Here is a 57,671-nt window from a genome sequence, read left to right on the forward strand (position 1 = left end):
CGGCCTTTTTCCCGCATGCCGGGCAGGCAGGCTTTGGCCAGAAAAAAAGGGACAGACAGGTTAAGGTTTAATGTGATGTCCCAGCTTTCCAGCGTGATGTCATCAGCAGGCTGGCGCAGATTGACACCAGCCGCATTCACCACAATGTCTGGTGCGCCAAAGTGTGATGATGCTTTTTCAATAAAGCGGGGCAGCGTTTCCCGCTTGCTAAGGTCAACCGTTTCAATGGCGGCGTCCCCGTCTTCACCGGCAATGGCGAGTGCAGTTTGTGCCAGTGTTTCAGCATGGCGCCCCGCAAGCACCACTTTGGCACCGGCTGCAGCGAGGGCATAGGCCATGCGCTGGCCTATACCGGAACCTGCCCCTGTGACCAGTGCCACCTGACTTTCAAGGCTAAAAAGCTGCTGTATTCTGCTGACCGTCATCTCTGTTCCTTCCGGTTTCAATCACTCAGGCTGCAGGTTGAACTGCTCGTCAGGGAAGTATTTTGCAAGACGTGCATCGCCGGTTTTGGCGTGTGCCTCCATGCCTTCAAGGCGCGAAATACGTGCGGTGACCTGTGCAACATCTTTGCTTGCGTCCCGAGTAGAGCGCTGATAGGTGACGACTTTAATGAATTTGCCTGCGCTCAGCCCCCCGGTGTACTTGGCAGCGCCTTTGGTGGGCAGGATGTGGTTGGGTCCTGAGGTTTTGTCACCAAATGCCACATTGGTCTCTTCGCCAAGGAATAAAGAGCCGTAGTTACGCAGGTTTTTCAGCCACCAATCCAGATCGTCAGCGTGCACTTCAAGGTGTTCAGAGGCGTATTGATCGCTCACTGCCACCGCGTCTTCGCGGGAATCGACAACAATCACTTCGCCATAATCACGCCATGCGGCTTCTGCTGACTGGCGGTTGAGCTCCGGCAGTTCAGCAATCAGCTCAGGCAGACGCTTCATCACCGTTCGTGCCAGTGTTTCGGAATCGGTGACCAGCCACGCTGGGCTGTTGGGGCCGTGCTCCGCCTGACCCACCAGATCAACGGCCACCAACTCAGGGTCAGCATGGCTGTCAGCAATCACCATGATTTCAGAAGGGCCGGCAAACATATCAATACCGACACGGCCGTAGAGCTGGCGCTTAGCTTCAGCAACAAACTGGTTACCGGGGCCAACAAGAATGTCCGCGGGGTGCCCGGTAAACTGGCCGAATGCCATGGCAGCAATACCCTGCACGCCACCAAGATTTAAGATAGTGTCAGCACCACACAGGCTGAGGGTATAAAGAATGGCGGGGTGGATACCACCTTCACGGCCCGGGGGGGAACAGGCTATAACGTGGTCAACGCCTGCCACTTTTGCTGTTGTCACCGACATAATGGCCGAAGCAATGTGCGAGTAACGACCTCCGGGCACGTAGCAGCCTGCTGCCTGCATCGGGATCAAACGCTGGCCGGCAAACAGACCCGGCGACAGCTCGGTTTCAAACTCGCTCAGGCTATTACGCTGCGCCTGTGCAAAGTCGCGGACACGCTCATAGGCAAACTGGATATCTTTTTTCAGCTGTTCCGGCACCTTGGCTGCGGCGTTGTCGATCTCTTGCTGGGAAACCACAATATCGCCATGCCAGTTATCAAATTTGCGGGTATAGGCAATGCAGGTTTCTTCGCCGCCTTGTTCAATTTCTTTCAGCATGTCCGCCACGATTGCGCGAACATCGTCTTCACCTGTAGCCGCCGTTTTTTCGGCTTTTTTCAGATAGTTAACAGCCATGTTATTCAATTCCTCATTACGTTTTGGACGCAACGTTCCTATCTGGCCGGTCGTCGAACATGCCAGAGAGCGGTTAGTTACGTGTCGTTAATCCAATGCCCAGAGTGATAATTCGGGGATAAATGCCAGCAGCAATACCACCGTTAACATGGATATCACGTAGGGCCCCGATCGCGCGGCAATCTTAAGTACCGAGGTCCCCGTTAATCCGGATACAACAAAGAGGTTCAGACCAAGTGGCGGTGTGATGAAGCCGACACCCAGTGCAGTCACCATCATGATGCAAAATTGCACATCTTCCATGCCGATCTCGCGTGCCAGCGGCAGCAGGATAGGCGATAAAATCAGAATATTTGGCGTGGTTTCCATAAAGCAGCCTGCGATGATCAGGATGCCAATCATAATCAGGATCAGCACAGTGCGGCTGTCGGTGAACGATGTCATGGTTTCCACAAATGCCTGTGGCACCTGAAGGGCAGCCAGTGTCTGTGCCAATGGTAAACTGAGCGCGATGATAGGCAGGATCACCCCGTTTACTTTGGCGGAGCTTTCCAGCATTTTGGGGAAATCGCTGATGGCCAGCGTGCCCTGGAAAAGCCCGATAATGATAGTGATCACGACAGCAACGGCGGCGGCTTCAGTGGGTGTAAAGACACCAGAATAAATACCGCCCAGAATGATCACCGGTACCAGCAGTGCATAACGTGCATCAATCACCACCGCCAGCCAGCGTTTGAGCGAGAAACCTTGTCCGGCGTTTTCGTAACCGTGGATGCGGTTCATCACCACGTTGGTCAGCATAATGGCCATCATCACCATGATCCCGGGCACAGCCGCGGCCAGAAACAGGGTGGATGCGGAAATGCCCAGCACCAGACCAATAATGATGTAGGCAATGGATGGCGGGATAAGGATCCCGGTACAGGCACCGGCTGCCACCAGTGCACAGGCATAAGGTTTGGGATAGCCCTGCGTCACCAGCCGGTCGATGGTCATCCTGCCAACTGCCGCTGCGCCTGCGGCATCTGAACCGGAGATACAGGCAAAGAAGCCACAGCCCAATACGGTAGCACTGCCAAATCCTGCCTTTGCCCCGCCAACACTCGCTTCTGCCACATCGAGCAACTTGGTTGAAAGCCCGGTTCTCACCAGCACATCACCGGTCAGGATAAAAAGCGGGACGGCAATCAGCGCGAAGGCATCAATACCATCGAACAGAGATTCTCCAAACAGGGAGAGGGGAAGAACATCGGTGATAAACAGCAGGGCAATAGAACCCAGCCCCAGTGATACCCATACCGGCACTGCAAAAGTGATAAGCACCAGCATGGCGATAACAGGACCGTAAAACTCCCAGCCAAGCTCGATGGAGACCTGTTGTGTGTAGTAATTCAGCATGGGATCTCCTAATCAAACAGCTTATTGCCTTCAAACACCGGGGTGTTGCGTGTCAGGCTCTGGATATCCCGGTACATGGACTGGACCAGCCGGAAGATCATCATGGAAAACCCCAGAGGAACTGCGGCAAGAAACCATGCCTGACTGATCCCAAGGCCGTGTGTCACTGACCCGAATTTTATTGACACTTCAATTGGGTGAATTGACCAATAGAGGGCGAACACGGCAACAATGAAGGTGGCAATATCCCCAACCAGATAGATAAATGCCTTCCCCCGGTTGGGCAAATAGTGCAGCAATACATCAATACGAATGTGTGCGCGTTCTTTGACGGCGGCGGATGCGCCAATCCATGCCAGATAGATAAAGGCGTACCTTGCCACTTCTTCACCCCATATGGAGGAATAACTGAACACAAACCGGCGCAGCACTTCCATGGCGATGGTGATCACAATGGTGGTGTAGAAGAACAGCAGTAACCAGCGTTCACCATTTTCATCGATGTGTTTGAGAAGATTCATTACGCGTATCCAACGTCCGTTTCAGAAAGAGTAGGGTGACCGTATGGACGACAGGCCGGCCATACGGTAGCTGCATTAATTACACATCGTGAACATAGGGGCCTTCGTTGTTATTGGCTGCATCCAGCAGTTTGTCGAAGGTCGCTTTCGAACCGGCAAGTTCGGTTTTAAAGGCGTCCCATGCCGGGAGCTGGTGGCCTGCTTTATTTGCCCACAATGCCATTTCGTCGTCGTTGGGAGCATAAAACTGCACGCCGGCACGGCTGAGCTCTGCCATGGCATAGGCTCGTGCGGCTGGCACTTTCGCCAGATTCTGCAACGAGGTCACTTCGCTTGCGAACTCAATGCCTTCCTGAATGTGGCCCGGCAGGCTGTTAAACCACTCAAGGTTACATGAGAAAACCTGAGAGTCCGGCACTGAGCGGTTGAAAGTGACCCAGGATAGGACATCTTTAAAGCCGAATACATTCAGTGCCTCGACGGATGGGTCGAGGGCATCTGCTACACCCTGTTTGATGGCGGAAGGTGTTTCCCCCCATGCAACCGGTGTCGGGTTGGCACCAAGCAGACGGTAAAATTGCTGGAGAATTTTAGAACCCGGTACACGGAATTTAATGCCTTCCATTTGATCCGGGGTTTTGATTGGACCTTCAAGGCCGTTGCGCAACGCGACAACCCTTGGGTCAATCACCACATACCAAAGCGGCTTAAAGCCTCTGGCTTCCACTTTGGGGTGAATTTCTGCTTTCCATGCCTCTGATGTCACCAGATTGATAAATTTTTGGTTTTCACCGCACCAGTAAGGAATGTTGATAAGGTCGATAGCCGGGGCAAACGGCGCAAAGTTAGAAAGAGAATGCTGCGCGGCCTGAATCGTACCTGCCTGAACTTTCTGTGCCAGTGCGCCACCTGCACCCAACTGACCGCCGGGCGCAAGCCTGACGTACACCTCTCCGTTGGTCATGTTCTGGATGTTTTCTTTGAAATCCAGTTGCATGATGGGGTAGCTGCGCGATGCACCAATAATGTATGCCGTTGCAACGGTCATGGTGTATTTTGCCCGCTTCTGGCGTTCTTTTTCTTCATTGACGGCTGCGTTTGCGCTGGTTGATGTCAGCAAGGCACCCGAAGCACCGGCAACGACAGCTGCCGTAAATCCCGCTTTTCTGGCGATGTCGAGGAAACGGCGACGCTCTGCATTTTGTGGGGAGTCATCCTTATGGTGAACAGACATATCTACTTCCTTTCAGCTTTTTATCGTAACCCTGTCGAATGACTCTCAGCTTCCTTTTCTGCTGACAGCATTGCGACGACGAAAGTCAGTGAAGCGAAAAGGAGCAAAAGAAACTCCCCAACATCACCAACACGAACAATGGATGTGGCCCCTGAAATGATCTGAATCTTGGTGGCAATCACATTGAGGAAATAGAGTGAAAAAAGCACTGCAGGTAGGGCGTAGCGTTTCCTTAACCTCATGTTGTATTCCCTCTCAGTGAGCAGTCGGCTGGCTGGCAGTCGCCGGGTTATCGTTATCGCGCTTGCGCTTATTGTGAATTAATTGTTAAATGTAAGCGCTTACATTTTGAAGGTAGAGGAGTGTTTAAATAACTGTCAAGTTTTTGATCATGGATTTTTTGGGAAACGCTATAATGAGGTAACTTACGGTTTATAAATCCCAATTTTGAGTCAAAGGTATAACTTTCTAGGACAAAAGAGATGCCATCTTCACGTAAGCGCTTACATAAAAAAGCCTCAGACACCCCAACGGCGGAAGATGTCGCCATGACGGCGGGCGTTTCTACGGCAACGGTTTCCCGTTATCTGGCGAATCCGTCTGCGGTCAGCGAGAAGCGGGGCAAGCTTATCCGTTGTGCCATTGAATCCCTTGGTTACATTCCCCACGGCGCAGCGCAAGCACTGGCGTCGCAGCGTTCCCGTACCATTGGTGTGATTGTCCCTACCATTGACAACGACATCTTCGCTGAAGGAATACAGGCATTCCAGCGACGGCTGCAGGAGAAGGGATACACCCTGTTTATCGCCAGTTCTGACTATTCGACAGAAGAAGAGCTGGCGCAGGCCGAACGCCTGATCTCCCGCGGCGTGGAAGGGCTGATGTTGGTCGGGGAGGCACACCAACCCCAGCTGTTCGATATTTTGCACAGTAAACAGCTGCCTTACCTGTACACCTGGTCGTTTAAGCCTGACTTGCCGCACCCCTGTATCGGCTTTGACAACTACCGTGCAGCGACCCGTCTCACCCAGTTCCTACTGGATTTAGGGCACACTCAGTTTGCGGCAATATCCGGTATTACCCGGCTGAATGACCGCGCCAAAGATCGTCTGGCAGGCTGTATCGACACTCTCAAGGCGCAGGGTATCGAACTGACAGCGGAGCACATTATTGAATGTCGCTACGATCTGGCAGAAAGCCGACAGGCGTTGCGTAAATTGATGGCATTCACGCCCAGACCGACCGCTATTGTTTGTGGTAACGACATCATTGCCATGGGGGCGCTGTTCGAAGCGCAGTCGCTCGGTATCCGGGTACCAGAAGAGTTATCGATTGTCGGGTTTGATGATGTTGCCATGGCGTCCCATATCCATCCGGCACTGACAACGATGCAGGTGCCGTCAAAGGAAATGGGCGAAAAAGCAGCGGATTACCTGCTGGCAAAACTGGCTGGCGAAAGGGTCAGCGATACGCTGGAGCTGGAAGCAAAGCTGGTGGTGAGGGAAAGCACGGCGGCAAGAAAAACAGGCAGATAACTGTCCACCTGTTTGTGTTTCCTTCTTCCGTGGTGAGGCGGCCCCGCCATTGACGGAGCTCGCTGTTTAAGTGGAAGGGGATTCTCCTCGACTAGACAGGATAAGGCACAGGAACACCGCAGCCAACAGCCAGAGATGGAAGAGGTGCCCCAGCTGGCTTTGAAGTGTGGCACCCATTTGGTTGAGCTGAATCGTGGCTTGGATGGCAGGCGTTGAAGGCGCCATTTGTGCCAGTGTATTTAACCAGGGCGGTAATTCACTGGATGGCCAGACAAAGCCCGATGTGAACAGCAGAGGCATCGAGCTTAACAGCACGACCAGCGTGATGATTTCCGGTCTGGGAATCAGCGTCCCAATCAAGGTGCCTAACCCGATCGTCGCCAGCAAGAAAGGCAACAGGATGATGGCGAGGTTCACCGGATCTGCCAAGCGGTTAACACCATTTAAATCAAAGCTTGCGCCGAGATAGTACATCGCCATGATGCTGTAAATCGCCATCAAAATTGCCGTGCGTGTGATGAGGTTTTTTGCTCCATTGTGCGGGTTCATGCTCGCCAGCATGCCAGAAGCAATCAACAGAGTTTGCTGCAAAATCAGCATAAACACACCGGGTACGACGTAGTTGCTATAACCGATGGTAGGGTTAAATACTGGTACGATATTCAGTGAGAAGGGCGAGACCTGTTTCGCTGCTGGCAGAGGAATATCGTGTATCATTGCCCGGATAGCTTTTACCTTGGCGGCCAGCGTGCTTCCAGTATTCACGACACCTTCCGCGATCGTGCCGTAGGTAAGGAAAAATGAGGCATCGCCGCCAACCGAAATGACAGGGCTTTTACCGAGCAGAAGATCACGGTAGAAGTCGTGTGGAATGACTACGATGCCCTCAATCTTGCCACCGGCGATCTCAGTGCTGGCTTGCTGTTCGGCGCTGAGGTGCATAGTGACGGAAAGCTGTGGGGTCGCGTCGAGCATTCGGGTAAATCTACGGCTTAGTTGGCTGTTGTCATGATCGACCACAGCAATACGAAGTTCTCTTGGAAGTTGGTTTTCGTAGGGCAGGGGATAGAGCAACGAATAGATCACAATGCCGCCGAACACGGTAAAGACCACGGCCGGATTGCTGAACAATGCCTTGAGTTCTTGTTTAAACAGGGCTCCCCAGCTCATGCGCTCACCTCCCTGACCGTGTTTGTTGCACCGCAAATGCGCTTCAATTTGAGCATAACCAACAGCCACACCACACTGAATGCGGCTAATGAAAACAACGCGGGCTGCATTTGTGCCAGTGTCGCGCCATAATTAAACTGGCCGATTTGTACGGTGATGTAGTGGCTGATCGGTAACATTGCCCGCCAGCACTGAGCAAGGAAAGGCATTTCACTGGTAGGGAAACTGACACCCATAAACGCAAATGCGGGCGCAGTAAAACCCGCGACAAGGCTCATCGCCCGGGCCGGGTGCCGGAAGCCCAGATAGAGAAGCATTCCCACTGCTAAACCTGCCAGTACCATCAGGCCTTGCCCTGCGAACAGCAAAGCCCAACTGCCATTCATTGGCCAACCGAGTCCAAAATGCATGGCGGTTGTGAACACCACACCCAGTAACCAGAGTGGAACAACCAGTACCATGATTTTGGCGCCAAGTGGAGCAAAGATGCCTTGCATGAAATGGCCTTCCAGCCCGACACGTTTATCTGTCAATGCCATAGAAAGCGTGCCGCTTGCGACAATCACAATTTGCCAAAGCGCGGGGATAATGGCGGAAACCAGAAACTGTGCGTAGTTGGTGCCGTTGTTAAACAGCGGTACAAGCTGAAAACGGACGGGTACAGACTGGCCTGCAGCTTGTGAAGCAATGGTGGTGCCATGCAGCATCTTGCCTTTGGCTTCTACCATCGCCGCAAAGGTGCTTTGGCTTTGGGTGATGGCAGTACTCACCAGCTTCCCAATCAAAATGTACTGGCTGTTATAGAGTGCCGTGACATCGGGGCTTTCACCGCGCAATATGTCTTTTTCAAAGTCAGCAGGAATGATCACAGTGGCGTAGGTTGCCGCATGGTTCAGTGCGGCTGATGCCTCTTCCACACTATTGAACGCTCGGGTTTCCAACGTTGGACTGGCATTGTAATAACGCACCAGATTTCGAGACAGTGCGCTGTGATCGAGGTCGACGATACCGATGGGGAGGTTCCGTCCGGTACCAGCAGAAAATACTGCCCACACGATTAAGAACAACACCAGTGGCAACCAGCCCAGAAGGGCAGTCAACCATGTATCTGACAGTGTGAGCCGCCATTCCCGGATCAAGGTTGAAGTGAACGAAGGTTTATCCATCGTCATTACTCTTGGTTGTGTTCTGACACCAACACACTCATGCCAGCGCGCAGACCTTCAATAAAAGTAACAGGGCGTGCTTCAACTTCAAAGGTGCGCATGTCATAGCCGCTCTGGTTGTTGGTGGCACGCCAGGTGGCGAAATCCCCCATGGGGGCAATGTGGGTAACTTCGAAACGGTATGTCTGTTCGCCAAGCGAGGGAATCGTGGCGTCAAATTGGCTGCCTTTTTCAAACTGGTGCAGTTTGTCTTCCCGGATATTGAACACCGCCCAGACGTCATTCATGTCGATAACGGTGACTACCGGAAAACCCTGTGGTGCTAATTCACCCGGGTGCAGTAGGATTTGGCTCACTTCCCCCTGATACCAGCTATGAATTCTGGTGTCTTTCGCAAAGGCTTCCACTTCAGCAACAGCCCCGGCTGCCATGCGTAACTTTTCCTGGGCGGCACGTTTGGTTTCTGAACGGGCACCGGCTTTCGCGAGTTCATACATCTGAAGTGCCGCGTTTTCGGTGTATTTTGCAGCTTGCCATTGGGTATAGGCTTCATCACGTTTTTGCTCAGCAGCCACCCCTTCTCTATAAAGGGCATCGATACGTTTGAATGTTTTTTCCGCTAACTGCGCTGCTGCACGGGCTTTTTGCCACTGGTCGTGCGCTGCACTGATTTCCTGTTCACGGGCGCCGCTTTCTGCCTGTTCTGCCATGGCATCAGCCGCTTCCTGTCCGGCTTTTGCCTGTTCCAGCTTTGCCTCCAGTTCAGGGCTGTAGAGAGTGAAAATCAGATCGCCCTTGCCAACTATTTCCCCCTTGCGTACCAGAACATTTTCAATGCGGCCCGCTACTTTGGAGGAAATGCTGTATTGCTGGGCCTCAATCTGACCCTGGAAGCGCTCTGGAACAGATTGATAGGCCTGATAAAAACTGTATCCAATCCAGCCAACAATGGCCGCAGCAGGGAGTGCCAGTGCAACAGATTTGAATTTACTCATTGTGAATTATTCCTGTAGGGATTGGGTGGATGAAAGTGATGCAGCCTGAAATTCAGGGAAGCGGTTCACTTCGCCGCTGATCGCCAGAAGGCGGGCCAGTGATAATACGTACTGGTAAGAAGCTGCAAGTTGCTGGGTTTTAATGCTGGCGAGATACAACTCGGCATCAACCACATCAAGGGATGTCGCAAGCCCTTGCGCAAAGGCTTTCTCGCGCAAACGCAGGTTTTCCTGTGCCAATGAAATGCTTGATGTTAACCCTTGGTATTCTTCCAGTGCCTGTCCTGCTTCCCGCCATGTTTTCTCGACTAACAGGGAAAGATCCTGTTCAGCCTGTGCCCGCAGGTGTTTCACTTGCAGTGATGTGCTGTGTGCCGCTTTTACCTTGTCAGAACGGCCGGCGTTGTCGAGAAGCGGGATACTGACGCCCACTCCAACAGCCCAGTCGGGGGTCAGCTCAGCAGCCAGTGAATCACCTTCATAGAGGTTGTAGTTACCATAGAGGTAAACCTGTGGGTAGTACTTACCTTTCTCCAAATCGAGCAATCCTGCGGCCTGTTTGCGCTTGGCATCCAACACTTTAAGGCCTGGATATCCTGCCAGTGTTTTTTGCATAAAGGGTGCCATGGGCGGTGTTTCATGCTGCGTGAAAAGGGGGCTTGAGGGGGTGACCAAGGTGTCGCTCTTGACCAACGTCTGTAGTGTAGTCTGTGCAATTTCCAGATTGCGCTCAGCTTTACGGCGTTCAGTTTTGGCCTTGTCGTAGGACACTTCAGCCTGCAGGCGTTCTACCCGGGCAATTTGTCCCTGTTGTTCCAGTTTCTTGGCATGATCAAGGTGCTTTGCGAGTCCTTTCTCTACGTCGAGACGTGTTTGCAGCACTTGTTCGGCAAGCACGGTAGCAAAATATACTTTTGCCAGATCTTCAAATTTCGCCTGTTGCGCCATTTGCATCAGATGGCTGGCTTCATCCCGTTGGGCATTGGCGATGTCTTCGGCGGCCAGGATCCGGCCGCCGGTGAAAATAGGCCAGATAGCACGAATAGAACTGGTGTAGATGTCCCGATCTGCCAGTGTCGTGGTCAGCAGGTTGTCAAGGTTGCCCGCCAGTGCCCCGATGCCGGGCAATGAACTGGCAAGTTGTCCCAGCGCGTCGCCGCCATTCATATGGTGGGCAAGCTGAGAAGGTTTGAGTTCGATATCCCGATCCAGGCGGGTGTAGTTTCCGCTGATAGAAACGGCAGGCAGGTGACGGGCAGATGCCGCATCCCGCATGTGTTCGGCACGCTGTACGTTGGCGCGCTCAGCGGCAATGGCATCATTGTGCATTAACACAGACTGCCACGCCTGTTCAAATGTCATGGGCTGTGCATTGGCAATGCCGGAGAGAAATACCAGCACGGCCATTGATCGGCGGAGTAAAAGAATTCTGGTAAACATAATTTTTTCCATATGAGGAAATTCTGAACATTTTAGAGTTAATGCTCTAAGCATGCCAGCTTTTGGGTATTGTCGCTAACAGTATCGCCTTGATGGATGACAGCAACACGTTCGAAAAAAAAGACATTCTGCAAATGATGGGCTGGATCGTAAGAGTGAGGGGGTATTAAAGATAAAAATGGCCACACATCTTGTTAAAATAGTGCGGCCAGGATATTTCGGCGGGCAGTTACGCGATTTTCTCAGCCGCAGCAAGCCGGTATTGCACCATGTCTTCGATGGTTAATACTGGCATGTCATGTTTCTTACCGAATGCAATAATTTCTTCTGTTTTAGCCATTGTCCCATCTTCGTTCTGCACTTCACAAAGGACACCGGCAGGTGATAGCCCCGCCATTTGCATCAGATCGATTGTCCCTTCGGTGTGACCACGACGGGTTAACACGCCACCTTTACGCGCACGAAGTGGAAATACGTGACCGGGACGCGCCAGATCTTCAGGTTTTGCATCCGGGTTAGATGCTGTTTTGATGGTGGTCACACGGTCTGCGGCAGAAACACCGGTAGTCACGCCTACTTTGGCTTCGATGGAAACGGTAAATGCGGTTTGGTTGGCGCTGTTGTTGTTCGCCACCATCGGTGGGAGAGCCAGCTTGTCAGCCTGTTCTTCGGTCAGGCAAAGACAGACAATGCCTGAACATTCACGGATCATCAGTGCCATTTGTTGGGTGGTCAGGTGATCGACAGAGTAAATGATATCGCCTTCGTTTTCACGGTCTTCGTCGTCAAGCAACAGAACGCCTTTACCTGCGCGAAGTGCATCGAGCGCGGTTTCAACACGTTCAAATGGGGTGCCGTCAAGCAGTGAAGTGTGTGTCTGATTCATGGTAATCTCCTGAATTTTAATACCAGAATCAGGGCATAGATGAGCGCAACTGTGAATACAGCCAAGCGCAATCCAGCTCCCTTTGGCTGCATAAGTATCGCCTTAGGAAGGTTGGACGTTGATCATCCTCTTTCATCCGGACTTTAACCGTCGGCCTTGGCCTCTCACCAAGTCTGCTGACCCCAAACCGAAGTGTGGGCGCTAGCGGGCTCGCCAGTCTCGCAACCATTGCTTGCTGACATACCGCCGGTGGGGAATTTCACCCCGCCCTGAGAATAATGCTCACAGTGAGCCTCTGAATATTACTGCGTTTTCAACCAAAAAGGGAAGGGGTAATAGTGTGGCGAGACGATGAAATGACATTTTTGTCATTTAAACATCAACAGCTCCTAGCATGAAGCATGAGAGTTACTCACTTTGATTTAAAATTCAGCACCTTAATCAAAGTAGGTAACTCTCTTCTGTTCAAATCGAAATGAAGATCTGGTAGTCTAACTCATCTGTGTTTGTTAGGCTTTTAATTGATTCGTGACCAGAACGTCATGTTCACAGATTCTTTATCAAAAAGCTATAAATACTCCAATGCAACCATGTTATCTAACCATTGTTGACAATATTCTTCAGCCTTTTCTTGAGAGCTGGCGATAGCTACATCAGCATAGACACCATCTGCACCACGCACTAGAAAATGAAGAATTAACTCTTCCTGATAGCAAAGAAACTCTGCTTCCACTCGACGAGACAGCTCTATTAGCCTGGATTCTGTCACACCTTCCTTTAGCTTGAATGTAGCGAACTCCATGCCACCAATATTATCAATGCTGCACTTATTAATCATGTTAAAACCTCAATGTTTGTTGGATGAATGCCAACTGTAAGGCTTTACTACTGACAACACTGTGTCAGTCAACTTTTGTATTTTTTTATTTCCACATACGCTGGCAGAGATACGTGCTCAGGTAAAATTCCTACATATTCACTGAATTCCAATTTGCTGATTCGATCCATTCTAAAGTCTCTGTAATCACCTCGAAGTTCACACCAACAACTCAACGTCCATTTCCCTCCCCCTCCCCAGTAGAATAATCCCAAAGGAAATACTTTTCTGGCCGTCACATCTTCCGAAAGCGACATATAATCTATGCTAAGCCAGCGCTTCTCTCTTATAGCTGTATGGGCTTTACTCCACAGAGGGTATACCTCAGATTCTCGATGACGTGCTGGTACTCTAACCACTCTATCTTGGCTTGAAATTATCTCTGACCCACTTGGTAATGCAGCTTCGATCTTAGACAATAGAGAATGCGCTGAAGCAGCAAAATCCTTTCCAGTCAATGATGCGGTAAAGTTGACGCCGGTGATCAGTGCTTCTAATTCACCTGCAGATAATTGTAAAGGTGGCAACTCAAATCCTTCTGACAGTCGGTATCCAACACCTGGCTCTCCATAAACGGGTATTCCAGAGATAGACAAATCATCAATATAGCGATAGATGGTTCTTTCAGACACCATCAACTTCTCAGCCAACTGCTTTGCAGTAATCGGCTGGTACCTACGCAAGATATTAGTTAACTGGAAAAGTCTATCTGATTTTCGCACATTCTACCTTTGGAAACTCGACCGGAACGGCTTGCAGTTCTTCTATCATCTTATGCTTACAGCTATAACAAGTGGAACGCGCTTATCAAAAACGTCGCGCGTTTTAGGAGAAAACTTCTTCCACATCAACAACTTTTGAACGATTTACAGTGATTTTCCAACGCTGGATAGTGAAGCTGCCATCCGGGTTTTTTTGCTTAGACACCAGGTTAAACTGATGGCGTTTTTCGATAGATTCTCGGGTAACTTGCCCATCATTGAGAACATAGAAAGGCTGTTTACCACGCGCCATCAAACGTGAAAATGGACGAAAATCGACTTTCCATACTTCCCGTGTCATGTCATAGCCGCTAAGGAATTTGGTGGTCGACATCTGGGTAACCATCTTGATCCTGACGACAGACTCTTCGCGCTGGCGCAGCTTGCCTTTGCGCATTTGGCGGACATCTTCCGGGATGTTGTCAAACGGAATGTAGTCCAGCCACTCCAGTTGGCTGCCAATACGCTGGCCGGATGTCGGGTCGGTAAACATTTTTCGCCATTTAGGGCGTCCTCTACGAATCCAGCGCCAAAGCACATCGCGTAAATCATCTTTGAAGATTTCCCGCATTGCGTATAGGCCAGCCATAGCGAGTGCAAAAGACAGGGTAATCTCTCCCAGGAAACTTCGCATTTTGATGATGGCTACCGTGACAAATATCATCACCAAACCTGCTGCTGCTCCTTTCGCCAGTTTGTTGAGGTTTTGCCCCAATACCACATCCTTTTGACGGATGGTTACCGGATATTCAATGAGCCGGCGAGCAAGGCGCATCTTGTTCACCATCCGTGTTGCATCACTCTGTGCTTTCTGTGAATTATAATTTTGCTCCACCCGGTAAGCGGCTTCAGATTCACAAAAGGCGATCAGTTGCTCTTTGATAGGCTTAAATGCACTACTTCTGGGCATGTGCGCGACCAATGACAGAAAACGCTGCTCTGTCAGCCAGGAAAGGTAGTTGTCAATGTTGTTGTAATACTTGATAAGGCTTTCATCTTTCGGCACATAGCGGCGCAGACGGCGGAGGATTTCCACCGCCATATCCGTCAAGACTTCAAGCTGCTCTACTGCTTCGTCTTCCTCTACATCGGCTACTGTGTCAAAGAAACGGTGGGTGGTTTTTTCCAGCGATAGTGCATACTGGTATGCATATAAACTTAAGCTGACACGGTATTGATCGGAAGGCAGTTTATCCCGGCTTGCCAGGCGTGAGTGAACAAGGGGAAGATGATGCTGGGAAGTGAAATAGGTCCGGGTGTTAGATAGCACCGTGTTGTAAAACTCATCTTCACTCAACACATTTTTGGAGAAGTTCAGCTCCCCGGGAACAAAAAGGTAGAATTCGACGTCCTGTCTTTTTATCTCTTCATTTACTAGCGCAATCCTTGCAGTTAATCCCTCATACTTTTCAACAGAGATCAATGGTGTACTCCAAACATTCTCTTCTAACGGTTTGTCCGCAGCTGGTTTAATTGACTAGTTTATACCGAAACATTCTTTAAGTGCATGTCAGTGACGGGCTTAATTGTTATGACTAGTGCCGGAATGAATACAGTAGTTATGTGTGCAATTATTGAACAGTGCTAATGAATCGTTTCTTTAGTAGCAGTAACTCAGGCTTAGGACTGAGTTTAACCCCGAGAGTTAACCGAGTTATCCACAGAAACAGTGAATAAGTTGTACCTGTTGACGTTTCCTACCGCTGAGTGTAACAGACAGGAAGAGAGGCGTTACTGATTATCTAACAACTCGCGCATACGGGTTTGCACAACATCCACCAGTAGATCAGGCTGGAACTTAGAGACAAAGCGGTTACAGCCAACCTTCTCGACCATGGCTTCATTAAAACTGCCACTGAGCGACGTGTTAAGGGCAATGTAAAGATCATGCATGCGGCTGTCGGCACGAACCTCGGATGTCAGTTTATAACCATCCATTTCTGGCATTTCTGCATCCGTAATCATCAGAAGGATTTCTTTTTTCACATCCTTGCCTTCGTCACACCAAGACTTGAGAAGATTCAGAGCCTGCCTCCCATTTTTCTTCTCAATACATTGAATACCAAGTTGTTCCAGTGTTTCTGTGACCTGTTTTCTGGCAGTCGATGAATCATCCACCAACAATACTGTCTGACCAACAAGATGTTGTTGCAAATCGCTATCCAGAACGTCTTCAGAGATACCAATATCGTAAGAGATAATCTCTGCCAACACCTTCTCAACGTCGATAATTTCAACCAGTTTATTTTCGCCCTCGTGATCAAGCTTGGTGATAGCAGTAAGATAGTTAGAGCGTCCGGTACTTGGTGGCTCCATAATTTCATCCCACCCCATGTTTTTGATATAGACCACCTTGCCGACCAAAAAAGCCTGAACTGACCGGTTGTACTCCGTGACTATCAGGTTGCTTTCCTGATCTTTATCTAGCGGACGCAAGCCAATTGACTGGCGCATATCGATCACAGGAATAGAATGGCCACGAATTGTTGCCACTCCGCATATCTTGGGATGTGAACCAGGCATTTGGTTGAGGTGGGGAACTTTCAACACTTCCCTGACTTTGAACACATTGATAGCAAATAGCTGGCGAGTTCCCAGTTGGAACATCAATAGCTCAAGGCGGTTCTCACCAACCAGGTTGGTGCGAGAATCTACTGAATCTAAAATACTTGTCATGAGGTTACTAACCGTTCTCCGATCACTTGTCCCCAAATTGCCTAGAATTTCACCTTTTCAGTGAGTTAGGCATTATTGTGTGACGTTTCGTTGTTTGTATCTGACAGCCAGTAGAACACAGAATGACATTAGGCTCACTTCGGCGTCAGTTTTTAGCGCGTTACCTATCAATAATAGGAAAGCTCCTGAAATAAAGCGAAAACGCTGAATAATTTTCTGTCTGTTCTGCTTTACTGGCCTTGGTTCAATGTATGGTTCAGCCGGTTGGGTTTGTTTGCAGGCAATCTTGTAACCACGGGGCGTTCATTTAATGCTCTGATTTTTTATAGAAGAAATTGCTGATCCTTTACTATAAACGGTACAAGGTAGGTGTTATTAACGAGACGAAACGCTACACTTAAGACGATAAACCCACAGGCTAACAACAGGCGTTCTATGAAAAGCAAAGCCAATGAATCTCAAGGAATGTTGCTATTCAAGTTGTCCGCAACGCAAACATTTGCTATCGGTACGTTGAAAGTTCGGGAAATTGTTCCTTATCGCCCGCTCACCTCGTTGCCTGGTTCTCATCACACTGTTATTGGTACTGCCAATATCCGGGGCATCCCTACACCTATCATCGATATGGCGAAAGCTGTGGGCTATACCGCTGTAGGGAAAGAAGAGTACGAGAATTGCTTTATTATCATCACTGATTGCCAACGTCGAGTGGTCGGCTTTCTTGTTCGTGGTATTGAAAAAATCAGCGAGTGCGACTGGCGCAATATCTCATCGCCACCAGAAACATTGGGGAGCCATGCTTTTCTCACCGGAGTGATGAAGGTAGAGGGCAAATTGGTTCAATTGCTTGACGTTGAGCTGGTGATGTCCAAAATATTCCCCATGCCGGAAGATAAGTTGCATCCAATCTTAGCGGATATCGATAGGGAAAAGCTCAAACCTATGCACATTATGCTTGTCGATGACAGCAGTCTGGCAAGACGCCAACTCTCTGAAGCACTCGACAGTATCAATATTCCCTATGAAGTCAGTGCTAACGGTTTGGATGCGCTTGAGAAGCTTAACCAAGCAGCCAAAGACGGTCGCCCGTTTGATATTGTCGTCAGCGACATTGAAATGCCGGGCATTGATGGTTATGAGCTGGCATTTGAAATTCGCAACAATGGACCGTTGTCAGAGACTTATCTCATTCTTCACACGTCCCTTTCCAGTGAGATCAGCGTGGATCGTGCTCATCAAGTAGGTGCCCACGAAGCACTGACCAAATTTGATGCAACTGAATTGGTAAACGCCATGCTTCGGGGAGCTGTGCTCAAACTGCAAGGCGAACACGTTCGTTTAGAAGGTGCCATTGAGTGATTTTTTCACTCTGGTTAAAGACACGCCGTTAAGCGTGTCTTTTGTATCGATTACGATAAAGGATATTGTTAACCATTCAGTATATTTCATCCCTTACCCCTTATTTATCATAGATAAGAGCGTTTCAGACATCTTCCATCCTGTCACTAAAACTTCTCACAAAATACAGGGCTGCCTTGATCAAAAGACTGTTTCTGGCCGTCACCTTGTGGTTTAATTTCATCAGGATCACACTAAGAAGGTTGTAAACCGATGAACAATGTATTCGAGATTGTTAAGTTCTCTCGTCGCAAAAACAAACTGAAACGAGAAATTCAGGATAACGAGAAGAAAATTCGCGATAACCAAAAGCGCGTGACATTACTTGAGAACCTGCTTGATTACATTCGGCCAGAGATGACACACGAAGAAATCGTGGAAATCATCAAGAACATGAAAGCAGACTACGAAGATCGTGTTGATGATCACATCATCAAAAGTGCTGAAATCTCAAAAGAGCGTCGCGAAATTAGCCGTCAGATCAAAGAGCTGACCCGCTTGGATAAAGAAGGTAAGAAGTAACTTTCTTTTCAAATAGATATTTGCAGTATAAGGCTGCAAAGTTGGCATTGTTCGTCAGCATAACCTATGTTTTGTAGTAATTTTACGACGCATGGTTGTGCTGACTATTTTTGAGCAAAACAAAGAAAGCCTCTCCTGTACTCAAATACAAATTCTGCCTTCATGTTGAGTACAATCCTGACGTCCAATTGTATGCTTCCAACCTGCGTCATTGTTGCTTTGATTTTACGGATTCACTGTTGTCTCGGCACGTGCCAGACAGATCCAGTCTGGCGCGTTTGTAGCCAATTTTCAGAGCCTTCAGCTCCATCCCGTCATTGGTCGATGGCTTCTGCAATAACGGGGTGGAACCATGCACTCTGTTAATAGAAAGGCTTACAAGTACATTTTCGCCAGCTCGGAAGGCTCAATCTCTTCGCCTTCAAGCTCTGCATTCCAGTTAGTACCTACCAGCACGCCATCCTCATCCAGAGTGATAAGCCAGTCTTCAACAAACACGTCCAGCGGGATTTCAGTTACTTCAAAATCGGCCCATTCATCAACGTTGTGGTGTTCAGCGTCTTCTTTTGCTGACCAGAATGGCATGACTTCGCTTTCTTCGAATTCGCTGGAATCACATGCCAGCCAGCCTTCTTCCTCGTTTTTCAGACCCCAAACCACGTTGGTGCGTTTGGTTTCTTCAACGAACAACATCAAGTTTGCCTGAACGTCTGCAGTTAGTTTGGTCATTTTTCAGTTCTCATGGGAAATTTCATCAATAGGGTAACACTTTCAGGTGCATGGCGCTGTATTCCTGTCAATGAAACCCCAAAATCATTGTCTGTTAACGTTCAGTTGGCGAACAAAACACCATTTATCGCCTTGAAATCTACGTGTTGAAAGCGCTTGTCTTTTGAACATGGGAGTGAGACGGGTAATCGCTTGAGTGCTTTGATATAGTCGCGGTAATAGCCTCATGGAGGAACAGGAGAAAATTGATGGCTCAGGAAAAAGTATCCTTTATTGGTTTGGGTGTGATGGGTTATCCCATGGCCGGTCACCTGCAAAAAACAGGTTTTGCCACGACGGTTTACAACAGGACGACGGCAAAAGCGGAAGCATGGGCGAAGGAGTATGGTGGTGAGTTTGCCTCAACACCGCGGGAAGCCGCCAAAGGCGTGGACATTGTTTTTGTCTGTGTGGGCAACGACGATGATGTCCGCAGTGTGATCTATGGCGAAGACGGTGTGCTGGCGAGCATGAAACCGGGCAGTGTGTTAGTCGATCACACCACAACATCTGCAGATCTGGCGGTTGAATTGGCAAAGGCATGCCAAGATAAAGGCGTATCTTTTATTGATGCGCCGGTTTCTGGCGGTCAGGCGGGCGCAGAAAATGGCACCCTGACAGTGATGTGTGGTGGTGATAAAGCGGTATTCGAACGGGTGAAACCGGTGATTGACGCCTATGCCAAACAAGCGGTGTTGATGGGCGAAAACGGTCAGGGTCAGCGCTGCAAAATGGTAAACCAAATCTGTATTGCTGGTATTTTGCAAGGCTTGAGTGAAGCACTGGTATTGGCACAGGCTTCGGGCCTGGATATCGCGCAAATGGTGGATGTGCTCAAGCATGGTGCGGCGGGCTCATGGCAGATGGAAAACCGTGCGGTCACCATGTCACAGGATAAATTTGATTTCGGCTTTGCGATTGACTGGATGCGCAAGGATTTGGGGATTTGTCTGGACGAGGCGGCCAGTAAAGGCATCGAACTTCCGCTAACAAAAGACGTCGACCAGAAATACGCGGCTTTGCAGGCTAAGGGACTGGGACGTATGGACACTTCTGTGCTGATCAAAGCCGGCCAGAAATAATTCCTCTCCATGGTGAAGAAAAAAATGTCGGGGCACTGAAGTGACCCCGGCGTTTTGTATTTTCAGGCTGTGCTTACGCGACCTGTTTGTCTCTCTTCGCGGTTTTTACAAAGAACTCATCATGCAGTGCACGGATAGCACTCTTGTATTTCTCGTCTTTCACCACAAACTGCACGTTGACGTTCCGCATTGACGAATGGACGGCAATCGGTGAGATGTCACTGTTCATCAGTGCTAGCACACCTTTGCTGAGCGTGGTATTGGTATTGATTTCAGAACCGATGGCTGAAATCAGTGCCACCATATGGCCAGTGATGGTTGACGTTGGGAGGCGTTTTTCCGCACGGTAGAGCAACTTGTTGAGGTTTTTGGCGACACCGCTCAGGTAGTAGGTGAGGGAGTTTGCACTCATCTCTTTACCGACCAGACTAACGCTTTCTTCTGCAATCATTTCCATCAGCTCATAGCCGACATTATCCACGTTGCCGACCATGGTCTGATCAAAAATATGCAAGGCGAAGACCTTATCGCGGCCAGCAATGATCTCGATTTTCTCTGCATCAGGCTGGTAAGCCTGCGAAATCAGCGTGCCTTTATGCTCAGGCTCAAACGTGTTTTTGATTTGTAGCGGAATGTTTTTCTGGCGCAGGCCGGATGCGGCGTTTGGGTGAATCGCTTCCATGCCTAGATTCGCCAGCTGGTCGGCCACATCGAAATTACTTTGCCCGATAGGCAACACATTTTCAGGTCCAGCAATGCGCGGGTCAGCGCTGCTGAGGTGATACTCTTTGTGGATGATCGCCAGATCTGCTGAGGTTTGGTAGGCGATTCGGCTGAATGTCATTTCGCTGTAGCCGCGATCGTAGGTCTTCATCAAGCCTTCATCGCAATACGCATAGCCGGTCACAATGGGCAATTCTGTTGTTACATCAATTTCTTTGAAGGCGTCAGTAATGACCTGATCCAGCGTGCCAGACAGCTGGTTGTCCCAACCGGAGAGATCGACGAATTTAGTATTGATTCCAAGAGTTTTTAGCTTCAAAGCGGTGTTATAAGCACTGTGGGCTTCGCCGATTGAAGATAAAAACTCTCGAATTTGCGGCAAGTACTGGCGTAAGGTGAACTGACCATAGCTGCACGTTGCCAGAATGTTTGCAATACAGTCTTTGGCGTCATTTAGCCGCTCTGTGATGAAATTGTCTGCGCGGGTGCGGTTCAGTGGGTCAGCAAACAGGTTTTCATTGATCATCTTCAGGCGCTGCTCGAGAGCACTAACTGCCTCAACCCATTGCTCATCACGTTTCGCGACCAGCTGGTAAATACCCGGCTCGCCGGTGCGTTTATTTTCCAGCAGGGCATCGGTGATCCCGCCGTACGCAGAGACGACAAATACGCGGTTATACGGGTCCTTAGGATGCAGAAAAATATTGTCCAACACTGCATCAAATGCAGACATCGACGTGCCGCCGATTTTCTCAACGGTATAAGTCATCATTAAAATCCTTGTCTTTCTGTTTTGAATCGAAATAAGAAGCAGGGGCAAAGCCGCCCCTAACTGATGTGGTTTATCAATCTACCAGTGGGTATACGCCATTTTCGTCATGGGTTTCCTGGCCTGTGATCGGCGGGTTAAACACGCAAGCCATCACCATATCGGCACCTTTGTAAGCACGCAGGTAATGCTCATCATGCTTATCAAGGATATACAGTGTACCGGGTTTGATGGGGTAGGTTTCACCGCCTACTACTTCAATCTCACCTTCACCGGACATGCAGTACACCGACTCCAGATGGTTTTTGTAATGGATATGGGTTTCAGTGCCTTTAAAGATGGTAGTGATATGGAATGAAAAGCCCATTTGGTCATCTTTCAGCAACATGCGAACGCTTTCCCATGTCTCGGCAACGACGCGGCGTTCACTGTTTTTACACGCTTCCAGAGTTCTTACGATCATGGTTATTTCTTTCCTTATGACGCTTTACGGGTCAGTGTGTTGGCAATGTCTTGTGCCGCTTTTTCAAAAATCTGCAGGCCTTGCTCCAGCTCAGATTCGCTGATGGTCAGTGGGCAGAAAAACTTCACCACTTCATCATCAGGGCCTGCTGTTTCGATGATCATGCCTTTCTCGAAACAACGGCGAGAAATGGCACTGGCGATGTCACCGTTTTTACACTCGATGCCTTGCATCATGCCGCGGCCTTTGGCACGGACGAACAGTGAAGACAGCCGCGTGAGTGAGCGGTCAATGGTTTTTGTTACCTGACGGCTGCGTTCAGCGATATGGCTTTCGAACTCACTATTTTGCCAATAGCTTTCAATGGCTTTTGTTGCAGTGATAAAAGCATGGTTGTTACCACGGAACGTACCGTTATGCTCGCCGGGTGACCACTTATCCAGTTCAGGCTTCAGCAGTACCAGTGCCATTGGTAGCCCATAACCACTGATAGATTTCGACAGGGTGACCATGTCCGGTTTGATGCCTGAAGGCTCAAAACTGAAGAAAGTGCCAGTACGGCCACAACCAGCCTGGATATCATCAACAATCAGCAAAATCCCGTGGGCTTTACATATTTTGCTCAGTTTTTGCAGCCACGCATTGGACGCCACGTTCAGGCCACCTTCACCTTGCAGGGTTTCCAGTAGCACTGCAGCCGGTTTATCCAGACCACTGGAGTTATCATTCAGCATGGTTTCAAACAGGGCCAGGCCATCAACGTCGGCATAGCCTTCATAAGGAATACGTGATGTACCAAACAATGGCATGCCGGCACCGCCACGGTGGTGTTGATTACCGGTAGCCGTTAATGCACCCATGGTGCAACCGTGGAAGCCATTAGTAAACGTGATGATATTGGTACGGCCCGTAACTTTGCGTGCAAGTTTCATCGCTGCTTCAACCGCGTTGGTGCCGGTAGGTCCGGTGAACTGCACTTTGTAATCAAGATTTCGTGGCGCGAAGATGTGATTACGGAGTGCGGTTAGAAAAGCGGCTTTTGCGTCAGTAAACATATCAAGTCCATGGGTAATACCATCGCTGTCGATATAGTCCATCAGCGCTTTCTTCAGAACCGGATTATTGTGGCCATAGTTAAGTGAGCCTGCACCAGCAAGGAAGTCGATGTAGCGTTCTCCTGCCTCAGTGGTTAACCAGCAACCTTTTGCTGAAGTGAAGACCACCGGAAAATTATTACAATATGACTTAACGTTTGACTCTTGTTTGTTAAAAATGTCCATGAGGACTCCGTTTTATTCCTATTAATGATTTTTTTTCAAAGGGATGTGATACAGGTATTCCGTATCGTGTCGGCCTTTGAAATGTTGTTCCTCGTCGAGAAACACGCTCACTGATCCTTGCTTGCCATTGGCAGCATCCAGCTTCTTGAAAAGACGCCAGGAACCTTCATTGGATTCAGTGATAGTCGTTTCTACTGCGGTGATTTGCTGGAGATGTCCACGCATCAACAGTTCTTGTAACATCTGATAGGCGAGGCCAAGTCCACGTTTTTCGGGTGCTACAGCGACTTGCCAGACAAACAGGTGGTTGGGGGCATCCGGTTTGCGATAACCGGAAATAAACCCAGCAACTTTACCGCTGAACTCTGCGAGAACGCAGGTGTTATTGAAGTGGGATGATTGAAGGAAATTGCAGTACGAAGAGTTTTCATCGAGTGGTGGGCAATGGGCGATCAGGTTATGGATCTTGATGCCATCATCCATCCTCGGTGTACGAAACACCCATGCATCTTGATCCGTCCTTAAACGTTTTAACGTTGCGTGTTGGTTAATCGTCTCGGTGCTCATCTTGATTACTTATCCTTTAGTGGTCTAAGCATTTAATCCGCTTAAATGATACATGCTGTGGATTTTTTATCAAGGCTATGTTGCGGGTAAGTGAGTTTTTGTCTGTATCATGATGTTTTAAGGTGATGATAAAAAATCAAATTAAAAAGTATATATTTAGAGGTGTAATTAATATGTCAATAAATGTTCACCTTAATGCAACGTGTGATCAGGTTTAAGCGCAAGTGGTTCAACTTATTTAACGTATCGTATTAAGAAGTTTTTAGCTGTGTTTTTGAACGTTTCACGTTGTAAACTTTCAATCATATTTTGAGGCTAATAAAAAAGAAGTGGATTAAAGGCGTAAATTACCTACACAAATAATGCTAACTGATTGAAACTTATTTAAATTCATTGAGACTTAATTTTCCTAGGTTAATAATCATCAAGCCATTAGACTCAGCGCCAAAATAATAAAAATAATCATTAACAGCATTTTTATACTTTAACCCTCAAAAAGGCACAGAAAGTCATAATGAGTCCTGAACAACACCTTACCCAATGGCAAAAGAGTCAATCCGACGCAGAAACCATGTCTCCCCTGATCAGTAAGCTGTACCGTGAAAAGGGTGTGGAAATCCAGATATACGGCCGGGCTGTTATCAATGCAAGTACCATTGATTTACTGAAATCTCACCGAGTAGCGCGCTGGTATACCGGTCAGGAAATAACCACTGCACTTACCCTTCCTATTCTAGAAGCATTGTCTGAATTACCGCTTTCCGCATGCCGTATTGATCTGGGCAGACTGGCTGAGCTCTACTGGCGTGATCATGATGACCTTGCTCAACTTGATGATTTCCTAAAAACAGCAATCGCTGACCTGCCGCTATCCACGAGTCTTAAGGAGCCCAGAGATATCGTGTTGTATGGCTTTGGCAGAATCGGCCGTCTGGTCACACGCTTGATGATAGAAAAAAGCGGACCGGGATACCCGTTGCGACTCCGGGCGATTGTTGTACGTGGCGGCAAAGATGGCGACTTGGAAAAACGCGCCAGCTTGCTGCGTCGTGATTCTGTTCACGGGCCTTTTAATGGTTCAATTCTGGTTGACCACGCCCGTAACGCCCTGATCGTGAATGGTAATTACATTCAGATTATTTATGCGAACCATCCTTCTGACGTGGACTACGAAGCGTACGGCATTAAAAACGCGGTGGTGGTCGATAACACCGGCATGTGGCGTGATGTTGATGGCCTGAGCAACCACCTGATGGCGAAAGGGGCGGCGAAAGTGCTGCTGACGGCACCAGGCAAGGGTGACATTAAAAACATCGTCTTTGGTGTTAACCATGGTGATATAAAAGACAGCGACACCATTGTGTCTGCGGCGAGTTGTACCACCAATGCTATTACGCCAGTGCTGAAAGCGATGAATGATCGCTATGGCGTAGAGTCGGGGCACATCGAAACGGTTCACTCGTTCACCAATGATCAGAACCTGATTGATAATTTCCACAGTGGTGATCGTCGTGGCCGTGCTGCGTCCCTGAACATGGTCCTGACCTCGACCGGTGCTGCTAAAGCCGTTGCCAAGGCACTACCAGCGCTGAAAGGTAAGCTGACCGGCAACGCGATTCGTGTACCAACGCCGAATGTGTCGATGGCGATTGCCAACCTCAATCTGGGCAAAGCCGTAGACCGCGAGTCGCTCAACGCGTATCTGCGCGAAACCGCATTGATGTCTCCGCTGTCCGGTCAGATTGACTACACCCAGTCTACCGAGATTGTCTCTTCAGACATCGTTGGCTCCCGTTATGCGGGGGTGGTGGACAGTGAAGCGACCATTGTAGACGGGAACCGTTGTGTACTCTACATTTGGTATGACAACGAGTTTGGTTACAGTTGTCAGGTCATCCACTGTATTGAGCAGATGGCAGGCGTCCAATACGCCGTGATCCCACCTTTGCACCAGTAGGATCGGGACAAGGTAAGCAGCGATGTGTTCACTTCGCCCGGATGTATAAGCAATCGCGATTGCCATCGTTTACATCACAACAGTAGGGGTGATGGGGACTGTTGAGTCGTGCTTCTTTGGATGAAGGTGCTCACCGGAGCACCTTTAAAAGCCAACATACGGCAGGCGTTATGGGTTATAAAAACCGTTCCATTGTGATTTCATCAATGTAGTTTTCACCGATCTTGGCCTGTTTCTTGGCCCGGCCTGATACCTCAAACCCCTGCTTTGTGTAGGTTTTTAGTGCGGCTTCATTGTCAGCGCGAACCTGTGCAACCAGCTTTTCAAACCCGCGTGACCGGGCAATATCCAACATAGTGGAAAACAGCGCTGTTGCTACGCCCTGACGGTGGTACTGCTGTGCAACATACGTGTTCACAATGCCGACGTGATCCAAGGCTCGGGAGTAGTTGGCAAATGGTTCAACGGTTTGGTAGCCGACAAGCGCTTTGGTGTCTTTATCTTCCGCGACCAGAAACACCCCATTGACCGGGAAATACTGGATAAGAAAGCTTTGATCTGACACTGAAAAAAGAGAGTCGAGAAGAATATAGCGGCCACTTCGAATGATGGGGTTGATGATATCGGTGATGCGTCTGGCATCTGCGTCCAGAGCCGTTCTTATTGTTAGGTTCATTATGGTTTCTATGAGGTTTAAGCAAGCAAAAATAATGGCGAAGCGTAACGAAAAACAGGTACGCCTGCCAGAAGATTTACCCGAATACTGCCCGATTAAAAAGCCTTCTCTCGACTTCCGCATCGGCAATATCCATGGATGAGAAGGTGACAACCTGTCCCGGTTGGCGCTGGGAAAGCTGCCCTGCCCCTAAGCTGCTTAAACAGCCAATTTTGGGGTAACCGCCAATGGTCTGCCTGTCTTTCATCAGCACGATGGGCTGGCCGTCACTCGGGATCTGGATAGCGCCAAAAGCGATTCCTTCAGAGATAATGCCATCCAGACGGCTTGTTACCGGCGCGCCGGATAACCGGTAGCCCATGCGGTCGATATTCTGGCTGACTTCATACCTGCTTGTGAAAAACGTCATTTGTTCGCTGTGGCTGAATGACGCATTCTGATACGCGGCAATAACGCCAAGCGCCAGCGGCGCATCGTAATCCGGGATGGCCCACGTTGGTGTGCGCTGTTCACTGAATACCGATGTGGCGGTGAAAGGAAGGATGTCGCCTGCTGCCAGCGGATCCCCTTTGCCGGTTAAGCCGCCCAACTGCTCGCGTTTTACGGTGGCACAGCTGCCAAGTTTCGGCTCACACTCAAAGCCTCCGGTGACGGCAAGATAAGCCCGTAACCCGGTTTTTGGTGAACCAAACGCCAGTTCATCTCCCGGTTTGATGGCGTAGGTTTGCCATGGCTTCAGCACCTTGTCGTTCAGGGTGGCGGAAAGGTCGGCCCCGGTCAGGGCTATGGTGGTATTGGCGTTCGCCCTTAGCTGGAGCTGACCAAAGGTGATTTCCAGCTGCGCGGCATCCGGGCTGTTTCCCAGCAGCCGGTTTGCCCAGTAAAACGCATGTTCATCCATCGGCCCACCGGGAGTAATGCCCAAATGCTGGAAACCCACGCGGCCGCTGTCTTGCAGCAGGGTAAGCATACCGGGGCTTAAGACTTCAAAGCTCATAGCACGCCCCCATTCCTAACACGCCTCCGTTCATAACACACCACCTTGTTTCAAAAACTCATCCCTGTCGACAGGACAGAACCTTACCCGGTTGCCGACATTCACTTTGGCCAGTGAATCGCTGTCCCAGTCCACCATGTTGAGTGGGGTGCGGCCGATGATTTGCCAGCCTCCCGGTGTGCTGCTTGGGTAAATTGCGGTCTGGTTGTCTGCTAGCCCTACGCTTCCCGTCGGCACTTTCAGCCGTGGCGTGGATTTGCGAGGAACCACAATGGCGTCATCCAGACTGCCAAGGTAGGCAAACCCCGGGCTAAAGCCGATGGCATACACACGGTATTCCCGCTGGCTATGGAGCCTGATGACGGAAGCGCTGTCGAGACCGGTTTTTTCGCAGACGTCTGGCATATCCAGCGCAACTTCCTCGCCGTAATAAACGGGGATCTCGACGACCTGATTGTCGCTGTAGTCATTGATTTCGGTGGTGTTTGATGCCAATGCCAGACGGATGCGTTTGATGATGTCAAACCGATCGGTGCGGCTTAAATCAAACTCAACCAACATGGAGTTGTAAGAGGGAATCATATCGGTGACCAAATCGCCGAGACTTTTCCTGACCTGAAAGATGGCGCGGTTCACGTCCGCAGCAACTGCTTCATTAATATTGTCGCCAAAGTATACAATCAGCGTCTGCTCATTCACTGATTCAATCCGCGCCATTTGCCCTCCATTGTGTCAGGGCGTTGGCGACAGCGGAGGCATGGGGGCCGTCGCCGTGGATGCAAAGTGTATCTGCCTCAATCTTGAGGGTTTTACCACTTAACGTCGTCACTGTTCCTTGCTCGATGATTTGCTGCACCTGCCCGATAATGGCCTCTGCGCTGCCATGCACAGCGCCGTCTATGCGGCGATCGACAAGGAATCCTTGGTCGTCGTATGCGCGGTCAGAAAAGGCTTCGAACATCAGATCGATGCCGATGTCGGCAGCCATATCAAGCATGAGCTGGCGGCTGGGAATAGCCATCACCACCAAGGGGCAGCCCGGCGCTGCTGTCTTCACGGCACGCATGACGGTCTCCAGCACTGCCATGTTTTTCATCATGGTGTTGTAGAGGGCGCCGTGAGGCTTCACGTAACTCACCTTGGCACCTTGTTGCTGGCAAATGCCTTTCAGAGCCCCGATTTGATAGCCGAGCCAGGCGTAAAGTTCCTGTTTGGTACAGTCAAACTGACGGCGGCCAAATCCCATCAAATCTGGGTAACCGGGGTGGGCGCCAATGGTGACACCCTGTTCCAATGCCAAAGCAACCGTCTTTTGCATGGTCACCGGATCGGAAGCGTGAAAGCCACAGGCAATGCTTGCCATGTCTATGCATGGCATCACTTCGGCATCTTTTCCCATGGTCCAGGTGCCGAAGCTCTCTCCCATGTCGCAGTTTAATTTCATCTCAACATACTCCTTGTTGCCCCTAGCGTTGACTCATGGTAGTTGGCAGGTACGTTACGATTTCCGGAAAGACAGTGATCAACACTAACCCCAGAAGAATCATCATAAAAAATGGAAGCGCCGCCTGTGCGACATACAGAATGTTTTTGCCGGTTAGCGCCGGGATAACGCACAGCCCGGGTCAGTTTCAATGCGTTTCAGGTTCATGGGAAGCTCAACAAACTGCGTGTACCTGAAAAGATAAAGCAAAAACAAAAGGATTCAATCGCGTAAGTGATTTCTGGGATGTTGGAATAGGCAATAAGGTTTTTGCCACGATGGAAAGAGCCCGCTTTATTCAGCAGGCTCTGGCTTTTCTTTATTTGTAGGTGATTTCACCGTTTGGTTCGAACGCTGATACGTCGATAGGGGAGTGATTCTGGATGAATTCCTTCAGCACTTCGGCATCAACGTAACCGGTATTTACAAATGCAGGGTGATCAGTGATTTTTGGGTAACCGTCGCCACCGGCGGCATTAAAAGATGGCACCGTGAAGCGATAAATCTGCGTTGGGTTTAACGCAACGCCATTGATTTTTACGTCAGAGACGTTGTCTGCTTCCACGGTCATGCTGACACCGGCAAACTGCACATAAGCCCCGGAATCTTTGGTTTTTGTACCTACAACATTCAGGTATTGCTGTACTTCTTCACCCGTCATGTCAACGTAAGTCACCATGTTGGCAAAGGGTTGTACGCGCAGTACATCTTTATAGGTAACGTCACCGGCTTCGATGGAAGCACGCACACCGCCTGAGTTCATGACGGCAAAGTCCGCTTTTGCGCGCTCTTTGTGTGACTCTGCAATCAGGCGGCCGAGGTTGGTTTGGTTGTTGCGTACAATGTTACGCTCACCCACCAAATCAGCGTTAATGTTGCCAATCACGATTTCCAGCGCGGCCTGCCCTTTTTCCTTATACGGTTTCAGAGTGTTGTAAACCTCGGGATCTTGTGCGATTTCATCCTGAATAAAGACGCGGACTTTTTTGCCATCCACCGTTACTTTCTTCTTCAGGTTCACCGGGATCAGTTCATAAGATTGCAGCTCGAACTCGCCGTTTTTAAAGGTAAAGTCAGCGCGGCCAACATACTTACCCCATTCGTGCGCCTGCACAATGGTGGTGCCGTTCTGCACATCAGGTTTACACTCATCACCCGGTTTGAATGCTGCCGGCTTGTTGGGGGCTTCCATGCAGACTGGTTCTTGTGAGTGTCCACCCACGATCATGTCCAGATCGCCTTCATTGAGATAGCGTGCCAGCAGCACGTCACCCGGCGCGTTTGAGCCATGGTTACCGTTGACGTAATGACCCATATGGGTTGCTGCAATGATCACATCAGGGTTGTGTTTGTGTTTCAGTTCCGCAATCACCTTTTTGGCTTCTTCTTTCGGATCGGTAAAGGTGATCTCAGAGATGAACTCTGGGTTACCAATCTTCGCGGTATCTTCAGTTGTCAGGCCAATTACCGCAATCTTCACGCCTTGTTTGTCGAAGATCTTGTAGGGTTCAAACATGCGCTCACCATCTTGATAGATGTTGGCAGCCAGGAAGGGGAAATTCGCCCATTCTACCTGTTGGGCCAGCACATCAAGCGGGTTATCAAATTCATGGTTGCCCACGGCCATTGCGTCGTAGCCAATCATGTTCATACCAAGAAAGTCAGGCTTTGCATCCTGTAAATCAGATTCTGGTACACCGGTATTGATGTCACCACCGGACAGCAACAGAACAGCGCCGCCTTCTTTTTCTACTTCTTCACGAATCTGTTTGATCAGGGTGGCGCGGGCGGCCATGCCAAGCTCGCCTTTACTGTTCTGCCAGAAGTTACCGTGGTTGTCGTTGGTGTGGATGATGGTGATGTCGTAGGATTTGTCCTGTACCCATGATGGGGCTTGTTCTGTGTTCGCGGCACAGCCAGCCAACACAGAGGTCGCCAGCAGGGACAAAGCAAGGTTTCTTTTTTTCATGATTGCCTCAACGCGTGGAAAGCGCCCCCATAAATGGGGGCGAAAAGTAAGGGAAGTGGAGACTTAGAACCAGTAGAAGGCTTTAACAAACATCAGCGCGCCAGATTCGCCTTTATCCAGTACGTTGCCTGCTGCGATTTCGGCCGCTAGTTTGACGTTTTGGGCGTACATGTAATCGGCACCGAACACGCCATAGATGTTGGCATCCGCGTCGCCTTTGGTGTCTTCATAGTTGAATGTGGCGATCAGGTTGGTTTTGTCATTCAGTGCGTATTTACCACCAATGTTTGCACCGATGGTGTTTTTGTCTTTGCCGCCATTGAAGTTTTTGGTTTGGTCGAATACCAGGCCGCCCAGAGTGAAGTTGTCAAAGTCCATTTCAGCATGCGCAGAATAGATCTCGGTTTCTTTACCTTTTTCACCACCCAGGATCACGGTGAAGTCATCGCCGTAGTAGCCGATATAGCCGTTCGTCACTGCGCCATACAGTGAATCTGTCTGGTAGCTGTATTTGACTGGCTCACCATTTTCATCTGTTTCTCCATCCCAGCCTTCCAGCGAGTGGGATACTGACATCTTGATGCTGCCAAAATTGCCGATGTAGCGAATGGTATTGTCCTGGTCGCCCGCTTCTGAAATGCCCGCGCCCAATTCGTTGGTCATGTCACCAAAAGAGTCGACTTTGTCATAGGCTGTATCAGTACGACCAAACTCCAGTGCATGGTGGTCAGCAAACTTGAAACCCACCATGATCTTATCAATGACAATGCGAAGGTTGTTGTCGGCAGTCCAATCTTCACGTTCTGCGTCTACCTCGAACTTGCCGTAGAAGTTGCCGGTTTGGCCTTTCAGACCGATGGTCGCAAAGGATTGGTCGACATAGGTTGTATCTGTGCCAAACGGTGTCTTGTCGGTGTCAGAGACAAAAGTACCTCCCACCTCTGCGCCACCATAAACTTTAATGTTGTCGCCGTTATCGTTTTTATAAATTGTTGCTGCTTGGGCTGTTCCTGCTACCAGAGAAGACAAAACCACTGCTAATAATGTTTTATTCATTTTCTGTCCTTAAATAGATACCACTCATTGGCCTTGAAAACAGTAGACGTGTAAATTTTCTCAAACAAGAGATGGTTATTGATTTGTTTATTGTTTTTTATTTTCATGCGACTGATTTAACAAGCAAACGTTTCCGCTTGTATTTTGCGCGTTCACAATATGACCAACTGAAATGTTTGATTAATGGAATGCAACATATTAAAACAATATTGAACGTAGGCTTAATATCACAAAATGAACATGAATTGCTTTTTATGTTTGGTATCTAATCAATATTGGCGTTTTGTGATTATTTATCAGACAAGGCAAAAGAGGTGTTATTTAAATGCATTTGCATGGTGTGTGAATGAAAATTCAAAGTTGAACTCTGTTAGATGAGGGGAGTTACCGATATCTACGGCCTGATTTACAGTTGGTTGATACACTTTTGGTGAATGCTATGGCTTGGTTATTAAACAGAGGGTAGAAGGTATCGCGTAAATACGAGGGATGGAGGAATTCAAAAGCGGGTGCAATATAAAATTGGGGAAGTAAGGCTGCCCGACACATTCAATCCAACGCAATCCCCTTTGTTAGTCTACTGGAGAGCATAGGAGGTAGTGGCGGGCAGTCTCTTTTTAGTTTATTTGGTCAATATCAATCACCATAAAACGAATTTCTGTGCTCGGCTGCGCTTCATAATTGGCGTTGAATAAATTTCTAGATATTTCTGTCCGGTTTTTTGTTGAGCATCAAACTGCCAAATATCCCTGCTCCAGCCATCTAATTTTGCGCTGGTTGAGACATAAACACGCTGAGGAGCTAGCTGTTCATTAATGGTAAGACGACTTCTGCCGTTTCTTGCACTGACTCAGAATACTCCGGATAACGGTCTAAAAGTGTATTGACCAAGGCATCGACAAGAAGCAAGGCGCCGACTTTTGACGCAAACGCGCCACCTGTAAGTGGCCCTTCTGGTCTCGCTGCCACCAACAGTTCATCAGATATCGCCGACAACGGACTATGGCTTATATTGGTCAACGATATGACGGGAGTGCCTCGTTGATGCGCCAGTGACGCGGCATGAATCACCTCTTTTGTGCTGCCAGAGCTGGATACTGCAAACCACAAATCGCCTTCACAACTGCGGCCTGCGCTCATTGCAGCGACGTGCGTATCATCGTACATGATCGCTTTTTTGCCGATCCGCACTAAACGGTAAGCGAGGTAGCGACCGACAATACTCGATGCACCAACTCCCACACAACCGATAAACGATGCGTTATGTACCCGTTCACAGATGCGGTTCAACGCGTTCCGGTCAATCAGTTTCGCAGTATCTTGCAGGCTGTCCACGGCACTCTGCGCGGAAATATCACAGATATCTCCGCTACCCTTTGGCTTGTTCAGACTTGCCGTCTGGCTGAGATCCACTGCGAGCGCCATTCGAAAATCTGAGTAACCTTTGTATCCCATATCCCGGCATAACCGAACAACTGTCGCCTCACTGGTTTTAGTGCTGCGGGCTAAATCAGTGATCGTTTGAAACTGGACGTCATGGGCATTCTCTAGGATGTAATCCGCAACCAGTCTTAACTTTTTGCTTAATGGCTCGATATTTGACCGGAGTCGAACCAGTAGATTTTTCGGCGAATTCACAAAAGCCTCATTGTATTCGTTTGGCAGATCTAAAAGTATCAAAGGGCTAGGCACATTGACACTAAATCGACGAAATTTTACCAATACAGAAGAGGGGAAGAACCCCTCTGTATGCAAGTACTTTCATTTGGCTTGGGTACATGATCAAATAGACATAAAACCCGCATCACGCATCTTAGCCACAACATCTGCTTTCTGGTTTGCAGTCAGCGCTCGGATCGGTTGGCGGGGATCGCCTGTTTCAATGCCATGCAGTTGCATCGCGACCTTACCCGCCGCAACGCCACCATATTCCACCAGCACTCTGATAATCGCGATCACTTTGTCCATCAAAGCGGCCACTTCATCGTGCTTACCTTGGTGGAAGGCGTCGATGATCTTCAAGTATAACGGCGCCGCATAGTTGTAAGTACTGCCGACAGCGCTGACAGCACCCACTGCAAGTCCTGCTGGTAAAAACTCATCCACGCCAAATGGCATATCGAATTTGCCGTTACAGGCGCGGATGCAGCGTTGGTACTCGTAAAGATCAGTATTGTTAAACTTCGCGCCCGACAGGTTGGGGATGCGTTGTTCCCCCTGAATCAAAAATTGTTCGAGATCCAGGTTCACGCCTGACATGCCGGAATGGTAGTAGTAAAACCCTTTCGACGGTGCCGCTGAAGCCACTTGCGCGCAATACTCCACTAAATCTTCAACGCTGCCCGGTTTAAAAAAGCAGGGGCCAATGGCCGAAGTAGCCAGAATATCCAGTGTTTCAGCGTGTTTAGTGAGGTCGATGGTATCAACAATGCTGAGTGCACCGGTATGGATGATAAGATCCAGTTTGCCATCTGCCGCTTTCACCCAGCGTTCCGCAATCGCTTTACGTTCTTCAACCGAGCAGTGAATGCCTTCACCTGTCGTCCCACACACGTACGCGCCTTTCACGCCCTGTTCAATCAGCAGTTGGGCAATCTGATCAATCACCGCGAAGTTCACTTTGTTATTGCTATCAAACGGCGTATGGGGTGCTGCGATAAGTCCAGTTAACTTTTTCATTTTTAAACCTTTTGTTTTTTACTGCCCGTAGCCTAACAAGAGCTCTGGGAGCAATAGGGTGAATTGAGGGAAAACGGCCACCAAGATCAACACGATAAACAGAGGCACTAACAGTGGTACAACACCGCGGGTCAGCACATGGAAGGGTATATCTCCCACCCGTGATACGACATAGAGCGCCATGCCCATTGGAGGGGTCAAGATACCAATCATCAGGTTCAAGATAGCCATGACACCAAAGTGGACCGGATCGATGCCTACAGCTGTGGCAACAGGGACGAGAAAAGGCACCAGTAGAAGCAGCAGTGCCAATGATTCAATAAAGGTGCCTAAAAACAGCAGAAGCAGGTTGATCAACAAAAGAAGAACAAGCGGGTTATCACTGATGGTTAAAAAGTAATCTGCAAGCATTTGTGGAAGCTGCTCTCGCGCAACAATCCAGCCAAACACTGTGACACCCATAACCATGAGTGCTACGACGGCAGTGGTATTGACGGTTTCTTTCAAGATCTCAATAAAGCCACTAAAAGTCAGCTGTTTGTAAACCACAGTGCCTAGAAACAGTGCGTATAGAGACGAAACGACAGCCGCTTCTGTTGGTGTGAATTTGCCCGAGAAAATACCGCCAATGATAATAATCGGGGTCAGCAGAGAGAGAAACGCCTCTTTGAATGAGCGGAGCTTTTCTTTTCGTGTTGCGCGGGGCAAGGTCATGTAGCCGCGCTTTTTACAGATGAAGTAGCTCATGGTCATCAAGGCGATGCAGCACAATAAACCCGGAATAGCGCCAGCGAGAAACAGTGCGCCGATAGAGGTGTTTGAAACCACACCATAAATGACTAACGGCACAGAAGGTGGGACTAAAGGACCAATAATACAAGATGCCGCCGTCAACCCGCCGGCAAAATCATCGTGATATTTCGCATCACGCATTGATTTAATCTCTAGCTGACCAAGGCCGCCTGCATCTGCCAACGCTGAGCCAGACATGCCGGAGAACAATAAACTGGCCATAATATTCACATGTCCAAGACTGCCGGTAATGTGGCCGACCATGGATTTCGCGAAGTTGAAAATACGCTCAGTGATCCCTGCGCTGTTCATTAGGTGCCCAGTCAGGACGAAGAATGGCACTGCTAACAGTGTGAAGTTATCAATTCCCCCCAGCATTTGCTGAGCGGCAAAGTTAATGCCTGTGCTATTGGTGAGAATCAGAAACACTAAGGCAACAAAAATGAGTGAAAAGCCTACTGGCATACCTGCAAACAGCAGCCCTAGCCAGCCGAAAATTGAACCTGCCATAAGGAATGTCTACCTCTGTGCTATTTGCGAATTTGATGCATTGGTATTGTTGCTACCGCTGAAAAGTTGTTTTGATATAGCGGCAATCTTTTCTATTTGTCGGAGTACCATAAACACACCGCCAATGGGCAAGCTGTAGTTCATCCAGGCACTCGACACCCCCAATGTGATGAGTTCAAAGAAAGCGGTTCGCTGAACATGCTGGTAACCCAGATAGATAATGGCGCCAATCGATACAAGCACCGCCAATTCCAGTGACAGCACAAGGTATAAACGGATCTTTTCCGGTAATTTATCTGAGAAAAAAGTGATGTTGACGTGAGTGCTGCGTTTGATAGCAATCGCGCTACCAATTAATGACATGTACATAAACAGAACCCGGGCGAGTTCTTCACTCCAAAGGGAAGGATCATTGAGTAACCAACGCGTACCGATTTGCCAGGTGAGTACTACCAGCAATGCCGCCATCAATGGCACGGTGATGATCTCTTCAATATTATCAATTATTTTTCTAAGCATCCTGAGCTCCATGGCTGGCCAACATTGACCAGCCCGCGTATTCGAAAATAAACAACGGCGTTTATTTCTTTACATTGCTGCGAGTTTTTTAACGATTGGCTCACCGATTTTTTCTTCAAATTCAGTGTAAAGTGGCTGCATGGCCTCGCGGAAAGGAGTGAGGTCAGGATAGGTGACGTTCACGCCCTCTTTTTCAAAGAAAGAAATCAACTCCGCTTCTTGTTTCTTCACAGATGCTGTGTGCGCTTCGCCGGCTTTTTCCACTGCTTTGGTCACAATCGCTTTATCTTCATCAGACAGCTTTTGCCACGTGGACTCAGAAATGATCACCATCTGGTCATTCACGATGTGATTAGTCATTGCTAAGTTGTTCTGAACTTCGTAGAACTTCATGGTTTTGATGGTGGGTAGTGGGTTTTCCTGGCCATCAACGGCATTGGTTTGCAGTGCCAGGTACACTTCAGAAAAGGCCATTGGGGTGGGGGATGCGCCAGACAATTTTGCGTAGTTCAAGTTAGGTTTCGCATTTGGAACACGCAGTTTCAGGCCTTTAAAGTCTTCAATATTATTCAGAGGACGGTTAGACGTGGTCTCGCGCGTTCCGTTGTACCAGGTATCTAATGCGCGCCAGTTAAATTTAGTGAGCATTTCGTCTCGAATTCCCTGGCCAAACTCTGAATCAAACATACGACGCAAATGTTCGTAATCGCGCGCAACGTAAGGGAGTGTTACGGCTTCGGCGCGCGGTATCCAAAGGCCAATACGTCCAAATTCGGCATAGGTAATGTCCAGATCACCAAAGCTGAGTTGCTGAAGCATTGCACGATCGTCTCCGAGTTGGGCACTAGGATAAAGCGCAAGCTTCAGCTCACCTTTGCTCATTTCTTCAATGGTGTCGGCGAGGAATTTTGCAGACTGGTACTCAACCGAGCCAACGGATGCCTGCATACCCATTTTCAATGTTGTTTCTGCCTGCACAGATACAGCGCAACCCAACGTCAGCATAGCGAGAGTCAGTTTATTAATGGCTTTCATAGTATTTCTATCCTTCGATTTCTACCTTGTTTCACTAATCTAAAAAAATGTATATTTTATTTGAAAAAAATATTTGTCATGAATTATCATTCGGGTGAAAATAATTTTCAAATCGACTTTTTACAAAATGTGATCGCGGACAATCCTTAATCAAGGCTGTCAATCAGCTAGCTGGTTAGATGAATTTTGATGAAAGGTTTTTGCATTGATCTGCCATCCTGCACCTTAATTTATGAGGCCCATATTGAAAATAAACAATCTAAAAATCAATGAATTAAGAGAAAATCTGCTTGGTCAAACGGTGGTTTCGATTCAACCTGTTGTTGGTAGCCCGCTAGAAAAAACGGACATTATCGTGGCGATGGCATGTGCTGCGGAGCAGGCTGGTGTTAAGGCGTTACGGATTGAAGGTGTCGAGAATGTCGCCGCGGTTGCTTCGGCTGTCAGTGTGCCAATCATTGGAATCGTAAAACGTGATTTGCAGGAAAGCCCTGTTCGAATTACTCCTTTTTCTAAAGATGTTGATGATCTTGCAAATGCAGGCGCCACGATCATTGCGTTTGATGCCACAGACCGCCCGCGCCCTGAAAGCCGGGAGCACATTGTTCAAACAATTAAAAATTCAGGGTGTTTTGCTATGGCGGACTGTGCATGTTTTGACGATGGGGTGTGGGCAAACCAACAGGGTGTCGAAATCATCAGTTCAACCTTGTCAGGGTATGTTGGGGACACTGAACCCACCGAACCCGATTTGAAGCTGGTAAAACAATTTGCTGAGGCAGGTTTTTTTACCATGGCTGAAGGTCGTTACAATACGCCAGAAATGGCAGCAAAGGCGATTGAATCCGGTGCTGTTGCCGTTACGGTAGGATCGGCCATTACGCGGTTAGAAGTCGTGATTCAATGGTTCAACTCGGCTACTCAAGCAGTAGGAGCAAAGGAATGTGCACGCTTGCAATAGACATTGGCGGAACGAAGATCGCCATTGGCTTGGTGGAAAGTGGAAAACTGACTGCGCGACAACAAATCCCTACGCCTAAAGCAACCAATGTTGATAAGTTTGCCCAACATATATTGCACTATTGCAACCAATGGATGGACAGTGTCACTGCGATTGGCGTTTCAACAACAGGCTTGGTCAGCAAAGCCGGAATTTCAGCGATTAACCCAGATACATTGGCATTTCCTACCCCTTTTCCACTGGCTGATTGTTTACAAAAGCGAACGGGTAAGCGTGTTGCTATGTTGAATGATGCCCAAGCCGCGGCCTGGTATGAATACACAAGACTCAATACTCCTGTAGACAATATGGCTTTCATCACTGTCTCTACGGGCGTAGGGGGAGGCATCGTCATTAATCGTCAACTGTACAAAGGAAATGGCGGCTTAGCAGGCCATATAGGCCACACCGTAATAGACCATCAAGGCCCTGATTGTGGCTGTGGACAAACCGGTTGTGTTGAAGCGATTGCTTCAGGTACGGCGATAAAAAAAGCCAGCGACGCGTGTTTCTCTCCACCTATCTCAAATATTCAGCTGTTTGCGCTGGCGAGTGAAAATGAAAAAGCAGAAGCGATTATTGACCGCAGTGCCAGAGCGATTGCCACCTTGTGCTGCAATCTTAAGGCAGCTTTAGACTTAGACATCATCGTACTTGGTGGAGGGATCGGTCTTGCAACTGGTTATTTAGAACGGGTAAATCAGGCTATTCAAGCGCATCCCCACGCGTTTCAAGTGCCTGTTGTACCTGCCAACGGTGATTATGATGCATGTTTATTAGGCGCTGCGTATCAGTTCATGGATTGATTCTTATTCTGCAAAAAACGCATTTTACCGCCGGTTAAGACCTTTTGATTAACCTCTGCACAGTACGTGGTACCACATATGATTACAAGGAGAGTATCTGTAGCGTGGGGCACCATCGTTCACTTAATACTCTTACATAGAAAGTGGTCTGAAAGGATTGTGAGACAAACTGAGAGCTTTGTTTTATTTTTGAGTCAATCAGTCTGACAAAACAATAACCTACATGTAGAGTGCGATTTGGCAATGGATTACATTTATTTTTGGGATTGATATCTATGTTTAGAACGATGCCAGCGCATCAGTTCGACACGTTAAATGTTGATATGCGGCACACATTGTTGTTGTTTGCAAAAGCGCTTAACTATGTTGGTATTGATGACTGTTATCACAGCCATCGTGTTGCATATATCAGTGCTAACTGCGCCCATACGATGAGATGGAACGCTAAGAAAATTCAAAAGAGCTTTTTCGCTGGCCTTATTCACGACTGTGGTGTCTCAAAATCCACGGAGCATGAAGCGCTGTTAAAGCAAATGCGACCTGATGATGTCGAAGTACATTGTCATCGTGGATATGAAGCCTTGATAGAATGCTCAATCCTTAGAGGGTTTGCCCAGATTATCCGTCATCACCACACACCTTGGGAACTGCTTTCCAGACTAGAGATGAACAATGATGATCGTGATATAGCAGCACTGATCTTTTTGGCTGATAGGGTAGACTTTCTGCGCGCCACGCATATGGGGCATGTGGGGATGGGAGAAGAGTATTTACTTCCGTTACATAAAGATGAGATTGAACAGGGGTTACGGATGTATGCCGGATCATTTTTCCGGCCTGATTTTGTTGAAGCCATGTGCCAACTCATCGCGACAGATAGTTTCTGGTACAAAATGGATGTGGAACATATCGAGTCCACCGCTCTCTCTTTTGATGCTGATCCCTGGTATGACCAAACACTCACCATTACTGAGCTGACGGAAGTGGCAATGTTTCTTGCCAGGTTGGTTGATGCCAAGAGTCCATTTACTTATCACCATTCACTGCGCGTTGCGAACCTGGTCCACTTTCTTGCTGAAAGAATGAATTTGTCAGCACAAACATGTGATTTACTTTATGTGTCTGGTTTGGTTCATGATGTGGGTAAGCTCAGAACCCCGAATGAGTTGTTGAATAAAACCTCGGAACTCACTGCTAATGAGTTCGCCCAAATAAAGCGTCACGCTATTTATACTGAACTGGCGTTGAACAAAGTTTTCCCTGACTCCAAGATTTGTGAATGGGCCGCAAACCACCACGAGTTTCTGGACGGTTCAGGCTACCCTTACCAAAAAAAAGGGGATGAGCTGGATTTACCCTCGCGAATTCTTACTTTCTGCGATATTTTTCAGGCTCTGTCACAAGACCGACCTTACCGTGATCGTATGTCGCTGGAGAAGAAGTTGCAATTCATGTCTAACATGGTGTTGCAGGGTAAGATTGATGGCGAGGTGTTTAACTGTGCGTTAGACAATCTTTTAGTTTGCGAATCAATGGCTTGCGATTAGCCAAACCCCTTCTGTTGTTTTCTGGCCTCTTTTTACCTTCTTACCTTCATTTTAGTCACGATCAGATAGACGAATCCTGAATATTCAAGTTGAATGGGTATAAATAAAAAGTTATTCCATATATCTTGTCTCAGTGCCTTGGCGCATTTTGTGCAGCATGCTTAGTTTATTTTTTGTATTTCAACCTGTTTACTGAATATGAAACTATGCATCAGATTATTCGCGGTTCTGAAAAGAGCCTATTAACTGCTGCAATATTTTCTACCTATCCTAACCCCTCAATTTCTATCGCTGTGCATTTTCTGTTGAGTTTTTAATTACATCAGTGTTGATGTTTACAATATTGGCGGTATTTGATGAGAATAGTGGTTTTAATAATAGCGCAATAGGACCAATAATTATTGGTATTGTTATTGCTGTGATAGGTGGTTCATTAGGTTCATTAACCGGGTTTGCTATGAACCCAGCAAGAGATTTTGGCCCTAAGCTATTCACATTCTTGGCTGGTTGGGATTATGTGTCATTAAGTGGTGGGAAAACATTCCCTTATTTTATTGTTCCCATTGTTGCGACAATTTCAGGTGCATGTTTCAGTGCTTGGATTTATCCAAAAATTGCAGGGAATTACCTGTCAAGAAATAGAGTGAAATCTACATAAGCAGTACAGAGTAGTAAGTATGTAATATAACCCTATCAAGGAGATTATGATGGAAAGGATAATTATTAGTCCCGGAAAATATATCCAAGGTCCGAATGCTATTGGAAAACTTGCTCAATACGTTGAAAAGATAGGCAGTAATCCGCTGATACTTGCTGATGAAACCGTCCAAAAGATTGTTGTCGAGCCCGTATCGCAGAGTTTTTCTTCTTTGAATATGCCCTACAGCATAGAAACCTTTTGTGGCGAATGTTCCCGTCCGGAAATTGAGCGCCTTACCGATCTCTGTCGAAATGGTAGCCATGATATTGTCATTGGCATCGGAGGTGGCAAGACACTGGATACAGCTAAGGCAACAGCTTATTACCATAATGTCCCGGTTGTTATTGTGCCCACACTGGCGTCAACAGACGCACCAACAAGCGCACTATCCGTAATTTACACCCCGGAGGGGGAGTTTAGTGAATACTTGCTTTTACCCTCAAACCCTAACATGGTCATTATGGATACCAATATTGTCGCCGGTGCACCTGTCCGGCTTTTGGTTGCTGGAATGGGGGATGCGCTATCAACCTATTTTGAAGCCAGGGCTAACGGTATCTCCGGTGGGCAAACCATGGCGGGGGGTGTACCAACAGCTTCTGCATTGGCACTGGCGAAACTCTGCTACGAGACGTTGCTTGCCGACGGACTGAAAGCAAAGATCTCTGCTATCAACCACTTAAGTTCCACTGCTCTTGACAATGTCATTGAGGCGAATACCTATCTAAGCGGGATCGGCTTTGAGAGTGGTGGATTGGCTGCTGCACACGCAGTCCATAACGGCTTGACGCATGTCGAGGAATTCCACCATCTCTATCACGGTGAAAAAGTGGCGTTTGGAACACTTGTCCTATTGACGTTGGAAAATGCGCCTATGGAGGAGATCCAGACTGTTCTTAATTTCTGTAAAGAAGTAGGGCTTCCTACAAACCTTCATCAGATGGGAATGAAAGAGCTGGATAACGAAAAACTCCTGCGGGTGGCTGAAGCATCCTGCGCTGAAGGTGAAACTATCCACAATATGCCATTCCCGGTGACACCGTCGGCAGTGCTTTCTGCTATTTACAGTGCCCATACTCTGGGATTGTAGAACCGGTACTTTCGATTTGTTCCTTCCGGCTTTGTTACTGGGGCAGGGAGGTGCAATTCTAAAATATGTCTCCATGTTTCAAGATCATTGGTGGATTCTTCCTTACATTGACATTGATGGAAACAGGCCGCCAGGGTGAAGGCGGCCTGTTTTATTATTCTACGGTAATTCGCTTATGGGCGATGCCGGTGTGGCAGTCGATGCAGGTTTCTCCACGTGCGTCCATTTGCTGGTGGTTCAATCTGGCCCGTTGTGGTTGCCCGCTAAGGTTAAAATTATCTCCGCTGTGGCAATGCCGGCAGTTGGCTGAGTTATTTGTGGTCATGTCATCCCACACCATTTGTGCTAACCGCGGCCGTTCTTGCTCGAAGTTCTCCTTGGTGATTTTACCGGTTAGCATGTAATAGATATCTGCCGTGGCGGCGATCTTGACCCGCATTTTGTCTACAAACTCATTCGGCACATGACAATCCGCACATGTCGCATGAATGTCTTCCTCGCTGACATAATGCGGAGAAGCTTTATATTCCTGTACGATGGTGTCCATTTTCAGGTGGCAACTGAAGCAAAATGCATTCTGGTTTGATGCCACCATCACACCCTGAAACCCGGCAATGCCAATTACCAATAGATAAACGCCGATGGGAATACTCAGCAGCCACGGCTTTTTGAGCCAGCACCAAAGTGTTTGCCGTCGGGACAGTCTTGGCGCTGAAGCTTTGGATTCGTCCATTATTCCTCCCCAGACCGCAGCGCTTTAAAACTGCAAGGCGCCGCGATCGCCGTTATCACTTACTTTCGTCCAGATAACGCGCTTTGAAGGCTTCCTGTGCTTCTTTGCGGGCGCGCTTCACTTCCTCGGGCTCGTTGCCACTGAACCAGGCATGCTCTGGGCGGGCGAGAATGTCTGCCAGCACGGCACGGGCTTTTACAGCACTGTCGTGATTGCCTTTCTGCTCCGCTTTTTCAACCACTTCGAGAAATTGAGGCACCATTTCAATGTAGAAACGTTCTGCGACTTCATACATGCCATTGCACATAGTCAGGTGCCTGCATAGCCGCCCCATGGCGTGCCCGACGTCCTTCGTGGTGCCACAGATAGAACCAGGTCCATTCGATTTCTTCATCAAAACCGGTTTCCGTCAGCATGTTCTCTTCTTTCAACACGGCCATAAGTTGCTTGCCGGGACGAGCAAATTTCTCGTTGTACAATTCAACCAATGAATCAAATTGGACGTAGAAGTTTTCAACCATGGATTTGGTATGGCAGGACTGACAGACATTTTGCATGTCAGCACGTCTTTCCTCCCAAGGTCTGGTTTCTTTACCCAGTGCCTTGTCTTTGGCATCGATTTTTTCAGAAATCGCCGGGCGCAATGTCCAGGAAATCCTGTTACCTACATCATGGGTTACCGGCAGTTCGCGGGTTGCCGACATATGGCAGGTTGCGCAGGTTGGGGCGGAGTCATAGTCTTCACCGACAATCCATTTCGCTGAGCCAAGATTCATCTGGTCAACATGGGCATAGAAATTGATACCATGCTTGGATTCTTCGTAAATCTCTTTCTGGGGATGATCAGGGCCAAGGTGGCATTTACCGCAGGCCTCTGGGCGGCGGGCTTGCACCATGTCGAACTCATGGCGTTGGTGGCAGGCACTGCACGCACCGATAGAGCCATCCGGATTGATACGGCCAATACCGGTATTCGGCCAGGTTGCCGGATCCAAATCGCCATTTTCCAGCACGTTGACTTCTGAACCGTGACATTGCCAGCAACCGTTTACAGCGGCAGGTGACGTGCCATTCAGCATCAATGATCCTTCAACCACTTCTGCCAGGAAGTTGTCGAGTGAGCCGATGATTTGTCCGGCCTTGGCATGGTGGCTGGCGTCGAATTCCTCGACTTCCTGAACGTGACAACTGCCACAGTCTTTCGGTGAGACGATCACCGCAATGTCTACGCCTTCATGGCGTATTGCATCGGCATCTTCAGGATCGGCTTTATGGCATTCATAGCAGCCGACGTTGGCGCCATAGTGCTTAGAGCGCCCCCACTGGGCGTAAATTGAAGGGTTCTTTTCTTTATGACAGGCAGCACACTCCTTGCTTTGATTACTGAGTTGTTTGAAAGGCTTCATCACTAAAGCCTTCGGTTCGGCGCTCACGCTTCCTGCTGTGAATAGCAGGAGCAATATAGCCAACAGCGTGGCGAACACGACATTATTCATTTTTGTCAACATTCCTGAGTCCATGGTGAACCTCGCTCACATCACACCAGTGCGTCGCCGGCGCTTTTTTATAGAGATGTTGACTGACTTACTTTCTCAAAATTAGCGTAGTAGGGAGTGGGATTTCTCTACCTTTTATAAGGTGTATTTGTGATGCCGCTTCACTAATATCTGAACCTTATATTTAACCCTTTGCATACAGAAGCGCGGAAGCGTTGAACGATATGAAAACAGGTTATAGGGGTTTTCTTGCATTACATAGATGTATGTAGATATGGGTGATTTGTTGATCGGGTTGGCACTTTTTTAACCGGAAAAGACAATTCGTTTACAAATTGATTTCCATCAAAAGAGAGTGGTGTTTGCGTGGTAAATTGCGGCGCAGTTCAAAAATTACTCGGCTTTTACGGGTATGACAACGAAACCCTACAACGTAAGGAAACCATAATGAAAAAAACGATGAGTCTCATTGCCATGATGGCTGCCGCTGCTGTTTCTCCCGTGTTGGCACACAGTGAGGGGGATATTGTCGTCCGTGCCGGTGCCGCGTATGTTTCGCCCAATGACAGCAGTGATAAGATCCTCGGTTCACAGGAAGAGCTCGAAGTCGGATCCAATACTCAGCTTGGCCTGACAGTGGGTTACATGCTGACTGACAACTGGAGTATTGAGCTGTTGGCTGCAACGCCATTTACCCACGATATTTCCACCAATCTGTTAGGCCTTGGCGACATTGCTGAGACTAGCCACTTACCACCGACACTGATGGCGCAATATTACTTCGGCACCAAAGAAAGCAAGATTCGCCCTTATGTGGGGGCGGGTATCAACTACACGATCTTCTTTGACGAAGGTTTCAACGGCAAAGCTAAAGATGTTGGTTTAAGTGATTTGAAACTGGATGATTCTTGGGGACTGGCAGTAAACGTGGGTGTGGATTACATGCTGGATGAGGACTGGTTTGTGAACGGTTCAATTTGGTATGCAGACATTAACACCGATGCGACGTACAAATTCAACGGTATTGAGCAGAAAACCAACGTGGAAATTGACCCTTGGGTCTTTATGGTAGCGATGGGTTATACCTTCTAAGCCATTCTGGATTTCAGTATAAAAAAGGGGAATCAGGCAGGTGAAAAGGACGTAATGGTGATTGATACCGGTTTTCCCCGTGCCGATGCCTTGCAAATTGCGGCCAAGGTGCTGGATCCCGTCAGAAAATGCGATTCTTGGTAACGTAGGCATCGTAGAAGGCATGCACGTTTGGATGGCAGACACCCAAACCGATGAAGAAGTGACAGCTTGGTTGGATCAGCTTAAAGAAATGCAGGCACTGAAACCTGAGCGGGTGATCATCGCTTAGTTATAGAAATGGGACGCAAGTGCGTCCCTTCCTACTTTCAATCCACGATCTGTTAGGTACCGATAGGGCCACCGTCGTTACGGCGGATAACCACTGTTGCCGCGCGGGGACGCAGTTTAACATCGCCCGGTGTTTCTTCAGTCGCATCGTCAGAGTAAGGCCAGTTTCGCGGGTGTTGGATGTTCACGAATACAGAACGGTAGTCAGGGCTGACAGCGAAACCTGTTACCTCACAACCGTTTGGACCAACGAAGAAACGGCGTAGCTCGCCTTGGTTCTCTTCGCTGATTGGCAATTGGTTGAACGCGTCATCCATCAATGGTGAAGGCACGACCGCCAACATCTGGTCATTGGTATACTCTTCCACTTCATCTGCGCCATTATCGGTCTGGATCCACATAATGCCGCGCTTATCAAACGCCAGTCCGTCCGGGCTTGCGAACTGATTGAATTCCGTCAGGCCAGATCGGTTGGTGTCTGCATCGCCATCCGCGGGTGCGCCGAACACAAAGATATCCCAGGTGAATTCGGTAGAACGGCGACCTTCATCCCAACGGATAATGTGGCCGAATTTGTTGTTTACGCGTGGGTTTGCGGAGTTGCCTTCGGCGCGGCGGGTGTTGTTGGTCAGCGTCATGTAGGTAGAGCCGGAGAATGGGTCAACCGCACACCACTCTGGGCGATCCATTGGGGTTGCGCCGACTTTGTCTGCTGCTCTCGGTGTGTTCAGGATAATGGCTTCCAGTGAATCGAAATGATCCGCCAGCGTACCGCCATCAGTGGTGACGCTGCCGAGCGTTAACGGCAACCAGGTGCCTGTGCCGTCGTCGTTGAAACGGGCCACATACAGAGTACCTTCGTCCATGTACTTATCACCAACGGTTAAGCGGTCTGTGCGGCGTGCATCGCGTTTGTTCCAGCGCGCTGCAGATTCAAACTTGTAAATGTATTCAAAGCGTGAGTCGTGGCCTGAATAGAAGACCACAGGTTTGCCGTGTTTGACGTTGCCGAACACACAACCTTCATGGCGGAAACGGCCCAGTGCAGTGCGTTTTCTTGCGCGTGAATTCGCGGTGTATGGGTCGATTTCGACGATGTAACCGTGGCCGTTTGCTTCGTTGCGGTAATCTTCAGAAGCCGATGCACCGATTGGGGTGACATTAAAGCGGGCGAACTCGTCATCCACTTCCTGGGCGTTGCCTGCCAGTGTTTCCCAAAGGTAGCGGGTATTGTCATCAGACACCCCGATACGTGCCTGCTCTTCCGTCAGCGTGCCGGTATTCACAAAGTACCCCGGCCAGTTTTCTTCACACGTCAGATAAGTGCCCCAAGGTGTGTAGCCGTTACCACAGTTGTTCAGGGTACCGCGCACGGTGTTGCCGTTTGGCGAGTATTTGGTGATCAGAAAAGGGGTATATGCCAGCGGACCGGAAACATCCATTTCGGTCGCCCCTGTGTAACGGCGGTTCAATGGATCGTTGTTGATCATCACCCATTTGTTGTCTTCAAGGCGGATGCGCACCACACTCACACCATGCGCGTTAATCTCTTTGCGCACTTCATCGACGAGGGTGCGAAGACCATTATCCACGGTTGGACCATTCGGGTGCAGGGCATGCAGATCGATGTACTCGTGGTTAATACACAGCAGGCCTTCTTCGTCACTGTTGTTGAGCGGGAAAAAATGCATGCCGTCATGGTGCATACCCATCGCGTTCAACTGATCTTTTGCGGTATTGGAGCCATCATCCAGCCATGCGTTACCCTGTGCATTGAGTGGTGTGCCCCAAGGCGCCAGTATTTGCGCATTGTAGCCAGGAGGGACAACAACAGCATCGGTCTGTGAGCCCGGAATAGACTCAAAATTCAGCTTGGCTTTTGATACGTTAGGGTAAAAACAGCCCGATAAACCGAGTGAACTTACCGCAGTGAGTGCACCAACACCCACACCACCTTTCAGTATACTGCGTCGTGACAGGTTGGCTTCCAGCACTTCATCGAACGGTTTGTTGCCGCTATGGTTACGCAGCGTGGGGTCAAACGTTTCCTTACTCATTGCTCAATTCCTATTGGTTGTGTTTTTTGTGGCGTAACCAGTCTGGGAGCAAAAATTGACGCTTTTGATGAACAAACATTAACTTTCTGTGGCCGTAAAATGACGAATTTATGACCTTATTGGGATGGTTGCATATCAAGGCACTTAAAGCGTCAATCAACGTGCTCGGTGAGCCCGATACGGTCAGCATTAAAACAACCGGTTCCTTTTTGTAGCGGATTTGACGGCATATACCCAAGCATTTTCAGGTAGTTTGGGATAAATGGGCGAGTGCTCAGAAGGGGTGAAAAATATCGACTTTTTAAAATTCGATATGGAAGGATATGTATAGAGTATGCTTTGTGTGAAAAGTAGCCAACGTAGATGATATATCTATAAACGTACTTATTTGCAGATTATTACATAGAACATTTCGTTATTTATCAGAAAAATAGGTATGGGTTACATTTGGCTCAACAGATAGAAACACCTTACGAACATTAAAAGAATCCGGAAGTAAGGCGTTTTAGGGAAACATAACAATTGGAGTTGTAACAATGCCTTCTACTTCTATAAAAAACGTTTTGCTTGCCGCTGTTGCGTTGGCCGCGAGCTTCACCTCTACTGCTTCGCTGGCCCAGGAAGACATTAAAGTCGGTATGTCTGGTCGCTACTTCCCATTCACATTCGTGAAGTTGGATAAATTGCAGGGCTTTGAAATCGATGTCTGGAACGAAATCGGTAAGCGTGCTGATTACGATGTTGAGTTTGTGACGTCGAGCTTCTCTGGTTTGTTTGGCATGTTGGAAGCCGGTCACATTGACACCATCAGTAATCAGATCACGATGACAGAAGCACGCAAGGCGAAATACGCGTTTTCTGTGCCTTACGTGGTAGACGGCGCACAGGTGGTGGTGCGTAAAGGCCGAGAAGATATTGGTGGCATTGAAGACCTGAAAGGTAAGAAAGTGGCGGTGAACCTGGGCAGTAATTTCGAACAACTGCTGCGCAACTACGACAAAGCAAATGAAATTAATATTATTACTTATGATTCCGGTTTCGAGCAGGATGTTGCACTGGGCCGCACTGATGCATTTGTTATGGACCGCGTTTCATCTGCACAATTGATCAAAAAATCGGGTCTGCCGTTGCAACTTGCTGGGGGACCGTTTGAAACCATCGAAAATGCGATGCCATTCCTGAACACGCCTGAGCAACTGGCGAAAAAAGCGAAGGTTGATCAGGCACTGACTGAAATGAAAGCTGATGGCACCCTCAGCAAAATTTCAGAGAAGTGGTTTGATTCAGACATCACGCAATAATGCAAAGTTTCGATTTTGACTACATGCTGGCGTTATTCCCGATACTGGTGAAGTATCTGGGAATAACCTTGGAGATGTCACTGATAGGCTTTGCGGCTGCCCTGGTGCTGTCGGTGCTGTTGGCGCTGGTAAGGGTATTCAAAGTAAAAGGTCTGGATGCTGTGGTGATTGTGTATATCTCGTTTTTCCGGGGTACACCGCTGCTGGTTCAACTCTTCCTCCTTTACTATGGTTTGCCGCAAGTTTTCCCTATTTTTGTTGGAATGGATGCGTTTACCGCCGCGGTTATCGGTTTGTCTCTCCACTTCTCTGCCTATATGGCGGAAAGTATTCGCGGTGCGATTCTGGGGATTGATAAACACCAGATGGAAGCGAGCCTGAGTGTCGGTATGACAGAGATTCAGGCAATGCGGCGCATCATACTGCCGCAGGCAGCCCGCGTTGCAACGCCTTCGTTGATGAACTATTTCATCGACATGATCAAAAGCACATCGTTGGCGTTTACACTGGGTGTGGCGGAAATCATGGCCAAGGCGCAAATGGAAGCTTCATCGAGCTTTAAATTCTTTGAGTCTTTCCTCGCTGTCGCACTGATTTACTGGCTGGTGGTGATTTTCTTTACCCGCATACAAACAGTAATGGAAGTCCGCTTGAACAAGGCGTATGCACGATGATTGAAGTGAAAAATTTGAGCAAACGCTTTGGTGATGTCGAGGTACTGAAGCAAATCGATCTCAAGGTTGAGCAGGGCGAAATCGTGGTGATTATCGGCCCATCCGGTACCGGAAAATCGACACTGCTTCGTTGTCTCAATTACCTCGAAACACCAAGTGGGGGAGAAATCCAGATTGGTGATGTGCACATTAATGCTGGCAATGTCTCGAAAAGCGATATTCACCGACTGCGCAAACAAAGCAGCTTCGTGTTCCAGAGCTATGCACTGTTTGCCAACAAAACCGCGCTGGAAAACGTGGCGGAGTCGCTGATGACGGTGTGGAAAGAGCCGAAAGAGCAGGCATTTGCTACCGCACGTACTCTGTTACAGAGTGTGGGCATGGAAGCGCACCTGGAAAAATATCCGGCGCAACTTTCCGGCGGTCAGCAACAGCGCGTGGGTATTGCCCGCGCTATGGCCTGTAAAGGTGAAGTGATCCTGTTTGATGAGCCGACTTCAGCACTGGACCCCGAATGGGTTGAAGAGGTGTTGGCGGTGATGAAGCAACTGGCCAGACAGAAGCAAACCATGATTGTGGTGACCCACGAAATGCAGTTTGCCCGTGAGATTGCTGATAAAGTGATCTTTATGGAAGGTGGGGTGATTGTCGAACAAGGTCCGCCATCACAGATATTCGGCAATCCAAAAAACGTGCGTACGAAAGCTTTCGTCGCGCGAGCGGCATAGTCACCAAGGTTGTACCTTCTGGTTGGCGTTTACTTGGTATAAACGTAAAGCCCCTTTATCTGGTCGATGAAAGGGGCTTTTTGTTAATTAGCCAAGACGTTATTTTTATAGATCTTCAAGAAGACTTGGGAAGGAATTAATGGCGTATTCTGCCTGCCAGGCCATCAGATCCAGCGTGTCATCTGTCCAATCGACATAGAAAGACGCGGTGAATTCGTTGATGTCGTTGTCAATGCTTGTCCGGTCGTTAGTATCGACGCGGAAAATAGGTTGCGACAGGAGCTGAAGTTCTTCCCTAAGGGGTGTGGTGAAATGGCGCGACAGACCGGTATTCAGGAAAAACAGTGGCGTAAAGCGTGAGGCAGAAAGATAGAAAATATCGCCATACTGTTTTGAATCTACACCAATCACATCGGCATCCTGCTGGTCATCGCCATCGGAAACAAACTCACCTTCCAGGTTGTAATTCGTGATGTGGGTGGCGTTGGTTGCCCATGCGTTAGACGGTTGGCCTTCGGCTGCCAGCGCTTGCTGGATTTCCCCAAGCACTGCGTCGTTGATCCCGGATGCATCAAAAATGGTCGCCGGTTTACCGGTTCGAATGGCTGCGACGGTTGCCAGACCACCACCCAGACTGTGACCGGTGTAGTGAATGTTGTAGCTACGATATTTATTTGCCAGCCTCGCAGATGCTGAAATTGCATAACGGTACTGTGGAGGTACCTCACCGGCAGCCATAATGCCGTTATTTACCCAATCTGATGTCCCTAGTTCGCTGCCACGAAATGCAATGATGGCATCACTGCCCTGGGTATAAACTGCTGCGTGAAAGCCTGTTGAGCTGTCATGACTGCTTTCAGTGAGAGACCAGCCATTTGGTGTGCCCCAGCTTTTGTAAACATGTTCCGCAAACGCAAGATAATGCAGGGCGACGCCCGCCTGGTTGATGGAAGGCGGCTGGTGGGTTTTATATGTTGTCCCGGTGGCATTCGCAGTGTTTGTCATATTCGGATTGAGTACCGAGTCGACATACGCCCCGATATTGCCCAGCTCTTCCTGAGTCGTTGCAGAAGCATGTTGAATGGAAAAGCCCAACAAAACAGCTAACGAACATCCTATGATCTTCTTCATGAGAAAAATTCCCTTTATTGATGAATACTATTTCGTATTAGCGTTAAATTGATACTTTATGTATCGATATATATCGTAGAGTGTCAGTAATATCCTGCCAGCCAAAAACCGTAGCAATAATGAGACTATTTAAAATAAGGCGTGTTAATGCCTAAAAGTCTGCCGACACCAAAGTTGATGTAGCAAGATTCACTTGAACTGAGGGAGTGGGAATAGCAGGGGGGTTTAGCCTTCCTTCATCAAAGATTCCAGATCCCTCGCTGCGCGACGGAGTTGAGGCTCGAACCGTAGTAAATCATCCAGAGAGCTTCGAAATACGGGGGCGTGGGTAAACAGGCAGGCGTGAAGTTGCCCTTCTTCATTGCGGATAGGAACCGCTATTGCTGCCATACCATCAATGAACTCTTCGTTATCTATACCCAGATCCCGGTCTTCTATTTCACTCAGTGCGCGCTCCAGAACAATGGGGTCTGTGATCGTATTCTTGGCGTGCCTTTCCAGATTTATATTGTTGATAAGCCGTTGCCGGCGACGCTTTGTCAGGGTACTGAGATAAAGCTTTCCACTGGCAGTACACCAAATGGGCGTGTGGCTGCCTGTCGGTAAATTGATTTGCAATGGCCAGTTCGTTTGCACGCGATCGAAATAGATCATATCAACGCCATTGGGTAACGAGATGCCGCAGGTTTCCCCCACCTCATCAGCCAGTTTTCGCAAAATAGCCTCTCTCACCGCTTTAAAATGCGTGGTATGTAACACACCAAGGGCGATGTCATGCATGCGGTTAGCAGGGATCAGACCCCCACGCATATTGGTTTGCACAAAGCCTTCCCGCTCTAACTGCTGTAGTAACCGGTGAATACTCGGTTTGGGGATATCGAGCATGATAGACAGCTCTGCCGGGCTTGGTGGCCGCTCTGAGCGGGAAACAGCTTCAATAATTTCCAACACTCGGGTTATGGAGGAGGCTTTTTCGCGTCTTTCTATTGTCATCCCTGCACCTGATTCTGTTGATATGGTGGAAGTATATCTGTATCAGAGGACAAAGCGCAGTGTCGAGGCGTACCTGTATAAGTTTGCTCACACAAGTACGCTGTCAACTTATCGCTTTTTCACACTATTTCATCACAGGCATTGAAAATGATACACCTTCACGTACCGCTTCCGAAGGCCAGCGCTGGGTAATGGTTTTACGGCGCGTGTAAAAGCGAACACCGTCAGGCCCATAGGCACTTAAATCGCCAAAAAAGGAGCGCTTCCAACCGCCAAAGCTGTGGTAGGCCACCGGCACGGGAAGGGGAACATTGATACCAACCATGCCCACGTCAATATGATCGGAAAAGTATCGTGCAGCTTCACCATCACGGGTGAAAATGCAGGTACCGTTACCATATTCATGATCATTGATGAGCTGCATCGCTTCTGCCATGGAATCAACCCGGACAACCTGTAGAACCGGCCCGAAGATCTCTTCCTGATAGCTTTCCATTTCCGGTGTCACGTGATCAATCAAGGTTGCGCCAACAAAGAAGCCTGATTCCAAGCCCGAAACCAATGGGTTGCGGCCATCAACAACCACTTCTGCCCCTTGGTTTTCCGCACTGCCGATCAGGCGATTCACGCGGTCACGGTGTGCCTCTGTGATGACAGGACCAAAGTCGTTACTGTTGTCATTGCAGCCTCCCACTCTGAGTCCGGCCATCTTTTCTTTTAGCTTGGTAACCAGGGTATCGGCGGTCTGTTCACCGACAGCAGTGACCACAGAAAGCGCCATGCATCGTTCCCCAGAGGAACCAAATGCTGCGCCCAGTAACTGGCTGACAGCGTTGTCGAGATCAGCATCTGGCATGACGATGGCATGGTTTTTGGCACCACCGAGCGCCTGACAACGTTTGCCCGCTGCACTCGCCCGAGTGTAAATGCTTTGTGCAACCGGTGTTGAGCCCACAAAACTGACTGCGCTGATGTCTTTGTTTTCGAGCAGGGCATCTACGGTAGCTTTATCGCCATTGACTACGTTCATCACCCCAGGTGGCAATCCCGCTTCCTGAAGCAACTGCGCGACGAACAGTGTTGAGCTTGGATCGCGTTCAGAAGGCTTAAGGATAAAGCAGTTCCCACAGGCAATGGCGAGTGGGTACATCCAAAGCGGTACCATGACCGGAAAGTTAAACGGTGTGATCCCCGCGACAACGCCGAGTGGCTGGAACTCACTCCACGCATCGATGCCGGGACCGACACCACGGGTATGTTCGCCTTTGAGCAGATTGGGGATGCTGCAGGCATACTCGACATTTTCAATGCCCCGTTGCAACTCGCCCATCGCATCGTGTTTTATCTTGCCGTGCTCGCGGCCAATCATCTCGCAGATGGTATCGGCATTATCCTGAAGCAATTGCAGAAACTTTTGCATGATACGGGCACGGCGAATTGGCGGTGTGTTGCGCCAAGCCGGATAGGCAGCCTTGGCCTGATGCACGGCGTCATTGACGGTTTTAGTGCTGGCAACATCCACCTGCGCAGTTACAGCGCCTGTTGCCGGGTTATACACGGGCAACGTGGTTTGGCCTTCGGTGATTAATGCCCCGTTGATCAGATGTCCAATAGTATTCATGAGTTAACTCCCTGTCGTTTGATAAGTCGTTTAAAAAAGTTTGCTGTTTACTGCCAAAGCTGGGTGTATATCGCCACCATTTCCTGATGGCTGGGGATACGCGGGTTATTGGCGGGTGAGCCGGAGGCCAGTGCCTGTGATGCCATGGTATCGAGATGTTCGAAAAACGCGCTGCGGTCGATACCATACCCCTCGGGTGTGGGAACGTTCAAATCCCGGTTGAGCGCATTCAGCTCGTCAAGAAGCTTCTGGCATGCTGCGTCTGTGCTGTCTTCTTTGGTGGCCACCCCCATAGCCCTGGCACAATCGGCGTACCTTTCGGGAGCGGCGGGAAGGGAAAATGCTGTAACCGACGGCAGTAACATGGCGTTGGAAAGGCCGTGAGGTACATGGAAGAATGCGCCGATAGGGCGGCTCATGCCGTGAACCAGGGCTACTGAGGCATTGGAAAAAGCGATGCCAGCAAGGGTAGCACCCAGCATCATGTCGGCTCTTGCCTGCACATCACGGCCATCTTTACAGACGCGTCGAAGATTGGGTGCAATCAGGCGCATGGCTTCTCTGGCGTGAAAATCACTGAAAGCATTGCCTTTTCGGCTGACGTAAGATTCGATGGCATGGGTCAGGGCATCAATGCCGGTATCGGCTGTCATCCGCGTTGGCAGGGTATGGGTTAACTGAGGATCGACAAGCGCCGCAGAAGGCATAAAAGAGGGGCCGACGCAGAGCATTTTTTCATCGTTCTTTTCATCGGTAATGATGGTAAACCGCGTGACTTCTGAACCTGTCCCCGCTGTAGTTGGAATCGCAATCAGTGGCAGTGCCGGCTCTGAAACCATGCGCGGAAAGCAGTAATCACGCATCACACCCCCGGAGCAGGCAAGCAGTGCCATGGCTTTCGCACTGTCGATGACGCTGCCACCTCCCAATGCAATCAGTGAATCATAACGGCCTTCGGTGATTGTGACATACCCAGCATTGATGGAGGCATCTGTGGGCTCTGGAATGGTGTCATCAAACACCTTGGCTTCAATGCCTGCCTGCTTCAGTAAACCGGCGACTTTCTGGCTTTGTCCAAGTGTGACCATGGTTTTGTCAGTGATGATTATCGGATTCCGGCAATCAAGGGCACTGAGTGTGTCCGGCAGTTTCTTTAAGGCTCCGTCACCTATTTCCATCAGGCGCGGAAGGATGATTGAGTGAGACATAGTAACTCCTTGTTATTTATGTATGAGCAGGTTTCTGAAATGTCTTGGGCGATAAATTTCAGGGTGAATACACCACGTTTGGCAGCCAGGTGACGATGGCGGGCATCCAAAAAACAATCCCGAGCCCGATAAGCTGCAACAAAATGAACGGCATCACCCCCCGGTAGATGTGGATGAGGTTGATCCCCTTTGGCACCACGCCTTTGAGATAGAAAAGGGCAAAACCAACAGGGGGAGTAAGAAACGAGGTTTGCAGACACACCGCAAACAACACGGCGAACCAGACCAAATCAAATCCCATGGCGCTGACGACTGGGGCAACTAAGGGAAGAATAATCAGGGTCAGCTCAATCCAATCGAGGAAAAAGCCAAGGAGAAACGTCACGACCAGAATGGCAATCACGATACCTTCCGGGCCGAAAGGCAGGCTGGTCAGCGCTTTCTCAATCACTTCATCACCGCCAAGACCACGTAAAATCAATGAGAAAGCAGTCGCGCAGATAATCAATGCAAAAATAAACGCGGTGGTTTTTGTCGTTTCCCTGCCGACTTCACGCAACACCTGAAGGGTCAGTCTTCCTCGTGCTGCCGCCAGCAGTGTTGCGCCTAACGCGCCGACACCGGAAGCTTCGGTTGGCGTTGCAATACCCATAAAGATGGAGCCTAGCACGGCAATGATAAGGGTTGCGGTGGGTAAGGCTGCGCTCAGCGCACTCAGAACAACGGGCAGGCTGATAGGCTCTGCATCTTTGGATACCGGAGCAGCATCTGCGCGGAGGTAACCGAGTGACAAAATATAAGTCACATAAAATGCCGCGAGCATTATGCCTGGGAAGACTGCACCGAGGAAAAGATCGCCCACTGAGATACCGATCCTGTCGCCCATCATGACCAGCATGATGCTGGGCGGCACCAGAATCCCTAACGTGCCTGTTGAGGCAACCGTGCCGCAGGCCAATTCTTTGCTGTAGCCGTCCCGCATCATCATTGGCATGCCGAGTACGGCAAGCAGAACGACAGAGGCACCAATGATCCCGGTAGAGGCGGCAAGTAAGAGACCCACAAAAGTAACGGTAATGGCAAGCCCACCACGTACGCGGCCAAACAGCCTGACCAAATTGCCCATCAGGTCTTCGGCGGTACCGGATCTGTCCAGCATCAATCCCATAAAGATAAACATGGGCAGGGCGACCAGCACCCAGTTGGTCATGATGTCCCACATACGCGGCACCACCAGCGAGGCGTAATTCCAGTCGATGCCGATAAAGGCATCGAACCATTCGTCGGCCAACATGGCGAGGGGGACGAACACCAGTGAAATGCCACAAAGCACCCAGGCGACAGGAAACCCGGTAAACAGTAATAGGATGAACATGCCAAACATGAGCATGACGAGGATTTCATTCACTTCCATGATGATGACTCCTGTTGTTTATCTGCTTTTGAAAGTGGTTCACTGGGCTGAAAGAGCAATGCGCATATCCGGCTGAGGCGTGAAACTGCCGCAACGGCCAGTAAACAAAACGCGAGTAACAGGACAGCTTTCATCGCCCAGCGGTAGGGAAGGCC

The 57,671-nt window shown here is 49.0% G+C and carries 52 protein-coding genes, 4 pseudogenes and 1 riboswitch (2 of these 57 cut by a window edge); of the genes and pseudogenes, 15 read left to right on the forward strand and 41 right to left on the reverse strand.

Translation table 11 applies throughout. The features are described from left to right. The 6 genes from AC6IB1_RS00285 to AC6IB1_RS00310 form a co-directional block, all read right to left on the reverse strand. Nucleotides 1-425, reverse strand: the 5' portion of a protein-coding gene (locus AC6IB1_RS00285) for an SDR family NAD(P)-dependent oxidoreductase (RefSeq protein ID WP_497566413.1). The gene continues 352 nt to the left of window position 1, outside the view; only the first 425 of its 777 coding nucleotides appear in the window; it begins with the start codon at nucleotides 423-425; its stop codon lies off the left edge, out of view. 21 nt (nucleotides 426-446) lie between these two features. After that, nucleotides 447-1,751: a histidinol dehydrogenase gene (hisD, locus tag AC6IB1_RS00290; RefSeq protein ID WP_497566414.1), complete on the reverse strand. Its 1,305-nt coding sequence runs from the start codon at nucleotides 1,749-1,751 to the stop codon at nucleotides 447-449. Between the two features lie 87 nt (nucleotides 1,752-1,838). Then, nucleotides 1,839-3,149, reverse strand: a complete 1,311-nt coding sequence (locus AC6IB1_RS00295) for a TRAP transporter large permease (RefSeq protein WP_497566415.1) — start codon at nucleotides 3,147-3,149, stop codon at nucleotides 1,839-1,841. A gap of 8 nt (nucleotides 3,150-3,157) precedes the next feature. Further along, nucleotides 3,158-3,670 (reverse strand): TRAP transporter small permease, encoded by a 513-nt coding sequence (locus tag AC6IB1_RS00300; RefSeq protein WP_497566416.1) that lies wholly within the window; start codon nucleotides 3,668-3,670, stop codon nucleotides 3,158-3,160. 79 nt (nucleotides 3,671-3,749) lie between these two features. Further along, complete coding sequence (locus AC6IB1_RS00305; protein WP_497566417.1) at nucleotides 3,750-4,904, reverse strand: TRAP transporter substrate-binding protein; 1,155 nt, start codon at nucleotides 4,902-4,904, stop codon at nucleotides 3,750-3,752. Nucleotides 4,905-4,924: 20 nt separating this feature from the next. Further along, entirely contained in the window at nucleotides 4,925-5,146 is a 222-nt protein-coding gene (locus AC6IB1_RS00310; protein ID WP_497566418.1) for a hypothetical protein, read from the reverse strand. Between the two features lie 240 nt (nucleotides 5,147-5,386). Here AC6IB1_RS00310 and AC6IB1_RS00315 point away from each other — a divergent pair, with 240 nt between their 5' ends. Further along, the gene (locus AC6IB1_RS00315; protein WP_497566419.1) at nucleotides 5,387-6,439 is read left to right on the forward strand and encodes a LacI family DNA-binding transcriptional regulator; all 1,053 of its coding nucleotides are present in this window, start codon (nucleotides 5,387-5,389) and stop codon (nucleotides 6,437-6,439) included. A gap of 66 nt (nucleotides 6,440-6,505) precedes the next feature. Here AC6IB1_RS00315 and AC6IB1_RS00320 read toward each other — a convergent pair whose 3' ends face one another. The 9 genes from AC6IB1_RS00320 to AC6IB1_RS00360 form a co-directional block, all read right to left on the reverse strand. Then, nucleotides 6,506-7,609, reverse strand: a complete 1,104-nt coding sequence (locus tag AC6IB1_RS00320; RefSeq protein ID WP_497566420.1) for an ABC transporter permease — start codon at nucleotides 7,607-7,609, stop codon at nucleotides 6,506-6,508. After that, on the reverse strand, nucleotides 7,606-8,775 hold the full coding sequence (locus tag AC6IB1_RS00325) for an ABC transporter permease (RefSeq protein ID WP_497566421.1): 1,170 nt from the start codon (nucleotides 8,773-8,775) through the stop codon (nucleotides 7,606-7,608). The genes AC6IB1_RS00320 and AC6IB1_RS00325 overlap by 4 nt, the downstream gene beginning before the upstream one ends. 5 nt (nucleotides 8,776-8,780) lie before the next feature. Continuing rightward, the gene (locus tag AC6IB1_RS00330; protein ID WP_497566422.1) at nucleotides 8,781-9,770 is read right to left on the reverse strand and encodes an HlyD family secretion protein; all 990 of its coding nucleotides are present in this window, start codon (nucleotides 9,768-9,770) and stop codon (nucleotides 8,781-8,783) included. A gap of 6 nt (nucleotides 9,771-9,776) precedes the next feature. Then, nucleotides 9,777-11,210 carry a TolC family protein gene (locus AC6IB1_RS00335; protein WP_497566423.1) on the reverse strand — a complete coding sequence of 478 codons (1,434 nt, stop codon included), beginning with the start codon at nucleotides 11,208-11,210 and terminating at the stop codon, nucleotides 9,777-9,779. Between the two features lie 229 nt (nucleotides 11,211-11,439). Beyond that, nucleotides 11,440-12,096 (reverse strand): 3,4-dihydroxy-2-butanone-4-phosphate synthase, encoded by a 657-nt coding sequence (gene ribB / locus AC6IB1_RS00340; protein WP_497566424.1) that lies wholly within the window; start codon nucleotides 12,094-12,096, stop codon nucleotides 11,440-11,442. Between the two features lie 120 nt (nucleotides 12,097-12,216). Then, nucleotides 12,217-12,377, reverse strand: a riboswitch (FMN riboswitch). 287 nt (nucleotides 12,378-12,664) lie between these two features. Then, complete coding sequence (locus AC6IB1_RS00345) at nucleotides 12,665-12,934, reverse strand: hypothetical protein (protein WP_497566425.1); 270 nt, start codon at nucleotides 12,932-12,934, stop codon at nucleotides 12,665-12,667. A gap of 68 nt (nucleotides 12,935-13,002) precedes the next feature. Beyond that, nucleotides 13,003-13,695, reverse strand: coding sequence for an HTH domain-containing protein (locus AC6IB1_RS00350; protein WP_497566426.1), 693 nt, complete (start codon nucleotides 13,693-13,695; stop codon nucleotides 13,003-13,005). Between the two features lie 103 nt (nucleotides 13,696-13,798). Next, nucleotides 13,799-15,157, reverse strand: a complete 1,359-nt coding sequence (locus AC6IB1_RS00355) for a hypothetical protein (protein WP_497566427.1) — start codon at nucleotides 15,155-15,157, stop codon at nucleotides 13,799-13,801. A 308-nt stretch (nucleotides 15,158-15,465) separates the two neighbouring features. Then, nucleotides 15,466-16,410: a chemotaxis protein CheV gene (locus AC6IB1_RS00360; protein WP_005504343.1), complete on the reverse strand. Its 945-nt coding sequence runs from the start codon at nucleotides 16,408-16,410 to the stop codon at nucleotides 15,466-15,468. Nucleotides 16,411-16,845: 435 nt separating this feature from the next. Between AC6IB1_RS00360 and AC6IB1_RS00365 the strand changes: the two genes are divergently transcribed. After that, a complete protein-coding gene (locus tag AC6IB1_RS00365) occupies nucleotides 16,846-17,769 on the forward strand; it encodes a chemotaxis protein (RefSeq protein WP_497566428.1) in 924 nt (307 codons plus the stop codon). 252 nt (nucleotides 17,770-18,021) lie between these two features. Next, on the forward strand, nucleotides 18,022-18,330 hold the full coding sequence (locus AC6IB1_RS00370; protein ID WP_497566429.1) for a DUF496 family protein: 309 nt from the start codon (nucleotides 18,022-18,024) through the stop codon (nucleotides 18,328-18,330). Between the two features lie 375 nt (nucleotides 18,331-18,705). Here the strand turns inward: AC6IB1_RS00370 and AC6IB1_RS00375 are convergent, their stop codons facing one another. Further along, entirely contained in the window at nucleotides 18,706-19,059 is a 354-nt protein-coding gene (locus tag AC6IB1_RS00375; RefSeq protein WP_497566430.1) for a DUF2750 domain-containing protein, read from the reverse strand. Between the two features lie 248 nt (nucleotides 19,060-19,307). Between AC6IB1_RS00375 and AC6IB1_RS00380 the strand changes: the two genes are divergently transcribed. Next, nucleotides 19,308-20,180 (forward strand): NAD(P)-dependent oxidoreductase, encoded by an 873-nt coding sequence (locus AC6IB1_RS00380; RefSeq protein ID WP_497566431.1) that lies wholly within the window; start codon nucleotides 19,308-19,310, stop codon nucleotides 20,178-20,180. A gap of 73 nt (nucleotides 20,181-20,253) precedes the next feature. On the opposite strand, the gene AC6IB1_RS00385 is transcribed toward AC6IB1_RS00380, so the two are convergent. From AC6IB1_RS00385 to ectA, 4 genes are all read right to left on the reverse strand, one after another. Next, nucleotides 20,254-21,672: an aspartate kinase gene (locus AC6IB1_RS00385; protein WP_497566672.1), complete on the reverse strand. Its 1,419-nt coding sequence runs from the start codon at nucleotides 21,670-21,672 to the stop codon at nucleotides 20,254-20,256. Nucleotides 21,673-21,748: 76 nt separating this feature from the next. Further along, nucleotides 21,749-22,135, reverse strand: a complete 387-nt coding sequence (locus tag AC6IB1_RS00390; protein WP_005504330.1) for an ectoine synthase — start codon at nucleotides 22,133-22,135, stop codon at nucleotides 21,749-21,751. A 14-nt stretch (nucleotides 22,136-22,149) separates the two neighbouring features. Next, nucleotides 22,150-23,415 carry a diaminobutyrate--2-oxoglutarate transaminase gene (gene ectB / locus AC6IB1_RS00395; protein ID WP_497566432.1) on the reverse strand — a complete coding sequence of 422 codons (1,266 nt, stop codon included), beginning with the start codon at nucleotides 23,413-23,415 and terminating at the stop codon, nucleotides 22,150-22,152. Between the two features lie 21 nt (nucleotides 23,416-23,436). After that, on the reverse strand, nucleotides 23,437-23,982 hold the full coding sequence (ectA, locus tag AC6IB1_RS00400; protein WP_497566433.1) for a diaminobutyrate acetyltransferase: 546 nt from the start codon (nucleotides 23,980-23,982) through the stop codon (nucleotides 23,437-23,439). 514 nt (nucleotides 23,983-24,496) lie between these two features. Between ectA and AC6IB1_RS00405 the strand changes: the two genes are divergently transcribed. Next, entirely contained in the window at nucleotides 24,497-25,939 is a 1,443-nt protein-coding gene (locus tag AC6IB1_RS00405) for a glyceraldehyde-3-phosphate dehydrogenase (RefSeq protein ID WP_497566434.1), read from the forward strand. Between the two features lie 175 nt (nucleotides 25,940-26,114). Here AC6IB1_RS00405 and AC6IB1_RS00410 read toward each other — a convergent pair whose 3' ends face one another. From AC6IB1_RS00410 to AC6IB1_RS00465, 12 genes and pseudogenes are all read right to left on the reverse strand, one after another. Next, nucleotides 26,115-26,615, reverse strand: coding sequence for a GNAT family N-acetyltransferase (locus AC6IB1_RS00410; RefSeq protein WP_497566435.1), 501 nt, complete (start codon nucleotides 26,613-26,615; stop codon nucleotides 26,115-26,117). Nucleotides 26,616-26,691: 76 nt separating this feature from the next. Next, entirely contained in the window at nucleotides 26,692-27,612 is a 921-nt protein-coding gene (locus AC6IB1_RS00415; protein ID WP_497566436.1) for a 5-oxoprolinase subunit C family protein, read from the reverse strand. A 30-nt stretch (nucleotides 27,613-27,642) separates the two neighbouring features. Beyond that, nucleotides 27,643-28,329 carry a 5-oxoprolinase subunit PxpB gene (gene pxpB, locus AC6IB1_RS00420; RefSeq protein ID WP_497566437.1) on the reverse strand — a complete coding sequence of 229 codons (687 nt, stop codon included), beginning with the start codon at nucleotides 28,327-28,329 and terminating at the stop codon, nucleotides 27,643-27,645. Further along, the gene (locus AC6IB1_RS00425) at nucleotides 28,316-29,056 is read right to left on the reverse strand and encodes a 5-oxoprolinase subunit PxpA (RefSeq protein ID WP_497566438.1); all 741 of its coding nucleotides are present in this window, start codon (nucleotides 29,054-29,056) and stop codon (nucleotides 28,316-28,318) included. The genes pxpB and AC6IB1_RS00425 overlap by 14 nt, the downstream gene beginning before the upstream one ends. 22 nt (nucleotides 29,057-29,078) lie before the next feature. After that, a pseudogene (locus AC6IB1_RS00430) lies at nucleotides 29,079-29,231 on the reverse strand (C4-dicarboxylate ABC transporter permease); the annotation flags it as partial. Nucleotides 29,232-29,414: 183 nt separating this feature from the next. Further along, nucleotides 29,415-31,064 (reverse strand): bifunctional UDP-sugar hydrolase/5'-nucleotidase UshA, encoded by a 1,650-nt coding sequence (gene ushA, locus AC6IB1_RS00435; RefSeq protein ID WP_497566439.1) that lies wholly within the window; start codon nucleotides 31,062-31,064, stop codon nucleotides 29,415-29,417. 63 nt (nucleotides 31,065-31,127) lie between these two features. Continuing rightward, nucleotides 31,128-32,120 carry a porin gene (locus AC6IB1_RS00440; protein WP_497566440.1) on the reverse strand — a complete coding sequence of 331 codons (993 nt, stop codon included), beginning with the start codon at nucleotides 32,118-32,120 and terminating at the stop codon, nucleotides 31,128-31,130. A gap of 801 nt (nucleotides 32,121-32,921) precedes the next feature. Then, the gene (locus tag AC6IB1_RS00445; protein WP_497566441.1) at nucleotides 32,922-33,758 is read right to left on the reverse strand and encodes a MurR/RpiR family transcriptional regulator; all 837 of its coding nucleotides are present in this window, start codon (nucleotides 33,756-33,758) and stop codon (nucleotides 32,922-32,924) included. Nucleotides 33,759-33,902: 144 nt separating this feature from the next. Next, nucleotides 33,903-34,799, reverse strand: a complete 897-nt coding sequence (locus AC6IB1_RS00450; RefSeq protein WP_497566442.1) for a dihydrodipicolinate synthase family protein — start codon at nucleotides 34,797-34,799, stop codon at nucleotides 33,903-33,905. An 18-nt stretch (nucleotides 34,800-34,817) separates the two neighbouring features. Then, nucleotides 34,818-36,101: a sialic acid TRAP transporter large permease SiaM gene (gene siaM / locus AC6IB1_RS00455; RefSeq protein ID WP_497566443.1), complete on the reverse strand. Its 1,284-nt coding sequence runs from the start codon at nucleotides 36,099-36,101 to the stop codon at nucleotides 34,818-34,820. A gap of 9 nt (nucleotides 36,102-36,110) precedes the next feature. Then, nucleotides 36,111-36,632 carry a TRAP transporter small permease subunit gene (locus AC6IB1_RS00460; protein ID WP_497566444.1) on the reverse strand — a complete coding sequence of 174 codons (522 nt, stop codon included), beginning with the start codon at nucleotides 36,630-36,632 and terminating at the stop codon, nucleotides 36,111-36,113. A gap of 57 nt (nucleotides 36,633-36,689) precedes the next feature. Then, complete coding sequence (locus AC6IB1_RS00465) at nucleotides 36,690-37,655, reverse strand: sialic acid TRAP transporter substrate-binding protein SiaP (protein WP_497566445.1); 966 nt, start codon at nucleotides 37,653-37,655, stop codon at nucleotides 36,690-36,692. 244 nt (nucleotides 37,656-37,899) lie between these two features. Here AC6IB1_RS00465 and AC6IB1_RS00470 point away from each other — a divergent pair, with 244 nt between their 5' ends. The 5 genes and pseudogenes from AC6IB1_RS00470 (at nucleotide 37,900) to AC6IB1_RS00490 (ending at nucleotide 42,798) form a co-directional block, all read left to right on the forward strand. Continuing rightward, nucleotides 37,900-38,616 carry a putative N-acetylmannosamine-6-phosphate 2-epimerase gene (locus tag AC6IB1_RS00470; protein ID WP_497566446.1) on the forward strand — a complete coding sequence of 239 codons (717 nt, stop codon included), beginning with the start codon at nucleotides 37,900-37,902 and terminating at the stop codon, nucleotides 38,614-38,616. Beyond that, nucleotides 38,598-39,461: an N-acetylmannosamine kinase gene (locus AC6IB1_RS00475; protein ID WP_497566447.1), complete on the forward strand. Its 864-nt coding sequence runs from the start codon at nucleotides 38,598-38,600 to the stop codon at nucleotides 39,459-39,461. The genes AC6IB1_RS00470 and AC6IB1_RS00475 overlap by 19 nt, the downstream gene beginning before the upstream one ends. Nucleotides 39,462-39,736: 275 nt before the next feature. Further along, nucleotides 39,737-41,008 carry an HD-GYP domain-containing protein gene (locus AC6IB1_RS00480; protein ID WP_497566448.1) on the forward strand — a complete coding sequence of 424 codons (1,272 nt, stop codon included), beginning with the start codon at nucleotides 39,737-39,739 and terminating at the stop codon, nucleotides 41,006-41,008. Between the two features lie 107 nt (nucleotides 41,009-41,115). Next, nucleotides 41,116-41,645, forward strand: a pseudogene (locus AC6IB1_RS00485) (MIP/aquaporin family protein); the annotation flags it as partial. Nucleotides 41,646-41,715: 70 nt separating this feature from the next. Further along, entirely contained in the window at nucleotides 41,716-42,798 is a 1,083-nt protein-coding gene (locus tag AC6IB1_RS00490) for a glycerol dehydrogenase (RefSeq protein WP_497566673.1), read from the forward strand. A gap of 154 nt (nucleotides 42,799-42,952) precedes the next feature. Here AC6IB1_RS00490 and AC6IB1_RS00495 read toward each other — a convergent pair whose 3' ends face one another. Continuing rightward, a complete protein-coding gene (locus tag AC6IB1_RS00495; protein WP_497566449.1) occupies nucleotides 42,953-43,531 on the reverse strand; it encodes a NapC/NirT family cytochrome c in 579 nt (192 codons plus the stop codon). Between the two features lie 55 nt (nucleotides 43,532-43,586). Beyond that, nucleotides 43,587-45,027, reverse strand: a pseudogene (locus AC6IB1_RS00505) (multiheme c-type cytochrome). Between the two features lie 447 nt (nucleotides 45,028-45,474). Between AC6IB1_RS00505 and ompW the strand changes: the two are divergent. Together ompW and AC6IB1_RS00515 are read left to right on the forward strand one after the other, a co-directional pair. Next, a complete protein-coding gene (gene ompW, locus AC6IB1_RS00510; protein ID WP_497566452.1) occupies nucleotides 45,475-46,119 on the forward strand; it encodes an outer membrane protein OmpW in 645 nt (214 codons plus the stop codon). Between the two features lie 39 nt (nucleotides 46,120-46,158). Beyond that, nucleotides 46,159-46,381 (forward strand): annotated as a pseudogene (locus tag AC6IB1_RS00515) (hypothetical protein); the annotation flags it as partial. 61 nt (nucleotides 46,382-46,442) lie between these two features. On the opposite strand, the gene AC6IB1_RS00520 reads toward AC6IB1_RS00515, so the two are convergent. Beyond that, on the reverse strand, nucleotides 46,443-48,446 hold the full coding sequence (locus AC6IB1_RS00520; RefSeq protein WP_497566453.1) for a PhoX family protein: 2,004 nt from the start codon (nucleotides 48,444-48,446) through the stop codon (nucleotides 46,443-46,445). Nucleotides 48,447-48,982: 536 nt separating this feature from the next. On the opposite strand from AC6IB1_RS00520, the gene AC6IB1_RS00525 reads away from it, so the two are divergent. The 3 genes from AC6IB1_RS00525 to AC6IB1_RS00535 are packed head-to-tail and all read left to right on the forward strand — an operon-like array spanning nucleotide 48,983 to nucleotide 51,149. Continuing rightward, nucleotides 48,983-49,747, forward strand: coding sequence for an amino acid ABC transporter substrate-binding protein (locus AC6IB1_RS00525; protein WP_497566454.1), 765 nt, complete (start codon nucleotides 48,983-48,985; stop codon nucleotides 49,745-49,747). Next, on the forward strand, nucleotides 49,747-50,421 hold the full coding sequence (locus AC6IB1_RS00530; RefSeq protein WP_497566455.1) for an amino acid ABC transporter permease: 675 nt from the start codon (nucleotides 49,747-49,749) through the stop codon (nucleotides 50,419-50,421). The genes AC6IB1_RS00525 and AC6IB1_RS00530 overlap by 1 nt, the downstream gene beginning before the upstream one ends. Further along, nucleotides 50,418-51,149 carry an amino acid ABC transporter ATP-binding protein gene (locus AC6IB1_RS00535; protein WP_497566456.1) on the forward strand — a complete coding sequence of 244 codons (732 nt, stop codon included), beginning with the start codon at nucleotides 50,418-50,420 and terminating at the stop codon, nucleotides 51,147-51,149. The genes AC6IB1_RS00530 and AC6IB1_RS00535 overlap by 4 nt, the downstream gene beginning before the upstream one ends. A gap of 105 nt (nucleotides 51,150-51,254) precedes the next feature. On the opposite strand, the gene AC6IB1_RS00540 is transcribed toward AC6IB1_RS00535, so the two are convergent. The 6 genes from AC6IB1_RS00540 to AC6IB1_RS00565 form a co-directional block, all read right to left on the reverse strand. Beyond that, on the reverse strand, nucleotides 51,255-52,280 hold the full coding sequence (locus AC6IB1_RS00540; protein ID WP_497566457.1) for a Tle-like phospholipase domain-containing protein: 1,026 nt from the start codon (nucleotides 52,278-52,280) through the stop codon (nucleotides 51,255-51,257). Nucleotides 52,281-52,505: 225 nt separating this feature from the next. Continuing rightward, nucleotides 52,506-53,273, reverse strand: a complete 768-nt coding sequence (locus AC6IB1_RS00545; protein ID WP_497566458.1) for an IclR family transcriptional regulator — start codon at nucleotides 53,271-53,273, stop codon at nucleotides 52,506-52,508. Nucleotides 53,274-53,397: 124 nt separating this feature from the next. After that, the gene (locus tag AC6IB1_RS00550) at nucleotides 53,398-54,894 is read right to left on the reverse strand and encodes a CoA-acylating methylmalonate-semialdehyde dehydrogenase (RefSeq protein WP_497566459.1); all 1,497 of its coding nucleotides are present in this window, start codon (nucleotides 54,892-54,894) and stop codon (nucleotides 53,398-53,400) included. A gap of 47 nt (nucleotides 54,895-54,941) precedes the next feature. After that, nucleotides 54,942-56,102, reverse strand: a complete 1,161-nt coding sequence (locus AC6IB1_RS00555) for an iron-containing alcohol dehydrogenase (protein ID WP_497566460.1) — start codon at nucleotides 56,100-56,102, stop codon at nucleotides 54,942-54,944. A 58-nt stretch (nucleotides 56,103-56,160) separates the two neighbouring features. After that, entirely contained in the window at nucleotides 56,161-57,516 is a 1,356-nt protein-coding gene (locus AC6IB1_RS00560) for a TRAP transporter large permease (RefSeq protein WP_497566461.1), read from the reverse strand. Continuing rightward, nucleotides 57,507-57,671, reverse strand: partial view of a TRAP transporter small permease subunit gene (locus AC6IB1_RS00565; RefSeq protein ID WP_497566462.1) — the final stretch only. Its footprint extends 447 nt past the window's final position; 165 of the gene's 612 nt are visible here — the last part of the coding sequence; the start codon falls outside the window, past its right edge — the gene reads right to left on this strand; its stop codon occupies nucleotides 57,507-57,509. Before AC6IB1_RS00565 ends, AC6IB1_RS00560 begins: the two co-directional genes overlap by 10 nt.

The sequence above is a fragment of the Grimontia sp. THUN1695 genome (assembly GCF_059704325.2).

Coding starts and splice junctions, on each gene's coding strand:
- AC6IB1_RS00305 (WP_497566417.1), bottom strand. CDS start 4,904: ATGTCTGTTCACCATAAGGATGACTCCCCACAAAATGCAGAGCGTCGC.
- AC6IB1_RS00545 (WP_497566458.1), bottom strand. CDS start 53,273: ATGACAATAGAAAGACGCGAAAAAGCCTCCTCCATAACCCGAGTGTTG.
- AC6IB1_RS00460 (WP_497566444.1), bottom strand. CDS start 36,632: ATGGAGCTCAGGATGCTTAGAAAAATAATTGATAATATTGAAGAGATC.
- AC6IB1_RS00325 (WP_497566421.1), bottom strand. CDS start 8,775: ATGGATAAACCTTCGTTCACTTCAACCTTGATCCGGGAATGGCGGCTC.
- AC6IB1_RS00330 (WP_497566422.1), bottom strand. CDS start 9,770: ATGAGTAAATTCAAATCTGTTGCACTGGCACTCCCTGCTGCGGCCATT.
- AC6IB1_RS00480 (WP_497566448.1), top strand. CDS start 39,737: ATGTTTAGAACGATGCCAGCGCATCAGTTCGACACGTTAAATGTTGAT.
- AC6IB1_RS00310 (WP_497566418.1), bottom strand. CDS start 5,146: ATGAGGTTAAGGAAACGCTACGCCCTACCTGCAGTGCTTTTTTCACTC.
- AC6IB1_RS00530 (WP_497566455.1), top strand. CDS start 49,747: ATGCAAAGTTTCGATTTTGACTACATGCTGGCGTTATTCCCGATACTG.
- ectB (WP_497566432.1), bottom strand. CDS start 23,415: ATGGACATTTTTAACAAACAAGAGTCAAACGTTAAGTCATATTGTAAT.
- AC6IB1_RS00320 (WP_497566420.1), bottom strand. CDS start 7,609: ATGAGCTGGGGAGCCCTGTTTAAACAAGAACTCAAGGCATTGTTCAGC.
- AC6IB1_RS00315 (WP_497566419.1), top strand. CDS start 5,387: ATGCCATCTTCACGTAAGCGCTTACATAAAAAAGCCTCAGACACCCCA.
- ribB (WP_497566424.1), bottom strand. CDS start 12,096: ATGAATCAGACACACACTTCACTGCTTGACGGCACCCCATTTGAACGT.
- AC6IB1_RS00540 (WP_497566457.1), bottom strand. CDS start 52,280: ATGAAGAAGATCATAGGATGTTCGTTAGCTGTTTTGTTGGGCTTTTCC.
- AC6IB1_RS00380 (WP_497566431.1), top strand. CDS start 19,308: ATGGCTCAGGAAAAAGTATCCTTTATTGGTTTGGGTGTGATGGGTTAT.
- AC6IB1_RS00550 (WP_497566459.1), bottom strand. CDS start 54,894: ATGAATACTATTGGACATCTGATCAACGGGGCATTAATCACCGAAGGC.
- AC6IB1_RS00440 (WP_497566440.1), bottom strand. CDS start 32,120: ATGAATAAAACATTATTAGCAGTGGTTTTGTCTTCTCTGGTAGCAGGA.
- AC6IB1_RS00370 (WP_497566429.1), top strand. CDS start 18,022: ATGAACAATGTATTCGAGATTGTTAAGTTCTCTCGTCGCAAAAACAAA.
- AC6IB1_RS00360 (WP_005504343.1), bottom strand. CDS start 16,410: ATGACAAGTATTTTAGATTCAGTAGATTCTCGCACCAACCTGGTTGGT.
- pxpB (WP_497566437.1), bottom strand. CDS start 28,329: ATGGCGCGGATTGAATCAGTGAATGAGCAGACGCTGATTGTATACTTT.
- AC6IB1_RS00450 (WP_497566442.1), bottom strand. CDS start 34,799: ATGAAAAAGTTAACTGGACTTATCGCAGCACCCCATACGCCGTTTGAT.
- AC6IB1_RS00520 (WP_497566453.1), bottom strand. CDS start 48,446: ATGAGTAAGGAAACGTTTGACCCCACGCTGCGTAACCATAGCGGCAAC.
- AC6IB1_RS00345 (WP_497566425.1), bottom strand. CDS start 12,934: ATGATTAATAAGTGCAGCATTGATAATATTGGTGGCATGGAGTTCGCT.
- AC6IB1_RS00295 (WP_497566415.1), bottom strand. CDS start 3,149: ATGCTGAATTACTACACACAACAGGTCTCCATCGAGCTTGGCTGGGAG.
- AC6IB1_RS00390 (WP_005504330.1), bottom strand. CDS start 22,135: ATGATCGTAAGAACTCTGGAAGCGTGTAAAAACAGTGAACGCCGCGTC.
- AC6IB1_RS00385 (WP_497566672.1), bottom strand. CDS start 21,672: ATGACTTATACCGTTGAGAAAATCGGCGGCACGTCGATGTCTGCATTT.
- AC6IB1_RS00490 (WP_497566673.1), top strand. CDS start 41,716: ATGGAAAGGATAATTATTAGTCCCGGAAAATATATCCAAGGTCCGAAT.
- AC6IB1_RS00365 (WP_497566428.1), top strand. CDS start 16,846: ATGAAAAGCAAAGCCAATGAATCTCAAGGAATGTTGCTATTCAAGTTG.
- ushA (WP_497566439.1), bottom strand. CDS start 31,064: ATGAAAAAAAGAAACCTTGCTTTGTCCCTGCTGGCGACCTCTGTGTTG.
- AC6IB1_RS00465 (WP_497566445.1), bottom strand. CDS start 37,655: ATGAAAGCCATTAATAAACTGACTCTCGCTATGCTGACGTTGGGTTGC.
- ectA (WP_497566433.1), bottom strand. CDS start 23,982: ATGAGCACCGAGACGATTAACCAACACGCAACGTTAAAACGTTTAAGG.
- AC6IB1_RS00335 (WP_497566423.1), bottom strand. CDS start 11,210: ATGTTTACCAGAATTCTTTTACTCCGCCGATCAATGGCCGTGCTGGTA.
- AC6IB1_RS00560 (WP_497566461.1), bottom strand. CDS start 57,516: ATGGAAGTGAATGAAATCCTCGTCATGCTCATGTTTGGCATGTTCATC.
- AC6IB1_RS00495 (WP_497566449.1), bottom strand. CDS start 43,531: ATGGACGAATCCAAAGCTTCAGCGCCAAGACTGTCCCGACGGCAAACA.
- AC6IB1_RS00300 (WP_497566416.1), bottom strand. CDS start 3,670: ATGAATCTTCTCAAACACATCGATGAAAATGGTGAACGCTGGTTACTG.
- AC6IB1_RS00410 (WP_497566435.1), bottom strand. CDS start 26,615: ATGAACCTAACAATAAGAACGGCTCTGGACGCAGATGCCAGACGCATC.
- AC6IB1_RS00535 (WP_497566456.1), top strand. CDS start 50,418: ATGATTGAAGTGAAAAATTTGAGCAAACGCTTTGGTGATGTCGAGGTA.
- ompW (WP_497566452.1), top strand. CDS start 45,475: ATGAAAAAAACGATGAGTCTCATTGCCATGATGGCTGCCGCTGCTGTT.
- AC6IB1_RS00425 (WP_497566438.1), bottom strand. CDS start 29,056: ATGAAATTAAACTGCGACATGGGAGAGAGCTTCGGCACCTGGACCATG.
- AC6IB1_RS00525 (WP_497566454.1), top strand. CDS start 48,983: ATGCCTTCTACTTCTATAAAAAACGTTTTGCTTGCCGCTGTTGCGTTG.
- AC6IB1_RS00555 (WP_497566460.1), bottom strand. CDS start 56,102: ATGTCTCACTCAATCATCCTTCCGCGCCTGATGGAAATAGGTGACGGA.
- AC6IB1_RS00415 (WP_497566436.1), bottom strand. CDS start 27,612: ATGAGCTTTGAAGTCTTAAGCCCCGGTATGCTTACCCTGCTGCAAGAC.
- hisD (WP_497566414.1), bottom strand. CDS start 1,751: ATGGCTGTTAACTATCTGAAAAAAGCCGAAAAAACGGCGGCTACAGGT.
- AC6IB1_RS00405 (WP_497566434.1), top strand. CDS start 24,497: ATGAGTCCTGAACAACACCTTACCCAATGGCAAAAGAGTCAATCCGAC.
- AC6IB1_RS00375 (WP_497566430.1), bottom strand. CDS start 19,059: ATGACCAAACTAACTGCAGACGTTCAGGCAAACTTGATGTTGTTCGTT.
- siaM (WP_497566443.1), bottom strand. CDS start 36,101: ATGGCAGGTTCAATTTTCGGCTGGCTAGGGCTGCTGTTTGCAGGTATG.
- AC6IB1_RS00475 (WP_497566447.1), top strand. CDS start 38,598: ATGTGCACGCTTGCAATAGACATTGGCGGAACGAAGATCGCCATTGGC.